We start from the raw sequence: 57400 nt of genomic DNA on the forward strand, positions 1-57400 counted from the left end.
GATCCTGTCCTCGCCGGTACCCGTCGCTTCGTATATCGCGCCTGGCGGCGCGCGGGCCGCGAGCGCCGGCACATACATCGTGTACGCAAGCCACATCGCGGCGATGGCGCCCGGCACCAATCTCGGCGCGGCAACGCCCGTTCAGCTCGGCCTCGGTAGCGCTGCGCCGCAACAACCAGGCGCGCCGCTTTCACCCCCTGCTTCCGGCGAAAAGAAAGCAGGTGCGCCTTCGGATGCAGCGTCCGCTTCGACCGCACTCGACGCGCAGTCAACCGAAATCCGCAAGCAGGTACACGATGCCGCCGCCTATATCCGCGGACTCGCGCAGCTACGCGGACGCAATCAGGACTGGGCCGAGCGTGCGGTGCGCGAAGCCGTCAGCCTGTCGGCACGTGAGGCGCTCGACCAGCATGTGGTCGATCTGAACGCGCGCGATGTACCCGACCTGCTGCGTCAACTCGACGGCCGCACCATCAACACCGCCACCGGCGACCAGCATCTCTCGACGACCGGCGCACCGATCGTGTCGCTCGAACCGGACTGGCGCAGCCATTTCCTTGCGGTCATCACCGACCCGAACGTCGCGCTGATCCTGATGATGATCGGCATGTACGGGCTCTTCTTCGAATTCGCCAACCCGGGCTTCGTGTTGCCGGGCGTCGCGGGCGCAATCAGTCTGCTCATCGGTCTCTTTGCGTTGCAGTTGCTGCCGGTGAACTTCGTCGGTCTCGGTTTGATCTTTCTGGGCATCGCATTCCTGATCGCAGAAGCCTTTCTGCCGACGTTCGGCACGCTCGGTTTCGGCGGGATCATCGCGTTCGTGATCGGCGCGCTGATGCTGATCGATACCGACGTGCCCGGCTATGGCGTGCCGATTCCACTGATCGCAGCGCTCACGATCTTCAGCGCGCTCTTTATCTTCGCGGTATCCAGCGTAGCGTTACGCGCGCGTCAAAGGCCAGTCGTTACGGGTTCGGAAGCGATGCTGGGCAGCATCGGCATCGTGCTGGACGAAGTCGTTGTGCCATCCAGTGGGGAATTCACGAATGAAGGCTGGGCGCGCGTACGCGGGGAGCGCTGGCGCGTGATGAGCGCGCAACCGCTGGCCGCCGGCCGCGAAGTACGCGTCACCGGCCGACGCGGCCTGCTGCTCACGGTCGTCCCGCTCGCCGGTAATCCATCACAACAGGGAGAACCCTCATGATCGGTTTCACCTTCGGCTTTGGCAGCATCCTGATTCTGCTGGTCGTCGTGCTGATTGCTTCATCGGTGCGCATTTTCCGCGAGTACGAACGCGGCGTCGTGTTCATGCTCGGGCGGTTCTGGAAGGTCAAGGGACCGGGACTCGTGCTGATCATCCCGATCGTGCAACAGGTGGTGCGCATGGATCTGCGCACCGTCGTGTTCGATGTGCCGCCGCAGGACGTCATCACGCGCGACAACGTGTCGGTGAAGGTCAACGCGGTGATCTATTTTCGCGTCGTCGATCCCGAACGCGCGGTGATTCAGGTCGCGCGCTTCTTCGAAGCTACGAGCCAGCTTTCGCAGACGACACTGCGCGCCGTACTCGGTAAGCACGAACTCGACGACCTGCTCGCCGAACGCGAACAACTTAACGCTGACATCCAGAAAGTCCTCGATGCGCAGACCGACGCGTGGGGCATCAAGGTGTCGAACGTCGAGATCAAGCATGTCGATATCAACGAAACGATGATCCGCGCGATCGCGCGGCAGGCAGAAGCCGAGCGCGAACGGCGCGCGAAGGTGATTCATGCGCAGGGCGAGTTGCAGGCGTCGGCGCATCTGCTGGAGGCCGCGCAGATGCTCGCGCGCCAGCCGCAGGCGATGCAGCTGCGTTACCTGCAGACGCTCACCACCATCGCCGCCGACAAGAACTCGACGATCGTTTTCCCGCTGCCGATCGACCTGCTAAGCGCGGTGATCGACAGGATGAACAAGCCTTCAAACGCCTGAAATGAAAGCGTTATGAAGGCAATCGGACCGTGCTTTCACATCGGAGCGCGCAACAATCAATTGCTGAATGCTGCCTTACCGCTCGCTTGACGTCCCACTAGAATTCGAGGGTTATCCCTTATAAATACAACCGCTACCATGAACATCATCTCCCGCATCGCAGCTGGCGCCCTGCTCGGTGCGTTGCTCGCGCCTTCCGTATTCGCGCAGACCACCGCACAGACTTATGATCCTTCGGCACCGAAAACCCGCGCCGAAGTGAAAGCCGATCTCAAGGCCTGGCGCGCGGCTGGCTACGATCCGCTCGACTGGATCAACTATCCAGAGAACGCTCAACGGGCTGGCAGCATCGTTGCCGCGCAGCGCGCGCAGGCAACGCCGGCCACCACGCAGCAATAAACCACGCCACGTAGCATCGGTCGCGCTATCCTGAGCCGGGTATCATCACGCCCCTTCGACTCCGGAAGCCGACACGATGCAAATCTGGGTAGACGCGGACGCCTGTCCGGTCGTCATCAAGGACATGCTGTTCCGCGCCGCGCGGCGCGTCGGCGTGACCGTCACGCTGGTCGCGAACCAGTTCCTGCGCGTCCCGCCTTCCCCGTTGATCCGCACGATCCAGGTGCCAGCCGGCTTCGATGCAGCCGATGATCTGATCGCCGAACGCGTCGTCACGGGCGACCTCGTCATCACCGCCGATATCCCGCTCGCCGCCGCTGTGCTGCAGAAAAACGCGCACGCGCTGGATCCGCGCGGCAACTGGTACAGCCCCGGCACCATCGAAGAACGTCTGCGCATGCGCGCGATGCTCGACCAGTTGCGCAGCAGCGGCGTCGATACCGGCGGTCCGTCCGCATTCAGCGCACGCGATACGAAGACCTTTGCGGGCGAACTCGACCGCTGGCTTGCGCGTCACGCGCCTCGCGCTGTTCCTTTGCCCGCTACATCTCCGGAAGTTTCCACACCGAAGGATCCGCCGGACGCGCACGACGGATGAGGCCCGTCAACCGGTGTTGCGACGTCTCCACGGCGTGCGCGACGATCCGGTACTTCGTGATCAATCGTGTTTACAATCCGCCCGTGGCCCCACGGTAGCGGCTGATCGGCCTTCTTTTGCCCTCATCTGCTATGACGTCACAGCGACGCTGGCCCGTCATCACAAGAAAACCATCAGGAAACAACGAGGGACGCGACTCATGGACTCGGCAAACCGCTATTTCGGCTTCGACGAAGCCGGTACCAATCTGCGCACGGAAGTGCTGGCAGGCGTGACCACCTTCCTCACGATGGCCTACATCATCTTCGTGAATCCGGCGATTCTCGGCGATGCAGGCATGCCGAAAGATGCAGTGTTCGTCGCGACGTGTCTGGTCGCCGCGCTCGCCACGCTGATAATGGGGCTGTACGCGAACTATCCGATCGCCTGCGCACCGGGCATGGGACTCAACGCGTATTTCGCGTACACCGTTGTGAAGGGCATGGGTTTTACATGGCAGGCCGCGCTTGGCGCGGTGTTCATCTCCGGATGCCTGTTCATGATCGTCACGCTGTTCCGCGTGCGTGAGGTCATCGTGAACGGCATTCCACATTCGATCCGTATTGCAATCACAGGCGGCATTGGCCTCTTTCTCGCAATCATTTCGCTGAAGTCGGCCGGTGTGGTGGTCGGTAATCCGGCAACGCTCGTCACGCTCGGCAATCTGCATGAACCGCATGTGATTCTCGCGATCATCGGCTTTTTCACGATCGTGACGCTCGACTTTCTGCGCGTGCGCGGTGCGATCCTGATCGGTATCGTCGGCGTGACGGTGCTCAGCTTTTTCTTTGGCGGCAATCACTTCAACGGCATCGTGTCGGCGCCGCCGTCGATCGACCTGACGCTCTTTCACCTCGATATCCGCGCTGCGCTCTCGGGCGGCGTACTCAATGTGATTCTCGTGTTCTTCCTCGTCGAACTGTTCGACGCAACCGGTACGTTGATGGGCGTCGCGAACCGCGCGGGGCTGCTGGTCAAAGGCAAGATGCATCGTCTGAACAGGGCGCTGCTCGCCGATAGCACGGCGATTCTCGCGGGCTCGCTGCTGGGCACGTCATCGACTACGGCGTATATCGAAAGCGCGTCCGGCGTGCAGGCAGGTGGCCGCACGGGCGTGACGGCGATTACCGTCGGCGTGCTGTTTCTTGCGGCGCTGTTTTTCGCGCCGCTCGCGGGTGTCGTGCCGGGCTACGCGACTGCGCCCGCGCTGCTCTACGTTTCGTGCCTGATGCTGCGCGAAATGGCCGACCTGCCGTGGGACGACGCCACCGAAGTCGTGCCGGCGGCATTGACCGCACTGCTGATGCCGTTCACCTACTCGATCGCGAACGGCGTTGCGTTCGGCTTTATCTCGTACGCGGGCCTGAAACTGCTGACTGGACAGGCGCGCGAGGTGAAGCTCGTCGTCTGGATCATCGCGGCCGTGTTCCTGTTCCGCTACTTCTATCTCGGCGCGGAATAAGCCACCTTGTCCCGACCGGCTGGTCGCCCGATCGCGACCTCAGTTCAGGTGCGCCAGTTCGCCTCGTAAAAGCGCACGTAACCGCTGCGCAGCACGACGCACTGGGCGCGCGTCTCCGACAGCAGCCGCCGGGTCGCGGCTTCGATACGTTCACGATGCGTGGAGAATGCACCGACCATATCTTCGATGCGCGTCGACGCAGCCCCGTAGTGATCTTCGAGCGTTTCGGCGGTAATCATGCACTCCACCCTCTCCCCATCGACCATTGCCGGGAATGCCAGGGTAAGTTCTTGTCCCGAGTATTCAGGGGTTTCGTTCAGGAAAATGATCTGCATGGGAATCGCCTTTCGGGTGACGAACAATCAATGGGGGCCACACATGTCTGCTAAAAGCGCCTCCTGACCGGGTTGCATGCGTGGATGACAGCCGTACGATCACGGAACGTGACACGCCGCGCGGCTGATTTTATTCACTGTAGACGACTTCTGCCGGGCTGCAAGTTTTCCCTGCTCCGCACACCGCTGTGGTGCATCTTGCCGATCGGCTCCGACCCAGGCCCGTCGTGGGCTTCGCGAAAATACCCCGTTTTCTCCGCATGTCGCGACTGGAATGCATCTTGTATGATGGGGATCTCATCCGCTGTCATGCTGCAGTGCGCCATGACAGCCGCGGCGACCGGCGAGGCTACGTACCTCCTTAGCGCATGCGAGACGAACCGGAGACACGCAGTGACGCAACGTTTTTCGACGACGCCCGTAACGGCTCTGCCGGACGTGATCGCAACGGCGCACGCGCGCTCGTTAGGCGTGGGCCTGCGCGAATCGGAGACGCCCGATTTCCATCCGTTGCATCGCCCCGCGTTGCGCGAACTCGTCGAACGCAATCATTCGCTGTACACGCACGCGTTGCCCGTGATGCAGACGCTACACACGCAGATCGTCAATACGGAGAGCATGGTGCTGCTCACCGATAGCGACGGCGTCATCCTGCACAGTTTCGGCGACAGCGATTTCATCGAGAAAGCGAATCGCGTTGCGCTGTGCGCGGGTGTCTCATGGGCCGAATCGGAGCGCGGCACGAATGCCATCGGCACGGCGCTGGTCGACGGCCAGCCGACGGTCGTTCATGCCGGCGAACATTTTCTCCACGCCAATCACATCCTCACCTGCTCGTGCGCGCCGATCGCCGATCCGTTCGGGCGCATAATCGGCGCGCTCGATGTGAGCGGCGATACGCGCGGCTTTCATAAGCACACGCTGGCGCTCGTGCGCATGTCCGCACAGATGATCGAAAATCATCTGTTCACGAACCAGTTTGCGGACGCCATCCGCATTCACTTCCATGCTCACGCCGAATTCATCGGCACGCTGTTCGAAGGACTCGCCGCGTTTGGGCCGGATGGCCGGTTTCTGTCAGCGAATCGCAGCGCGCTGTTCCAGTTCGGACGTCCGCTCGCGACGCTGCAAGCGCAAACGTTTCCCGAGCTGTTCGGCATGGCGTTGCCGGCGCTTCTGCAACACACGACGTACAAGCCAGGCGAATGCGTGACGCTGACGTTGCCGAGCGGCGTGCGGGTCGTCGCGCGTAGTGAATATGCAGCGGGCGCACGACCCGTGTTCCGCTCTTCGTCCGATGAAGGTTTCGACGGTGGCGCGCGACCCGCGCGGTCGACACGTTCAGCGCCCTCTCCGTCGCATAACGTCACCTTCGCGACGCTCGATACCGGCGATGCGCAGATGTCGGCGGTACTTCGGCGCGTCGAAAAAGTGCGCGGCCGGGACATCCCGATTCTGGTGCTCGGGCATACGGGCACCGGCAAGGAGTGGCTTGCGCGAGCCATTCACAACGACTCGCCGCGTCGCGACGCGCCGTTCGTCGCGGTGAACTGCGCGTCACTTCCCGACACGCTGATCGAAGCCGAGCTGTTCGGCTATGAAGATGGCGCGTTCACAGGCGCGAAGAAGCGCGGCAGCGTCGGGAAGATTGTGCAGGCCGACGGCGGCACGCTGTTTCTCGACGAAATCGGCGACATGCCGCTCGCCCAGCAGGTCCGGCTGATGCGCGTGCTGCAGGAGCGGACCGTGGTACCGCTCGGCGGGACACGCGCGATTCCGGTCGACCTGCGCGTTATCTGCGCGACGCATCGCAACCTCCGCGCGATGATCGAAGCGGGCACGTTCCGCGACGATCTGTACTACCGGATCAACGGGCTGGTCGTAACCTTGCCCGCGCTTGGGGAACGGTCCGATCTCGCCGCGCTGATCGCGCGGATGCTCGAACTGCAGCGTGACAGCGACGCCGCCGTTCCTGCGCGCGTCTCGGATGCCGTTCTCGAACGCCTCGAACGTTGCCGCTGGCCGGGGAATCTGCGGCAAATGGCGAACGTTTTGCGTACAGCGGCCATCATGGCTGAAGGCGAGGAAGAGATCGGGCTCGAGCATCTGCCGGACGATTTCCTGCAGGACTGCGACGCCGCGCCGAACGAAAGGCGTGTATCACCGTCGACCCGGGCGGTTCAGCCCATGAACGTTGAAAGCGTCGAGAACGTGGCATCCGGGAAGATGCAGGACTGGCAGGCTGCGTTGATCGAACAGACGCTCGCGCGCCATTCCGGCAACGTGTCTGCGACGGCGCGTGAACTCGGACTCGCACGAAACACGGTCTACCGGTATCTGCGGCAGCGGCGCGCGCAGTGAGGGCGGCCACGCCGCGATGTATCTTCGAGTGATGCAGCCCGTCGGGTTAAGCTAAGCTTCTGCGTTTGTGCTTTCCGCGTGATTGCGAGCGAACCCATCATGGCCTGCCGACACCATTTCGAATGCGATTTGAGCGATGACGTTCGCAGGAAAGCGTACGTTGTTTTTTCCGGTGCTTTGGCACGGCAGCAGATGACTTCCTGCGGGCCAGGCCGTGTCTGAGCCCACGCAACCGTTCTTCGTTCGCATCGAACCGCTCGGACAGACGTTCGAAGCGCCCGACTCGCTGACGGTTCTGGAAGCTGCCGGCTTCGCCGGTTTACGGCTACCGAGATCGTGCCGCAACGGCACGTGCAGGACCTGCATGTGCCAGATGAAGGAAGGTCACGTGCGATACACGATCGAGTGGCCTGGACTCACCAGGGAGGAAAAGGCCGAAGGTCTGATCCTGCCCTGCGTGGCAATCGCGACGTCGGATCTGGTGATCGAGGTGCCGGGGGCCATCGAACTCCAGAAATCCTGAGGTTCACCTCACATCCGCGAACCCAGCGCCCGCTCGATCTTGCGATCGGTTTTGTACTGGCTGAGCGCATACACCGACCAGATTGCAGCCGGAATCCAGCCAATCAGCGTGACCTGCAGGATCAGACAGACGATCCCGGCAAACGGACGCCCAATCGTGAAAAACTGGAACCACGGCAAGATGATGGCGAGCAATAAACGCATATCTGTTTTCTCTTCCGACAAGGCGCGCGCATCCGGCGCGCAGGTAATCAATCGATCGGCGTAAACCGCGACACGGTTATGCCGTCGTGTTCGACAGGCTCGAAAAATACCGAGGCCGGACGGGTCCAGATCGTACCATTCGCCGCGCGGTAGACGATCATCGTGACGCCCGGGTCCGACTCCAGCGTCGCCTCGCAGACCAGTTCGTAAATACCACCCTTGTAATGCCGGTATCGCACCGAGTCACTCCTTTTCAACGTGATGCATGCGCTGAGGCTGCCCGCGACGTTCAACTCGCGCTTTCTTTCATCTGCTTCAGATGCTTGTAGACCGTTGCGCGCCCCATGCCGAGCACGGCAGCCACATAGTTCGCCGAACTCTTGCCGCGGAACGCGCCCTCGGCATACAGCGCTTCAACCAGTTCGCGCCGGTGATCGCGTGTCAGTGAATTCAGACCAATCTGCCGTTCACGCAACCAGCCATGCAGAAACGTGTTGATGCGGTCCTGCCAGTCGTCGCGAAAGAGTTCGTCCGGCTGCGCGACGATGCCCGCTCCCTTGATGAACAGGTCGAGCGTCGAACGGACGTCCTCGAACACCGCGATATTGAAGTTGATGCACATCATGCCCGCGGGTTTGCCCTCGTCGTCGAACAGGACGTTGCTCACGCAACGCATGCGGCGACCATCCCAGTTCAGTTTTTCGTACGGGCCGATCACGCGTTCGCGCACCGAATGATCGATTTCTTCGAGCGCCGAGTCGTCGCCGATTTCGCGCTTCGACAGATTATTCGCGAGATACAGCACGGTCTGGTCGCGCAGATCGTGGATCACCACTTCGGCGTAGGGGAAAAAGAGCGTCGCAATGCTGTCCGCGAGCGGTGCATAGCGGGTCAGCAGCAGGTCTTTGACGGGAGACGACTTTTTCTTGCGCATGGGTTCTGTAAGCACGTGGGCGGATTCGGGGCGCACTGCCATTCTTCGGCAGTGCTGGCAGGCGCGGAGGAATCGTCGCCACCCGGACGGTTTCTGTCAAGCTTCTTCACGCGGCGGCATTTGCAGGTGCCGCAGCAACCCGTACGCGATCGCGACATCCTCCAGTCCAAGGCCGATCGAGCGGAAAAAAACGTGCTTCCTGTACGACGGTTTTTTGCACGTGCCGCAGACCAGTTCCGGCAGATCGCCGGCCACGCTTTCCGCCGACCATCCATGCCGCTCAGCCGCCAGCTTCATTTCACCCGCGCTGCCGGGCGTCGTGCGCCGGTAGTCGCAGTAGACATCCATATCAGGCAGCCACGCAGGTGGGATCTCGTGCGCGTTCGCGACGTTCGTGCTGATCGACGTGATCAACGCGGGCTTTGTCAGCGCGTCGTCGGGCAGCACCGGCGTCCCCGACGACGTGCACAGCATCACGACATCCGCATCGCGCACGCAGTCTTCGACACTCGCGCTGAACGTCGCACGCGCGTCGATTCCGGCGATAGCAGCCTGTTTCGCTGCGTCGCGCTGCAGGTCCAGCGAAAACACCCGAATCGACTCCCACGGCCGCAACGGCGCGACGTGCCGCAGGTGCGCCTGCGCGACCGCGCCGGAACCGATGATCGCGAGATGTCGCGCATCAGCGCCGGCGAGATGCTCGACGGCGAGCGCCGTCGTCCCGGCGGTGCGTTCGGTGGTCAGCAGGCCAGCGTCGCACCACATCAGCGGCTGCCCGGTTTCCATCGACATCAGTGCAGTCCACGCCGTCACGATCGGCCGGCCGCCGGTCACGATATACGGCGACAGCTTCGCACCGAACACCTTCGCCTCGGCCATCGCGCCAAGGTATGTGATGAAGTCGCCGGCGCCAGCGGGAAAAAGCGTGAGCGTCTGCGGCGGCTGCACGGCGTTTTCATGGCCCAGTGCGCGAAACATGGCTGCCAGCGCGCCCCGTACGTCCAGCGCCGGCAATGCGCGCCGCACGGTTTCTTCGTCGACGATCAGAGGACCTGCCGGTTCATTCCTGCTCATATGCGTATTTCTCCAGATCGGGCGCGCCTGCGAAATGCAGGTTGCACGGTTTAAATTGTAGACATAGAGTCTACTCTAGACTATTTAAACCAGATTTGCTCGTATTCCCTATAGTCTACGATAGACATTTAGTCTATATTTGATCCACGTCATTTGTCGTTTCCGCTCTCTCACGCAGTTCCAACCCACGCCAGGAACCGTTCATGAAACTCAAGCTTTCTGTCTGCCTCGCCGCCGCTCTCGTCAGTCTCGCTAGCACCGCCCACGCTGCTGATACGTTGCGTTTCGGCGTTGAAGCGGCCTATCCTCCGTTCGAAAGCAAAAGCCCGTCGGGCGAGCTGCAGGGCTTCGACATCGATGTCGGCAATGCCGTCTGCAAGAAGATGAATGTGAAGTGCGTGTGGGTCGAAAATTCGTTCGACGGCCTGATTCCTGCCCTACAGGCGCGCAAATTCGACGTGATCAACTCGGCGATGAACATCACCGGCAAGCGCAAGCAGAGCATCGATTTCACGCCGCCCGTCTATATCGTGCCGATCGTGATGGTGGCGAAGCGTGATTCGAAACTGCTGCCCGACGCGAAGAGCCTGCAGGGCAAGCGGGTGGGCGTGTTGCAGGGTTCGTCGCAGGAAGATTTCCTGAAGGCGCACTGGGCGACCGCGGGCGTTTCAATCGTCTCGTATCAGGACCAGGACCAGGTGTATGCGGATCTCGTCGCGGGCCGGCTGGACGCATGCGTACAGGAAGCCCAGACCGTGCAGGACGGCTTTCTCGGCAAGCCCGAGGCCCGCGACTACGCGATTCTCGGCGCACCGCTGAGCGATCCCGCGACGCTCGGTGAAGGCACGGGTCTTGGTCTGCGCAAGGGCGATCAGGCGCTGAAGACGAAGGTCGTCGCCGCACTGGATTCGCTGAAAAAAGACGGCACGCTGAGCGCGCTCTCGCAGAAGTACTTCAAGCGCGACATCATTGCGAAATAAGCCGCTCCTGATTTAGAGTCGACTGCTTCGAGCCGCGTCGGTGCGGCTCGACTCCGGGTCATGCAGTGTGTGCGCACGCGCGCGTACATGCGCATCGCGCCCGTTACTCAGGCATTGAAGCACTCAAGCGGAAAAGCGGGTCTATGGATTTCGACGTCATCGTACTGGGTGCCGGCATTGTCGGCGTGTCTTCCGCACTCCATCTGCAGGATCGCGGGCGGCGTGTCGCACTGGTCGACCGGCGCGGCCCCGGCGAGGAAACCAGCTTCGGCAACGCCGGGCTGATCGAGCGGTCGTCGATCGTGCCGTATGGTTTTCCGCGACGCTTCGGCACGTTGCTGCGCTACGCGCGCAACGCGTCGACTGATCTCTATTGGGACTACAAGGCGATTCCGTCGTACGCGTCGTGGCTGGCGCGATTCTGGTGGGAGTCGTCGCCGGAACGGCTGGCTGGCGCCGCGCGCGACATGCTGCCGCTGATCCAGCGCTGCGTGACGGAACACGATGCGCTGATCGCACGCGCGGATCTCGGCGCGCTTGTACACGACGGCGGCTGGATCGAGGCATTTCGCACTCAGGCGGCATTCGACGACGAGGCGCCCGCGGCCGAAGTCTCCGCCCGCGAAAACGGTCTTCGCGTAGTTCCGCTCGACGCAGCCGCGCTGCGCGCGCGCGAACCCGGTCTCGCGGAAGGTTTTTGTGGCGCACTCCACTGGCTGGACCCGAAGAGCGTCGCTAATCCCGGCGCGCTGACGAAAGGCTATGCACGCCTCTTCGAAGCGGGCGGCGGCACGCTGCTGACCGGCGACGCAACCACCCTGCTCGCCGAAGACGACGCGTGGACCGTACAGACGACAGCCGGCAGGATCAGCGCAAAGGAAGTCGTCGTCGCGCTCGGCCCCTGGTCGGATACGGTGTTCGGCCCACTCGGCTACCGTATTCCGCTGCGCACGAAGCGTGGCTATCACATGCACTACGAGCCGGTACGGCAGATCCTGTCAGTGCCGGTCGTCGATACCGAAAAAGGCTATGTGATCGCGCCGATGCAAGGCCGGTTGCGGCTCACGACGGGCGTCGAAATCGCCCGACGCGGCGCCCCGCCAACGAGCGTCCAGCTCGAACGCGCGGAACGCATCGCGAAGCCCGTGTTTGGCCTCGGTGCACGCGCGGATGCAGCGCCCTGGCTCGGCATGCGGCCGTGCACGCCGGACATGCGGCCTGTTATCGGCCCCGCGTCGCGCCATCGCGGCCTGTGGTTCGCGTTCGGCCACAACCATCATGGGTTGACGCTCGGGCCGGTTACCGGCCGCCTCCTCGCTGAAATGATGACCGGCATGACGCCTTTCACCGATCCGCGGCCGTACCGGGCAGAACGGTTCAGGTGAGGTGAGGTGAGCCAGTGCCGGAGTCCTGGATAATCCGCTCCGCCCGCACCGCCCGCACCACCCGCGCGACTCACGTATCGCGTACATCACCCGCGCCCGACGATTTTTGTCCGGTTGGCGGCGCACTATTGGCGTGTGATAAGTGCGTATCCATTTTCCGGAGCGACACGATGGCCACGCTAGAAGCGTTTCGTGCCGTGCTCGACGATACAGGCACGCCCGAGATCATCCGCAATCACATCATCGATTCGCTGCAGTACGCGCTGCGCAATCATGGACAGATTTTCACTGCGAAAGAAGTCGAGTGGCTCGCCGCATGGGACGACGCGCGCATTCCGCTCGCCGCATCCCGCGAGCTGAAAAAACGCGAGCCGGCAAAAATGAACTGAAGCGGTTTCCCCGCGCGCCGCCTGCGCTGCGCGCGGCGCCCGTCAACATCTGGAGAACGCGCTTCCGAACGATTGCGCGAAGGCCTGCAGTAGAATGTCTTTCCGCCGCTACCCCCCGGCGCGGAAAACTTTTTGCTATCCAATCGGTCCCATTTAGTGCATCATATTGGAATAGCTGTACCCTGAATCGGCAGTACAGGCAGTATCGATCGGCACCAACCGGCGTCTCCGCAATACCCCCGACAGTTCGACCGCCGCCCGTCGGCGATCCCGTCACTCCGGCAATGCGCTACGCGCATTCGCTGTCGCGAGTTGTGCATTTTCATGCGCCCAGTGCCCACGCGGCATCGGCGTGTTTCTTCTCCATCGAATCCGCGAATCGACGCGGTTGAGCGCAAGTCTCGTTGAAGCGGGCTGGCGCCATTCTTTTTTCGTGCGGCGCGCCGTATGGCTGCGCCGCCAGGCTGGCCGTTCCCGTGCGTCACGCGCTGGACATGCTGGCCACGTATTACAGGACATATAGTTTTATGACTCAAGCTGTCAGAACCTACAAGGGCTACGAAATTCACCCGCTCGTGTACCCGCGCCGTCATTCCGATGAGCAGACGCGACGCAACCCCGACGCCGGCTACGAAGCGTCGGTGCGCATCTGCCGCGTGGGCGCGAACCCGTCGGCCGATGGCCGCGTGTTCCGTCTGCCGCATCTGTGGCCGTTCGAAGGCACGGGCAAGGCGCGTCTCGCGTGCATGGCGCACGCCGAGCAACTGATCGACGGCCGTGTGGATGGCCAGTCGGTCGCCGATCTTTGAGCGGCATCGTTTCGATCGGCGCTGTTTCAAATCGTTTTACAGGCGCGCCACGGCGCTGCCTTTTACCGCACCACACGCTTCGCCGGCATCCGGTCGAAGCGACCCAAACTCATTGACCAGGAGCTATGCATGGCGAAAGAAGAACTGCTTGAACTGGACGGTATCGTCGACGAAGTACTTCCGGATAGCCGTTACCGCGTGACGCTCGACAATGGCGTCGTGGTAGGCGCATATGCGTCCGGACGCATGCGCAAGAATCACATCCGTATTCTCGCGGGCGACCGCGTGACGCTTGAACTGTCGGTCTACGACCTGACGAAGGGCCGCATCAACTTCCGCCACAAGGACGAACGTGCTGGCGGCGGTGGCGGCGGCGCACGCAGCTCGCAATTCCGTCGGCGCTAAGCCGACCGTAGCGGCCGGATTGACATAGCCGCTGCACTATCGTTCGTGGGTCCGTCGGGCGCGTCTTCTATTCGCTGAACAGTGCGCCAAGACCGCTGCCGGATTGCAGGCGGACCTGCTGAACGACACGCTCCTCGAGTTCTTCGAGGTGAACGCGCATCACGTCCAGCGCGGCGTGCAGGTTACCTGCATCGAGCGCTTCGATGATCTGCGCGTGCTCGTCCGCGGAACAGGTCGATCCCTTCGACGGATCGTACAGCGCCTTATACAGCTCGGTCTTCCCGACCAGTTGCACCACCAGCCCCAGCAATTCCGTGCCACCGGCCAGTTCGGTCAGAAGCACATGAAACTGCCCCGCAAGGCGCACCGCGTCATCGATACGGCCAGCCTGCTGCGCCGCCTCTTCCTGACGCACATGCGCGCTCAACCGGCGCTTCTGCTGCGACGACAACGCCCCGCATGACGCGGCGACGATCCCCGCCTCCACAATCTGCCTTGCGCGATACACCTGCCGGATGTCCTCTTCGGACGGCGCAGGGACGAACGCGCCGCGATGCGCTTCCAGCACCAGCTTCCCCTCGAAACCGAGCCGCGTCAGGACCTTGCGCAACGCGCCGCGCGTGCAGCCGAACGCCGCCGCCAGATCGCGTTCGACAAGTTGCGCGCCCGGTCGCAGCTTCCCTTGCAGCAACGCGGAAGTGATCGATGCGTAAATGCGCTCCTCGACGGTAATCGACGCGTTCGCGGACCCGGCAGCGGGCGGCGCGTCTTCGGCGATCGAGGATGAATGTCGGGCGTGTGAGGTCATGAACGGGTGATGAAAACGGGCTGTCTTGCGATGTCGGGCGGCATTGTAGCGAGACGGACCGGTAACGGCCAGGGATCCGCCAATGCGCAACGCCGGTAATACCGGGCATAGCCGGCTGGTTAACCATTTTATACAAAAATGGTTAACCATAATGAGGTACAGAAATGCGCTCGTGCAGGCTGCACAACCCGCAGCGGCTTCAGCGCTTCCCTCCTCATCCCCGTTCGACGAAGGTCTCCGTGAGTCAAAATTCCAGCCCCGCCCACCCTTGCGCGGACGCGTCCAGCACCTCACATGCAACGCGCGCCATGACATGGCATGACGGCGTGTGGCTGTGCGCAATCGTCGTTGTCGGCATCAACCTGCGTCCGCTCCTGACGTCGCTCAGCCCGCTGATGGCGACGATCCGCGAGGCGGCCGGTCTCAGCTTCTACGGCGCGTCACTGTTGACAAGTCTGCCGGTCGTTGCGATGGGGCTCGGCGCGTTCGGCGCGGGTGCGCTCACGCGGACGGTCGGCGAAACGCGCGGCGTGGCACTCGGACTTCTGGCGATTGCGCTCGCGTGCGCCGCGCGCTGGCCGGCCGACAGCGGCGCCACCCTGCTATTTACGGCGGCGCTGGCGGGCATTGGCGTCGCGTCGATCCAGGCGCTACTGCCTAGCCTGATCAAACAGCGTTTCGGTGCGCGCGTGCCGCTGGCGATGGGCATGTTCTCGGCGTCGATCATGGGCGGCGGCGGTCTCGGCGCAGGGCTGAGTCCGTGGATCGCGCAGCTTGCCGATTCGTGGCACGCGGCGCTCGCTGTCTGGGCCGTGCCGGCACTTGCCGCGCTCATTTACTGGCTTCGTTTGAACCGTCGTGCGACGCGCGCTTCGCCGGCTGCGAGCGTCCCGCCCATGCAACAGGCACCCGCCATCAACCTCTGGTGCAACCGCCGCGCCTGGGCGCTTGGACTGCACTTCGGGCTCGTCAACGGCGGCTATACGAGCCTTGTCGCCTGGTTGCCCGCGTATTACCAGCAGCATGGCGCCGACGTTGCCACGAGCGGCTCGCTGCTCGCCGGCATGACCGTGTTTCAGGCCGCCGCCGCATTGTTGCTGCCACTCGCCGCCGCGCCATTTCGCGACCGGCGTCCGTGGCTTGTCGCAGGTCTTGGTGCGCAGCTGGCGGGCATCGTCGGGCTGATCGCATGGCCGGAGTCGGCGCCGGTGCTGTGGGTCGCGCTTGCAGGCGCGGGCCTCGGCGGCACGTTCTCCGTCACGCTGGTTACGACGCTCGACCACTCCGCGGACCATCGGCTCGCCGCCCGGCTCGTCGCGTTCGTACAGGGTGCCGGTTTTGTCGTCGCGGCGGCAGCGCCCATGCTGGCGGGCTTCGTGCGCGACCTGACCGGCACCTTTACCGCCGCGTGGATCATGCTCGCAGTGAACATCTCAGCGATGATTGCACTGACGTTTGCTTTTTCTCCGCATAGCTACGGGCGAGCGCTGGATACCGCGCGGAAGCCCTTCGCATAAATGCGCCAAAAGATTCGCCACATGATTCGCCAATAACATCTTAAACCTATGTAAATAAACAACTTTTTTACATTAAAAAACGGTGTTAAGATTCGCCACGCGATCCGCCAAAATCACCGCCATGGCAACCTCCCACTCGAAGTATCCGTACTACGCCGTCCATCAGATGCATCCGCTTCTGCCCTCGGACCCGAAGCTGGACAGCCTGCGCCCGCTTGCCGCCGAAGTCATCAGCGACGCCAAGGACCTCGCAGCGCACGGCATGCCGCATCTGCGCGATCTGCTGCGTGAAGCGCTGCGCCCGATGAACTCGTACTACACCAACAAGATTGAAGGCCAGCATACGGAGCCGCTTCTGATCGAGCAGGCGATGCAGCAGGACTTTTCGAGCAAACCCGCGGAAGCCCGCAAACAGCGCATCGCAGTGGCACATATCGCTACCGAGGAATGGGGCGAGCAGGCATTCCCGTCCTTCGATTCGAACACCTTTTTTGAAGGCTCGGTGGCGCAGGCCATCCATCGACATCTGCACGACCAGCTTTCGCCCGACGATCTGACCCAGATCGATGACGACGGCCACGAAGAAACCATTGTCCCCGGCGCCTGGCGTGATCGCGGTGTGAAGGTCGGCGAGCATATCCCGCCTGATCCCGCCACGGTGCCGGCGTTTATGGACGAATGGCATCGTGGATACCGTCACGCCCGGGCGGGCGAAACCGCGGTCATCGCGCTGATGGCCGCGCACCATCGGCTCGCCTGGATTCACCCGTTTCTGGATGGCAACGGCCGTACGGCACGTCTGCACACGCATCTCGGGCTCTCGGCGCTGGGTTTGACGCAGGGCCTGTGGTCGCCAATGCGCGGGCTCGCGCGCGAGCAGACACGCTATTACAACCATCTGATCGAAGCCGACCAGCCGCGTCAAGGCGACTACGACGGTCGCGGCGTGCTGTCGGAAAAAGGCCTTGTCGACTTTATCGAATTCGGCATGAACATCTGTCTCGACCAGGTGCGCTTTATGGACGGCATGCTGGATATGCGCGCTTTCGAAGCCCGGCTCGCCCAGATGCTCGCCGCGGAGGGCACCCGCGAGACCACCCGATATCTGCGGGTCGAAGCTGCGCAGCCGCTCGCATGGCTCGGCACGGTTGCTTCGATGGAACGCGCGCGCTTCAAGGGCATGATGGGGCTCGCCGCCCGCACCGCCGACCGCGTGCTCGCCGATCTGCTCAAACTCGGCATCGTTCAGTCCAGAACGCCCAAAGGTCCGGTCGAACTGGCGCTGCCGCTCAGTCTTTTTCGCTATCTGTTTCCACGCTTATGGCCTGAAGCCGAGTCGAACACGGCATGAGTGCCGGACGCGTCCAGAAGGGCGCATCGCGCGCCACGAACGCGCCCGCTCGCGCTAACTCTGTGCGACGCCGCGGCCCGCGCACTGCTGCGGTGCAATACGCCTTCCGCGTCCCAGACCGTCAAACGCAGGCCCGACAAGGCTTTCCGCCGATGCGGCAACATGGCATAGCTGTTGCTAAATAGCTATCGCACCTTGCAACGGCGCATGGATGCATGACTCGGGTGCCGCGCGACAGACAGTCCGCGGACCAGTAGCGAAACGGCACACCGTGCCGTTCACCGGTCGGGCAATGGCGTTCGACGTTTGTCGTATCCGGTACATCACCCGGATGCGATCCGACGACGGAACTATCATGGACCGCAGCTTCTGGCGCAATGGCCACACCCCCACGCTGTTTTCTGCATTCCTCTATTTCGATCTGAGCTTCATGGTCTGGTATCTCCTCGGACCGTTGCAGATCCAGATCGCACACACACTGTCGCTCAGCACCCAGCAACGCGGGTTGATGGTCGCGACGCCGATTCTTGCTGGCGCCATCCTGCGTGTGTTCATGGGCATGCTCGCCGATCGTATCGGCGCGAAGCGCGCGGGTCTGATCGGCCAGGTTCTCGTGATCGCGAGCCTGCTGGTTGCGTGGCGCACCGGAGTGCATTCGATGGCACAGGTGCTGCTGTTCGGCGCATCGCTGGGCGTTGCGGGCGCGTCGTTCGCAGTCGCGCTGCCGCTCGCCTCGCGCTGGTATCCGCCCCATCAGCAAGGCACCGCGATGGGCATCGCCGGCGCAGGCAATTCCGGCACCGTGCTCGCCGCGCTGTTCGCGCCGGTGCTGGCCGTTGCGTTCGGCTGGCAGAACGTGTTCGGCATCGCGTGCATTCCGCTCGTCGCCGTGCTGGTGTTCTATACGATCAGCGCAAAGGATGCGCCGGGCGTCACCACGCACAAGCATCTGCGCGACTACGCACGCATGCTCGCCAATCGCGACGCATGGTGGTTCATGTTCTTCTACTCGCTGACGTTCGGCGGCTTCTCAGGCTTCGCGAGCGCCCTGCCCGGCTACTTCCATGACCAGTTCGGTTTCGATCCGAAGCTGGCCGGCTGGGCCACGGCCGCGTGCGTGTTCGCAGGCTCGGTGATGCGTCCGTTCGGCGGCTTGATGGCCGATCGCGTGGGCGGTACGCGTTCATTGCTGAATGTGTTCGCTGCTGTCGCTGTACTGATCGGCATCGCAGGCTTTGGTGCAGGCGGTCCGTTCGTCACGCTGACGCTCTTTATCGGGGCGATGCTGTGTCTGGGTGCCGGCAATGGCGCAGTGTTCCAGCTCGTGCCGCAGCGCTTTGCAAAAGACATCGGTGTGATGACGGGCCTGATCGGCATGGCGGGCGGCATCGGTGGCTTTGCGCTTGCTGCGAGTCTCGGTTCGATCAAGCAGGCGACCGGTGACTATTCGATGGGTCTCTGGCTCTTTGCTGCCCTGGCCGCACTCGGCTGGGCGGGCATGAGCAACGTGAAGCGCCGCTGGCGCAGTGCGTGGTCGGTTGCAGCCGCACGCGTCTGAACGGGAAGACACCATCATGAACAAACCTCGTCTCGTTGTTATCGGCAACGGCATGGCCGGCATCCGCACGATCGAAGAACTGCTGACGATCGCGCCCGGTCACTATGACATCACCGTGTTCGGCTCGGAACCGCATCCGAACTACAACCGCATCCTGCTTTCGCCGGTGCTCGCCGGTGAACAGGCATTCGGCGACATCATCCTCAACACGGTCGAGTGGTATCAGGAAAACGACATCACATTGCATCTCGGCAAAACGATCGAACGGATCGATCGCGTGAAACGCGTGGTCGTGGCCGATGACGGCACCGAAGCAGCCTATGATCGTCTACTGATCGCAACCGGCTCAACGCCGTTTATCCTGCCTGTGCCCGGCAAGGACCTGAACGGCGTGATCACGTATCGCGACATCCGCGATACGCAGGCGATGATCGATACCGCCGCGGTGAAGCGTCACGCGGTAGTGATCGGCGGCGGTCTGCTCGGCCTCGAAGCGGCGAACGGTCTGAAGCTGCGCGGCATGGACGTTACCGTCGTGCATCTGGGCGACACGCTGCTTGAACGTCAGCTCGATTCGACTGCGGGCAAGCTGCTGCAACGTTCGCTTGAAGAACGTGGCCTCGCGTTTCTGCTGGGCAAATCGACGTCGGAAATTGTCGGCAATGACGCCGGCGAAGTGTGTGCAGTCCGCTTCAAGGATGGCGAGACCGTGCCTGCCGATCTGGTTGTGATGGCGGCCGGCATCCGCCCGAATACGACGCTTGCCGAAGCCGCAGGCCTTTACTGCGATCGCGGCATCGTGGTGAGCGATTCGCTGCAGACGTACGATCCGCGTGTCTATGCAGTGGGCGAATGCGTGAGCCATCGTGGCATTGCGTATGGCCTCGTTGCGCCGCTCTTCGAGCAGGCGAAAGTCTGCGCGAACCATCTCGCGCTGCTGGGCATCGGCAGCTACAAGGGCTCGGTGCTGTCGACGAAACTCAAGGTCACCGGTATCGATCTTTTCTCCGCCGGCGATTTCATGGGCAGTGAAGGCACCGAGGAAATCGTACTCTCCGATCCTTCCGGAGGCGTCTACAAGAAGCTCGTGATCAAGGACGATCAGCTCGTCGGCGCGTGCCTGTATGGCGATACCGCCGACGGCGCATGGTATTTCAAGCTGCTGCGCGAAGGCCGCAAGCTCGGCGAGCTGCGCGATCACATCATGTTCGGCGAATCGAATGTCGGTGATTCGGGCGTGCAGGGTCAGAGCCGCGCCGCCGCGATGGCGGACAGCGACGAAGTCTGCGGCTGCAACGGTGTATGCAAAGGCACGATCGTCAAGGCGATCACGGAAAAAGGCCTCTTCACACTCGATGAAGTGCGCAAGCACACCAAGGCTTCGAGCTCATGCGGCTCGTGCACGGGTCTTGTCGAGCAGATCCTGATGAGCACGGTCGGCTCCGACTTTCAGGAAACGCCGAAGACGAAGGCGATCTGCCATTGCACCGATCATAGCCACGGCGACGTGCGCAAGACGATCCGCGATCATCATCTGGTGACGCATCGCGAGGTGTACGACTTCCTCGAATGGCGCACGCCGAATGGTTGTGCAACCTGCCGCCCGGCAATCAACTACTACCTGCTGTCGACGTGGCCACGCGAAGCCGTCGACGATCCGCAAAGCCGTTTCGTCAATGAGCGCGTGCACGCGAACATCCAGAAAGACAACACGTTCTCGGTGATTCCGCAGATGAAGGGCGGCGTGACGAACGCGGCCGAACTGCGCCGGATCGCGGACGTCGCCGATAAATACAACGTGCCGATGGTTAAGGTCACCGGCGGTCAGCGGATCGATCTGCTGGGAATCAGGAAAGAAGATCTGCCGAATGTGTGGAAAGACCTCGGCATGCAGTCGGGTCACGCGTATGGCAAATCGATTCGCACGGTTAAAACATGCGTGGGCAGCGAGTTCTGCCGCTTCGGCACGCAGAACAGCACGCAGATGGGTATCGACCTTGAAACGATGCTCGCGAACATGTGGTCACCGCACAAGGTGAAGCTCGCCGTTTCTGGTTGTCCGCGCAACTGTGCGGAAGCCGGTATCAAGGACGTCGGCGTAATCGCGGTGGACAGCGGCTGGGAACTGTATGTGGGTGGCAATGGCGGCATCAAGACCGAAGTCGCACAGTTCCTCGTCAAGGTGAAGACGTCCGATGAGGTCAAGGAATTCTCCGGCGCGTTCCTGCAGCTTTATCGCGAGGAAGCGTGGTATCTCGATCGCACTGTGCATTACATCGAACGCGTGGGCCTCGATTACATCAAGAAGAAAGTGGTCGACGATGCCGCAAATCGCAAGGCGTTGTATGAACGCCTGCTGTATTCGCTCGAAGGACTGCCTGACCCGTGGGAAGCGCGCATCGGCGGCAAGCAGAAGCACGAATACATCCCGCTGAAAGTCGTGGCCTGAGGACGACACCATGGACATGAAAGTGACTCAACAATGGACCCGCATCTGCGACGTCGCAGATATTCCGCCGCTCGGCAGCCGCGTACTCGAACGTGAAGCCGGCAACGTCGCGATCTTCCGCACCGCGCAGGACAAGGTGTTTGCGCTGCTCGACCGTTGCCCGCACAAGGGCGGCTCGCTGTCGCTCGGCATCGTGCATGGTGAAAGCGTGACGTGCCCGCTGCACGCCTGGAATATCGATCTCGCAAGCGGTCAGGCCCGCGCGCCCGATGAAGGCTGTGCGCGGCATTTTCCGGTTCGTGTGGACGAAGACGGTTCGATTTATCTCAGCCTCACCTGAACACGCGTGGAGATACGATGAAGACCGTCACCCGTTCCACCTGCTGCTACTGTGGCGTCGGCTGCGGCGTGCTCATCGAAGCGGAGAATGGCCGCATCACGGGTGTTCAGGGCGATCCTGATCACCCGGCGAATTTCGGCAGGCTCTGCACGAAAGGGATGTCGCTTGCGCTAACGGCACAAAGCGAAACGGGTCGTGCAAAGGTGCCGGAAATGCGTCTGCGACGCGATGCGCCGCGCCAACAGGTCGAATGGTCGGTCGCACTCGATACAGTCGCGGCGCGTTTTGCCGATGTCATCCAGCAGGATGGCCCGGATGCGGTCGCGTTCTATGTGTCCGGCCAGTTGCTGACGGAAGACTATTACGTCTTCAACAAGCTCGCTAAAGGTCTGATCGGCACCAATAACATCGATACGAATTCGCGACTGTGCATGTCGAGCGCGGTCACTGCCTACAAGATGGCGCTCGGCGCGGATGGTCCACCTACCTGCTACGACGATCTGGATAGGGCGAAAACCGTACTGTTCGCGGGCAGCAATATGGCGTGGGCGCATCCCGTGCTGTTCCGTCGTCTGGAAGAAGCGAAAGCGGCCGATCCGTCGATTCGCTGGATCGTGATCGATCCGCGTCGCACCGACACCGCTGCGATGGCCGATCTGCATCTGGCGATCCAGCCGGGAACCGATGTCGCGCTCTTTAACGGCATGCTGCATCACCTGATCTGGGAAGGTCGGGTCAATCGCGATTTCGTCGAGCAACATACGGCGGGTTTCGACGCGCTCAAGGCACTGGTGCGCGATTTCACGCCGCGCATGGTCGCGGGCCTGTGCGGCATCACTGAACGCGAAGTCATGCAGGCCGCCGAATGGTTTGGTGAAAGCGATGCCGCGCTGTCGCTGTATTGCATGGGACTCAATCAGTCGAGCCACGGCACCGACAAGAATCTCGCGCTGATCAACCTGCATCTTGCAACCGCGCAGATCGGACGCGCCGGCGCGGGTCCGTTCTCGCTGACAGGCCAGCCGAATGCAATGGGCGGCCGTGAAGTCGGTGGCATGGCGACAATGCTCGCCGCGCATCGCGATATCGGCAATCCCGCGCATCGTGAAGAAGTCGCGCGGCTGTGGGGCGTATCCGAACTTTCCGACCGGCCCGGCCTGCCCGCTATCGATATGTTCGAAGCGCTGCATGCCGGCAAGATCAAGGCGATCTGGATCGCGTGCACGAACCCCGCGCATTCGATGCCGGATATCGTGCGCGTTCGCGAAGCGCTGGCGAAAGCGGAATTCGTCGTCGTGCAGGACGCGTATATGCAAACGGACACCGTGCCTTTCGCTGATGTCGTACTGCCCGCTGCGACATGGGGCGAAAAATCCGGCACGGTCACCAACTCGGAGCGCCGTATTTCACGCGTACGTGCCGCCGTCCAGGCGCCAGGCGAGGCGAAGGCCGACTGGTGGATCGTCAACGAAGTCGCGAAGCGGATCGAAGCGCGCAATGCGGTTTCTACTACGACGCTATTTGCGTTCGATACGCCCGAAGACGTGTTCAACGAGCATCGCACGCTGACCGAGGGACGCGACCTCGACATCGGCGGTCTGAGCTATACGACGCTGGAAGAACGCGGTCCGCAGCAATGGCCGTTTCCCGCGAAGACCATGCAAGGCGAGGCGCGCCGCTATACCGACGGTATCTTCGCGACACAGGACGGTCGCGCGCGTTTCCACGCAACCGCGTACCGGCCCGTTGCGGAAGCAACCAGTGCGCGCTTTCCGTTCCGTCTGCTGACCGGCCGTCTGCGTGATCAATGGCATGGCATGAGCCGTACGGGCCGCGTCGGCAAACTGTTCTCGCATGCACCTGCACCTGCGCTCAGCATTCAACGGGGCGATGCAGCACGACGCGGCTTCAACGAAGGCGACCTCGTACGCGTATCGAGCCGGCGCGGCAATCTCGTGCTCCCCGTGCAACTGTCGGACGACGTGCAGTCCGGCACGGTATTCGCACCCATGCACTGGAGCGGCCAGTTTCTCGCGAGCGGCGGCATCAACGAAACGACCGTACCCGCTGTTGATCCTTCATCGTTTCAACCCGAGTTGAAGCACGCAGCGGTGCGCATCGAGCCGGTGGAACTCCCGTGGCGCCTGGTCGCGGCACGACGCGGCGACGTGCTCGCGCTGCAGGCCGCCGTGCAGCCATTGTTGAAGGAATGCAGCTACGCCGCGATCAGCATCGAAGACGACGATCTCATCGTATTGCGCGCTGCCCACGCCAATGCGCCGGAGGACTGGCTGTCACAGCTCTACGAAGCGCTCGATCTGCCGACAGGCGAGGACACACTCGAATACCGCGACGCACGACGCGGTCTTGACAAGCGCGTCGTGTGGCGCGACAACGTCATCGACGGCTTCGTTTTCGCCGGCGATGTCGCGAACGCCGATGCCCTGCTCGCGCGCTTACGCGACGCCGCACCGTGGTCTGGACCGCGCTTCGCGGTATTCTCTACACAAAAGCAGGCAAACGTTGCGCGTGACCGCGTGGTGTGCAACTGCATGCAGGTTAGCGAATCGCGCATCCACGAAGCGATTGCAGGCGGCGCGACCCTGCCGGAACTGAAAACGAAGCTCGGCTGCGGCACCGTCTGCGGCTCGTGCGTCCCCGAATTAAAACGGATGTGCGAGGCGACTGCCGTTGCAACCTGAACACACTGGAACGGCCGATATCAACAGACGAAAGATGCTGCGCGTACTGCTCGTCACCGACACGGACAAGCCTATCGGCGATCTGCGCGACGCCCTGGCACGGCTCGGCTATGACATGCTGACCGGCACGGCGACGCCGGAAGCGCTGCATCGTGTCGTCGAGAGCGAGCGGCCCGATGTCATCATCATCGATACCGAATCACCCTCTCGCGATACCCTCGAACAGCTCGCCGTGATGAACGCGACCGCGCCGCGCCCCGTCCTGATGTTCAGCCCCGACGCAAACCAGCAGCTGATTCGCGACGCGGTTGGCGCAGGCGTAACGGCTTATCTGGTCGAAGGTCTCGCGACCGAGCGCCTTGCGCCGATTCTTGAAGTGGCGCTAGCACGTTTCGCGCAGGAATCGCAATTGCGCGAGCGTCTCGCGCAGGCTGAAAACGAACTCGCTGAACGAAAGCTGATCGACCGTGCCAAACGCCTGCTGATGGATCAGCAGAAAATGACTGAAAATGCCGCCTACGCGACGTTGCGCAAGCGCGCGATGAACCAGGGCGTCAAACTCGCCGAGGTTGCGCGCCAGTTGATCGCGTCGGCGGAATCGCCTGAATGATGGCTCGCTCATGAACGCACTCACTCATCACGTCCAGCCGGACGCCACGGAACGGCTCGAGAAAACGCATCTGCGGCTGGGTTTTGTCGCGCTGAGCGATGCCGCGCCGCTGGTGGCGGCCAAGCTGCTCGAGTTCGGCCATGCACATGGCCTGACGCTTGAATTGTGTCGGCAGCCATCATGGGCGGCTGTGCGCGACAAGCTCCTGTCCGGTGATCTGGACGCGGCGCACGCGCTCTATGGACTCGTCTACGGCGTGCAACTCGGGCTCGGTGGTCCGCAAACGGATATGGCCGTGCTGATGGTGCTCAACCGCAATGGCCAGGCGATCACGGTATCGAACCGCCTTGCCGACGCGATAAGCGAGCACAAAACGTTGCCCAGGGCACTCGCCACGCTTGGGAGAAAACCAGTTTTCGCGCAGACGTTCCCAACGGGCACACACGCGATGTGGCTGTATTACTGGCTCGCCGCGCAAGGCGTCCATCCGCTGCGCGATATCGAAAGCGTGGTGATTCCGCCGCCGCAGATGGTCGGCGCGCTGGCGGAAGAACGACTCGACGGACTTTGCGTGGGAGAACCCTGGAATGCCGTTGCCGAAGCGCGAGGCGTAGGCAAAACCGTGGCTTACAGCAGCGAAGTCTGGCCGGACCATCCGGAGAAAGTACTCGCGTGCAGGCGCGATTTCGTCAGCGCTCACCCAAACACCGCCCGCGCGCTAGTGCAGACGATGCTTGAAGCATGCCGCTGGCTGGACGATTCCGGACATCGCGTTGAAATCGCGCGACGGCTGGCGCAGCCCGAGTTTCTGGGTGTGCCCGAGGAACTGATTGCATTGAGATTGCGAAACGAAGCAGCCAATGCTGTCCGGTTGCCTGTGCGCTTTTTTGAAGGTGGCGCGGTGAACTATCCGCGACCGTCCGACGGCGTCTGGTTCATGACGCAATATCGGCGATGGGGCATGATCGACCGCATCGATGACTACGCAACCATCGCCGCGGCGATCAACGCGACGGATCTGTATCGCGAGGCGGCGCAGAATATGGGCATTCCTGTGCCCGCAGAAAGCGCGCCGCAGGTATTGATCGACGGCCGGGTATGGGATGGCACTCATCCCGATGCGTACGTAGACGGCTTCGCGATACGTGCGTGACCTGCGTACCCGTCTGTCGCAATGGCTCGCTACCGGAAAATCGGGTACTCAGACAGTCATGCGCTGCGGACCGCCGGGAAACGCACGCTGACAACGAGGCTGCCGCCCACCGCATCGCCGGGCGCGACCTGTGCATCGTGTACGCGTGCAATCTCCCGCACGATCGACAACCCTAGCCCACTGCCCTCCACCGCCAGCGTCGCTGCCCCGGTAGAACCGCGCGAACGCCGCGTCACGTTCCCCTTCATTGACTACCATTAAGTAACAGCCAATGAAGCGCAGAATATAAACTTAACTCGCGCCAGGACGATTCCAATAGATACGGTATAACCTCATCACGAAGCTTTCCAGGAGACAGGACATGCGCAAGCTCCGTTCGCAAAGCTGGTTCGGCAGGAACGACAAGGATGGATTCATCCACCGCTCGTGGATGAAAAACCAGGGCATTCCGCACGACGAATTTGATGGACGTCCGGTGATCGGCATCTGCAACACGTGGTCGGAACTCACGCCGTGTAACGCGCACTTTCGTGAACTCGCTGAGTACGTGAAGAAAGGCGTGCGTGAAGCGGGCGGTTTGCCGCTGGAGTTTCCGGTGATGTCACTTGGCGAATCCAATCTTCGCCCAACTGCCATGCTGTTTCGCAATCTCGCTTCGATGGATGTCGAAGAATCGATTCGCGGCAATCCGATGGATGGCGTAATTCTGCTCGTGGGTTGCGACAAGACCACGCCAGCACTGCTGATGGGCGCGGCGTCGTGCAATCTGCCGGCGCTGGCGGTTTCCGGTGGCCCGATGCTGAACGGCCGGTTTCGCGGCAAAACCATCGGTTCAGGAACCGGCGTCTGGCAGATGTCTGAGGAAGTGCGCACCGGCACGATGACGCAGGAAGAATTCACCGAAGCTGAATCGTGCATGAACCGCTCGCGGGGTCACTGCATGACGATGGGCACGGCGTCGACGATGGCCTCGATGGTTGAATCGCTCGGTATGGGTTTGCCGCATAACGCGGCGATTCCGGCTGTGGATGCGCGACGTCAGGTGCTCGCGCATCTGGCCGGACGCCGCATCGTCGATATGGTCCGCGAAGACCTGACGATGGACAAGATCCTTACGCGTCAGGCGTTTGAGAACGCAATCCGCACGAATGCGGCGATTGGTGGGTCGACCAATGCGGTGGTTCACCTGATCGCGCTCGCGAAGCGGATCGGCGTGGAGCTTTCGCTGGAAGACTGGGAACTGGGTTCGAACGTGCCGTGCCTGGTGAACCTGCAACCGTCGGGCGAATACCTGATGGAGGACTTTTACTACGCGGGTGGATTGCCCGCGGTGTTGAAGCAACTCGGCGAGCAAGGCCTGCTGCATCGCGACGCGCTGACGGTCAACGGCAAGACGATCTGGGACAACGTGTCCAGCGCGCCCAATTACGACGAGAAGGTCATCACGACATTTGCCGAGCCGTTCAAGCCGAAGGCAGGCATTGCCGTGCTCAAGGGCAATCTCGCGCCGAATGGCGCGGTGATCAAGCCATCGGCCGCGACGGTGAAGCTGCTGAAACATCGCGGCCGCGCCGTCGTGTTCGAGAACATTGAGGAACTGCATGCGAAGGTCGACGACGACTCGCTCGATATCGACGAGCACTGCATCATGGTGCTCAAGGGCGCGGGGCCGAAGGGTTACCCGGGTTTCGCTGAAGTCGGCAACATGCCACTGCCGAAGAAGGTGCTGGAAAAAGGCATCACCGACATGGTCCGCATTTCGGATGGCCGCATGAGCGGCACCGCGTACGGTGCGGTGGTGCTGCACGTGTCGCCGGAAGCGGCTGCGGGCGGCCCACTCGCACTCGTGAAAACCGGCGACATGATCGAACTCGATGTCGAAGCGCGCCGTCTGCATCTCGAAGTTTCCGACGAAGAACTCGCGCGCCGTCGCGCGGAATGGCAGGCGCCGGATCTGCCGAAGCGCGGTTACTACAAGCTCTATGTCGAGCACGTCTTGCAGGCAGACCAGGGCGCGGATCTGGACTTTCTGGTCGGATCGAGCGGCGCGCCGGTGCCGCGCGATTCTCACTAACGCCCACTGATAAGGAAACAGGCGAATGACGGCGATCGATGCGCTTCCTCCCGGCGGAATCTGGCCCGTTTTGTACGCGTACTTCGACCAGCGCAATCAGCTCGATCGAAACGCGATGCGCACGCAGGTCGATACCACGATCCACGCAGGCGCACCCGGCATTGTGATCCTGGGGCTTGCGACCGAAGTGCATCGCATGTCGCTCGAAGAGAAGCATCAGGTGATCGACTGGGCCAGTGCAGACATCGATGCGCGCGTGCCGCTCGCCGTCACGATCACGGGCGACACGGTTGACGCCCAGGCCGCGCTTGCCGATTACGCCGTAGCGCGTGGTGCGTCATGGCTCATCCTGCAGCCGCCTTCCGCGCGTAATCAGCCCGAATCGTTCTATTTCGATTTTTTCGCCGACGTGATGCTGCGCGTGCGCGCTCCGGTTGGAATTCAAAACGCGCCTGAGTATCTCGGCGTCGGACTGTCAGCAGAATCGATCGTTGAACTTGCGCGCCAACGCGACAATTTTCGATGGCTCAAAGGCGAAGGACCCGCGATTACGATCCGTAACACGATCGACCAGTTGCGCGCGCTTGGGACGCCACTGCCCGTATTCAACGGACGCGGCGGTCAGGAAATCATCGACAATCTGCGCGCGGGTTGCGCCGGCCTGATCGTTGCACCGGATACCTTCGACAGGCAGGTCGCCATCCAGCGAGCTTTTGTTGCAGGAGACGAGGCACGCGCGGAGGCGCTGTATGCAGAAGTGCTGCCATCCATTGTGTTTGTGATGCAGTCGCTCGATTCGTTGACCTGCTATGGCAAACGGATAGCTGGGTGGAGAATGGGCTTTGATGTGCAACACGATCGCGGCATCGCGCCGACGGCATTCGGACTTGAATGCGCGCGGCGCTTTGCCAGACAGCTGGGGGCTTACGCCTGAACCTTAAAGCGTGGAGGCGTACCCACTACGTTAAAAGTTGAAGTTGTCGATATTGCTCGCGTCGAATGTAGTCGGCGGTCCAAGGATGATTTCTCCCTTCGGGCCGATCGTGCGCTTGCCAAGTTTGCCGGCTTCGAACGATTCGCCTTCCTTGCCCGAAATCGTCCCTGACGCCAGGTTCGCAGCGGCAAACGCGGCCAGATAACCGAGTTGGCCCGGATCCCACAGCTGGAACGCCTTCACAGTGCCGTTCTTGACGAACGCGCGCATCTGGTTCGGCGTACCGAGACCGGTCACAGCCACCTTGCCCTTGCTCGACGAGGTCGATATGTAGCGAGCCGCCGCCGCGATACCAACCGATGTGGGCGCAACGATCGCCTTCAGGTTCGGATACGCCTGCAGCAGACCTTGCGTCTCGACGAACGACTTCTGGTCGTCATCGTTGCCGTAAGCGATCTTCACCAGCTTCAGCTTCGAATACTCCGGCTTTTTCAGTTCATCCTGCATCCACTTGATCCAGGTGTTCTGATTGGTCGCATTCGGCGTTGCCGACAGGATGGCGAATTCACCCTCGCCGCCCATCAACTTCGACACGAGCTGGATCTGACCGCGTCCGATGCTTTCCGCGTTCGCCTGATTGACGAACAGCTGGCGTCCTTCGGGTGCGGTATCGGAGTCGAACGTCACGACCTTGATGCCTTGCGACATCGCTTTCTTCAGATACGGCACGACTGCATTCGCATCATTGGCCGCGATCACAATGGCATCCTGCTTCTGCGTGATCAGCGTGTTGATGTACTGCACCTGCGACGACGCACCCGCATCCGATGGGCCGACTACCTTGCCGACACCGTTGAATTCCTTGATGCCGGCCATGCCGCCATCGTCGGCGATGACTTCGTACGGGTTGTTGATCTGCTTGGGCAGAAACGCGATCTTCAGCCCGCTTTTGAGGTCAGCCGCGCCCGCCGCGCAGCTCAGGCCTAGCAGTGCGGCGCACAGCGCCGCCGCGCTGGCGCAACGAAGTGGTCTTCTCATGTCATGTCTCCTGGTTATATTGTCGGGTGTCTTGTACCCGGGGTTGTTAATCGTCCTGACCTCTATCACCTGTTGCGTCATTCATGTGCTGCGTGCTCCACCCGATCTGGCGATAAACCGCCGGTCGCGCATCGCGCGCCAGCGTGCAACCAGGTTAGGAATAAGCACCGATGCGAGCAACAGCACGCCTGTGACAATAGTCAGCGTTTCGCTGGACACGTCATCGAGCGTCAACGCATTCTTCAGCACGCCGACGATCAGTAGCGAAAGCAGCACACCGTACATCGAACCGCGCCCGCCGAAAATGCTCACTCCACCAAACAGAACGGCCGCGATCACCGATAGCTCAAAGCCTTCGCCGTTATCGCCGCGCGCACTGGTGAAGCGCAGCGTGTAGACAATGCCTGCCAGCGCGCTGAGTACACCCGATGTCACGAACAGCCTCAACCGGATTTTCGCTACATCGATGCCGGAAAACGCGGCCGCGGTGGAATTCGCGCCGATCGCGTAGAGACTGCGTCCAAAAGGCGTCGCCTGCAGCAGCACCGTGAACACCACCGCACAGACAATCACAATGACAAACGGCAATGGAATAAAGCTCGACCATAACGTGTCCATACCGAATGCCGTGTACGCGGCCGGGAAATCGGCAACGGCCTGATCGCCAAGCAGCACATACGCAAGCCCACGAAACAGCGCGAGCGTACCGATCGTCACGGCAAGCGAAGGCAGGTTCAGCTTCACGATCACCAGACCGTTCAGCAGCCCGGCTAACGCGCCAAAGACCAGCACAAGCACGATGACAACCGGCATCGGCAGACCCATATGCCATAGCACGCCCATCAACGCGCTGGACGCCCCCAACACCGACGCCACCGACAGATCGATTTCCGCCGCGACGATGATCAACGTCATTGGTAGCGCCATCAACGCAATTTCGGTGAGGTCGGCGAGTACGTTGCCAAGATTCGCCGCCGTCAGAAACACCGACGACAGCACACGTCCAAGGATCAAGGCGAGAATCAATACGACGACAAGCAGCACTTCCCATTGAAGCGGCGTCTCACGTCGACGCGTCAGCAAAGCGGAATCGGGTTTAACCATGATCGCGTTTCCTCATCATGCGTTTAGCGACGGAGCGCGCGAGCAGCGTATCGGCCGCGATCGCAACGACGATAAGCGCACCTTCAATTGCCTGTTCCCAGAATGGCGACACGTGCAGCACGACAAGCGTGATGCTGATAACGCCAAGCACCAGCGCGCCAAGCGTGGCGCCGAGAATCGTGCCGACGCCGCCCGTGATCGCTACACTACCGACCACCGCCGCGGCGACCACCTGCAGCTCGATCCCCTTGGCGGTGCTGGCGTCGACGGTACCAAAACGGGCAAGCCACAACGCGCCGGCGAAGCCTGCAATTGCACCGCTGATCAGAAACCCGGCCATCACGCGCCGCTCGACGTTGACACCTGCAAGCCTCGCGGCCTCTGGATTCGAGCCGATCGCGTAGTGTTCGCGACCGCCGCGGAACTGTTTCAGATAGATCGACAGACCGATCAGCACGACAGCAGCGATCAACGCAAGCGACGGCACACCGAATACAGCACCCGTTGCGAGCCGCGAGAACGATTCCGGCAGACTGGTCGCGTTGATCTGGCCGCCGTGGACCCACGCGTAATCCGCGCCGCGGAAAATGTAGAGCGTCGATAGCGTCGCCACCAGCGATGGCACGCGCCCCACCGCTACCAGCAACGCGTTGATCCCGCCCGCAATGAGACCGATCGCCAGACCCGCAGCAAGCGCGACGATAACCGGCATGTGCGGGAACGCGACGAAGAGACTCCCGACTGCGTACGCGCTCACGCCGACGGTCGACCCGACTGACAGGTCGATATGGCGCATCAGAATCACCACGGTCATGCCCGCCGTCAGCAAGCTGACGATCGACACATTCAGCAGCACATCGCGCAGATTCTGCAAATTGAGGAACTGCGGCTTCGCGAGTGCCGTGCCGACCACCAGCAGGATGAGCACGACAAAAAGCGTCGTCTCGCGGCTCTTTGCGATGGTGCCGATGAGGCCGCCGGCGCCCGAAGCCGGACGTCGAGTGTCAGGCGGCTGCACGGGCGCAGCGTGAGTATGGGTTGTCGAATGGCGCATCATGCTGCGTGCCCCAACGTCGCGGTGGACTGGCCCAGCGCCGCGCCCATGATCCGCTCTTCGTTCGCTTCGGCGCGCGATATGTCGGCGCTAATGCGTCCCTCATGCATCACGAGCACACGATCGGCCATGCCGAGCACCTCCGGCAACTCGCTTGAAATCATCAGCACCGCCATGCCATCGCGAACCAGTTCTGCCAGCGCGCCATACACCTCCGCCTTCGCACCGACGTCGATGCCACGCGTGGGTTCATCGATGATCAGCACCTTGGGATTCGTTGCAAGCCATTTGCCGAGCACCACTTTTTGCTGGTTGCCACCCGAAAGCGTGCCGACGGGTGCGGACGGATCACCCGCTTTCAGATGCAATCGCGTACCCCATTGCGTGGCGAGCGTACGTTCGCTTCTGGCTGAAATCAGTCCGTGCCGGACGAGTCGACCCAGTACGGTCATCGACGCATTACGCGCGATGCTCAGTTCCAGCGCGAGGCCTTGCTGCCGGCGATCTTCAGGCACGAGTGCAAGGCCAGCCTGGACTGCCGCCGCGGGACGCCCCGGCTTTAACGGCTTCCCCGCAATACGGATCTCTCCAGAATCGAACGGATCGATGCCGAAGATCGCGCGCGCCACTTCGCTGCGGCCTGCGCCGACGAGTCCCGCCAGCGCCACGATCTCACCTGCGCGAACCTCGAACGAGATGTCCTTGAATACGCCGACGCGCGTCAGACCGCGCACCGAAAGCCTCACTTCGCCCGGCTTTACATCCGCCTTCGGATAGAAACTTTCCAGGTCGCGACCGACCATCTTCGCGACGATCGACGCAGTATCCAGTTCGGCGGTTAGTCCATCGAACACCTTGGCGCCGTCGCGCATGATCGTCACGCGCTGCGTGAGCGCAAAAACCTCGTCGAGTCGGTGCGTGATAAAAAGAATCGCGACATCGCGCTCGCGCAGCCGGCGCACGATCGTAAAGAGCCGATCGACTTCCGGCAGGGACAACGCCGCAGTCGGTTCATCCATGATCAGCACGTTCGCGTTCAGCGACAGCGCCTTGGCGATTTCGATGACCTGCTGATCGGCAATCGACAGCCCGCGAACCATCTGGTCCGCACGCAGATCGACACCCAGCGACGCGAGCAGATCACGCACCTCGCGATGCATCGCATCGTATTGAATGCGGCCAAGGCGGTCCACCGGCTGGCGGCCCATGAAAATGTTCTCGGCAATCGACAGATCGAAAAACAGCGTCGGTTCCTGATAGATCACCGCAAGGCCCGCATCGCGCGCCTCGGCGGGCGTGGCGAACTGACGTGGGATGCCGTCGACAAGCAACTCGCCCGTATCCGGTTGATGCACGCCAGCCAGAATCTTGACGAGTGTCGACTTGCCCGCGCCGTTCTCGCCGAGCAGCGCGTGCACTTCGCCAGGCCATAGCGCAAGCTCAGCATCGAAGAGCGCCCGCACACGGCCGAATGATTTGCTCGCATGCTTCAATTCAAGCCGCGGTCCACCGGAAGGTTGTTGCTGCACTGCGTTGTCTCCTCCATCGTGCGACGCTGCTCGAGCGTCGCGATAATCCGTTTGCGCCGCCAGCGTCTAGATACGATAGATGCGCTCGGCGTTGCTTTTGAAGAGTGCATCTTTCTCGTCTTCACTGGCGCCTTCGACGATCGACGCATACGCGTTCCACAAATCCGTGTACGAACCGAACAGCCTGTCGACTGGAAAGTTCGATGCGAACATCGCGCGCGACGTACCAAACGTGTCGATGGTTTCGAGCACATAGGGCCGCAGGCTTTCCACCGTCCATCGATGATCGAACATCGCCAGGCCGCTTATCTTGACGGCGATGTTCTCGCAGCTTGCCAGCAATCGCATACCGTCACGCCACGCGCGAAAGCCCTCGACGCTGTTGCGGTCCACAAACATGCCGGCATGATTGATGATGAACTGCGTCCCCGGATGCGCATTCGCCAGCGCCGCCGCTTCCGTCATCTGCGACGGATAAAGCTGCAGATCGAACGACATTCCATGCCGTCGCAGCAGCGAAAAGTTCTCGCGCCATAGCGGGTCACGCATCAGATGCCGACCGATGTAGTCGTATAGCCGCGTGGCATGCACGTTCAATATCTGCCGCACGCCGCGCGTATTCGCAAACGCCGCGTGACCTTCGAGCACTTCAGCAGCATTCGATACAGACAGGTCGACTGCCGCAACGATGCCCTGCGGCATCCCGCGCGATTCCGTTGCATCGGCAACCTGTTGCAGCCAGCGCGTCTCTTCGACTGGATCAGCCGGATCGTGGTTCGCCTCGACGTGGACGACTTTCAGCACTTCGATGTCGCGCGCGTCGGCGTGCAGATCGGCGATCAGATAGTCGTGCTTCAACTCGCGTGCGTCGCCAACGAACGACACGCCCGGGTTTGCCAGCCACGGATAGTGATGCGTTTTCAGGTCCCACAGATGAATGTGCGGGTCGACCACTTGCATGGGGCACCCTCCGCCCGTTGAAGGTTTAAGTGTTTAAAGGTCGTTCAGGGAAGATGGAACACCGGCACGAGCGTTTGCTGCAACGGCGTGTGATCGGGAGCCGTCTGCATGATGTCGGCCATGTGATCCCACCATTTGCGCATCACGTCGAGAGCGGGTAGCTGGTCCATCGTATGGTCGACAGGGCGCGCGAGCACGGCGAACAGATGGTTCGTCTCTTCATCGAGGAAGATCCGATAGTCGTGCACGCCAGCGTTGTGCAGTGCATCAACGAGGTCTGGCCAGATGTCCCGGTGCCTGCGTTCGTATTCTTCGCGCATGCCGGGGTTGAGCATCATCCGGAAAGCCACTGTCTCCATCACCTCGTGTCTCCAGTTGTGTTCTGCGCTTTCTCGGGCGAAGCGTCTGGAACGACTATAATTCCGGCGTCGATAGCATCTCAATCCGAAGTTGGGATTGGGCGATACTGAAACCGAATCGCACAGGTCCATGAACCACAACGCTTCTACGGTCGCCCTCGTCAACAGGCTCAAGTTCAAACACCTTGCGCTTCTCGTTGCGCTCGACGACGCGCGCAACGTCCACCAGGCCGCTGAAGCGATCAACGTCGCGCAACCAAGCGCCAGCCGTATGCTCGGCGATATCGAGGAAGCGTTTGGCTTCCTGCTTTTCGAGCGCAACGCCCGCGGCATGCAGCCTACGCCGCTCGGCGTCGTCACCCTTGCCTACGCCCGGCGCGCGCTCGCCGAATTGACGCGCTTCGCCGAAGACCTCGACGTCAAACGTAAAGGCGGTCACGGCCAGTTGACCGTCGGCGCCATCATGGGCGCCGCGCCCGATCTGCTGGCCATGGCCGTCGCCGCGCTCAAGACCGAGCGGCCGCTTCTCAATGTGCGCATCCTCGGTGAAACCAGCGATCAGGTTGTCCAGTTGCTGCATCGCCGCGAAGTCGACCTCGCGCTTGGCCGGCTGACAAGTCCGCTGCAACACAATGACTTCAGCTTCGAACTGCTTGCCCGCGAACCGTTGCTGCTCGTCGTTCGCAGTGCGCATCCGCTTGCCGGCTGCAAATCGATCACACTTCGTGAGCTGATCGAGTGGCCGTGGGTCGCGCAACCGCTGTCGAGCCCTGCGCGCGTGCTCTTCGAAGAAGAACTTGCGCGCGCCGGTCTCGCGACGCCGGTGAATCTGACCGAATGCGCGTCGATCTTCGCGACGCTCCAGTTACTTGAGAACTACGACGCCGTTGCGATGCTGCCGGAATCCGTTGTGCGCGACCACGTGCGCGGCAAACTGCTCGTCGCGCTGCCTGCTGAAATCGGCAAAAGTCTGCCAGGCTTCGGCATTCTCACCCGCAAGGGCGAACCGCTTGCCGAGCCTGCGGAGCACTTTGTCGACCTGCTGCGCGGGTTTTCGAAGTCGCTCGCACGCGACGACGTCCATGCCGTCGCGCCACAACCCGCGCATTGAATACTCACTGAAGGTTGACGAAAAGGCCGCCGTCCACCAGCAATGCAGCACCTGTCACATAGCGGGCACGGTCGGAAGCCAGAAACACCACGCACTCCGCGACATCGTCCGGCCGGCCCAGTCTGCCTAGCGGAATGCGTTTTTCGAAGTACGCTTTCTTGGCTTCGTCGGCGAGATCTTCTGCGTTCAGATCGGTGGCAATCGTGCCCGGCATCACCGAATTACAGCGGATGCCATACGGTCCCAACGCGACCGCGCATGACTGCATCAGCGAATGCACGCCCGCTTTAGTCGGCGTGTAATGCGTCTGCATGCCGCCGCCCACCAGTGCACTGATCGAACTCGTCGCGACAATCGCGCCGCCTGTGCCCTGCTCTTTCATCTGCCGCGCCGCCGCCTGCGTCACATAGAACGCGCCATTCAGGTTGACGCCAACCGTCGTTTCGAGCACCTCAGCGGGCATGTCGAGAAACGCGTGGAACGGACAGATGCCGGCATTGCTTGCGAGTACATCGACCTTGCCGAACGCATCGACGGTACGGCGCACGAGTTCCGTGCCTGTTTCCGGGAGCGCGACGTTACCTTCGACCGCGATCACGCGACGTCCCAGCGCTTCAATTTCGCCGACGACTTCTTCGACCGCCGAACGGCGTCCATACGACGCGTCGTTATCGCCCCAGAAGTTGATCGCCACGTCGGCGCCTTCGGTTGCGCACGCAACGGCTATCGCGCGACCGATACCGCGCGACCCACCGGTGACGATCACTACCTTGTCCTTGAGCAGCACGTCTTTTCCTCCGCTTTTCAGCTATATCGTTGCGAATCCGCGCGAGCCGTTCAATACGCATTACGCGTTCAATTCACGTCTAGTGCGAATACGGACGCGCCAGCGCGCATTCTGGATTCAACCGCACGCCGAACCCCGGCGTTTCAGGCACTTTCATGCGGCCATTCACGGGCACGGGTTCATCGAGCAGCAATGGCGTGAACATCGGTACAACCTGGTCCGCCTTCGGCGCCATCATCAGGAATTCCGCAAACGGCGAGTTATGACGCGTCACGACAAAGTGATAGCTATACACCGACGAACCATGCGGCACCACCATCACGTTGTGCGCATCGGCGAGCGCGGAAATCTTGATCAGTTCCGTAATGCCGCCGCACCAGCCGACGTCCGGCTGGATCAGATCGCAGCACTCCATCTCCAGCAGCATCCTGAAGCCCCAGCGCGTCGCTTCATGTTCGCCCGTCGACACCATCATGCCGCGAGGCACGTTGCGGCGCAGTTCGGCGTAACCCCAGTAGTCATCCGGCGGCAGACATTCCTCGACCCACTTTAGACCGTATTCATGCGCGGCCTGCGCAAGACGTGTCGCGTAGGGCACGTCAAGGCTCATCCAGCAGTCGAGCATCAACCAGAAATCGTCACCGACTTTCGAGCGCATGTCGGCCAGCTTTGCGATGTTCTTCTTGAGACCTTCTTCACCTTCTGCGGGGCCGTGCTGCAACGGCATCTTGCCGCCGATAAAGCCCATCTGCTTTGCAAGGTCGGGGCGCGCGCCCGTCGCGTAGAACACCAGCTCATCGCGTACCGGTCCGCCCAAAAGCTGATACACCGGCTCCTTGCGCACCTTTGCGAGCAGATCCCACAACGCGAGATCGACGCCCGAAATCGTGTTCAGCACCACGCCCTTGCGACCGTAGTAGAGCGTGGCGAAATACATCTGATCCCACATTTTCTCGATGTCGGTGACAAGCTGCCCCTCAAGAAAGCGCGCGAGATGCTTTTCCACGATGAACGCGCCAATCTCGCCGCCCGTCGTGACCGCAAAGCCAACCGTTCCATCACTGGCTTCGATCTCGACCACAAGCGTGCCCAGCACATTGATCCCGAACGACCGACGGCTTTGCCGGTATTCCGGGTAACGCGCCATCGGCGTCGAGATGTGATCGTCGATCCAGTGACCGTCGGCCTGGTCGTGATAATCGGCGCCGCCGCCGCGAACGATGAAGGCACGCACGTGCCGGATAGTGGGCATGGCCATGAGGATGGGCTCCGTGTTGTCCGTATGTAAGTGCGTCCGTTAGCGCCTGTTCACGCGTGTATCGGTGCGTGGGTTGCGTTAGCGGGAGTGATGAATCGGGTGATGAAACAGCGAAAGCGAACCGTCTTCGCTGCGGCGAAACAGTGTGGCGATCAGGAGCGCGGGGAGCACGCTGGCCGCGCCGAGTACGATCAGCCCGGCCGACATCGACGGGAATGCCTGGTCGACGCCCGTGCGCAATGTAGGCGCGATAAAGCCACCGATACTGCCCAGCGAATTGATCAACGCGATACCACCCGCAGCGGCAGCACCCGTGAGGTAACGCGTCGGAAAGGTCCAGAAGAGCGGCTGTGCCGCGATAAAGCCACTGGCCGCGCAGCACAACGCAATGAGTGCAAGCGCCGGACTATGCAGCAATCCTGACAGACCGATCCCGCAACCTGCGACGACCAGCAACAGCACGGCCCAGCTACGATGCCCGCCTGTGCGATCCGCGCGACGCGGCACGTACCAGGTGACCGCAACCGCGCACAACCACGGCAACGCTGTCACGAGGCCGACGCGCAGCCCGACCTTCGTGCCAAGCAGCGCCGCAACCTGTTGCGGCAGATAGAAGATCACGCCGTACACGCTGGTCTGGATCAACAGATAGATGAACGAAAGCGCAAGCACGCGGCGATCGCAAAGCGCGGCCAGCACGCCGCGCGGGCCATGTGCGGCGGCCTCGCGGGCGTCCTCATCGAGCGCGGCTGCGAGCAGGTTGCGTTGCGTGTCATCAAGCCATCGGGCATCCGCGGGCCGGTTGTCGAGATACCAGAACGCCCATACGCCGACTGCAGAAGCCAGGCCACCTTCGATCAGAAACAGCCACTGCCAGCCCGCAAGGCCGAGCGCGCCATGCAGATCGAGCAGCAGGCCCGACAGCGGACTGCCGAAAATAAACGCGAGCGGCGCGCCGAAGTAGAACACGCCGACGGCACGCGCCCTGGCTGATTGCGGAAACCAGTGTGTCAGGTAGTAGATGATGCCGGGGAAGAAACCCGCCTCGGCGACGCCGAGCAGAAACCGCAGCGTATAGAACGCAAATGGCGTATGCACCAGCGCCATGCCCGCAGAAACGATGCCCCACGTCACCATGATGCGGCACATCCACAACCGCGCGCCGACGCGATGCAGCAGCAGATTGCTCGGCACTTCAAACAGCGCATAGCCGACGAAGAACACGCCTGCGCCAAACGCAAAGGCGGCATCGGAAAGACCTGTATCGTGCTGCAGCGCCTTTTGCGCAAAGCCGATGTTCGCGCGATCGAGGAAGGCCAGCACGTACATCAGCAGCAGGAACGGCAATAGCCGCCGCATGACCTTGCCGATAACTGCCTCGGTCGAGGAAGTCGTGTTCATCGTGTCTCCTGATTCGTCCGGCTTCGTGGCCGGTTCGACAAGCCTGTCTTCCTGTGCCGGCCTGGAACGCGTCAGTAAGTCGCGCGGCCGCCGGACAGATCGAACACCGAGCCTGTGCTGAACGCACAGTCTTCAGAAGACAGCCAGAGGATCAGTGACGCGGCTTCTTCGGGCAACAGGAAGCGGTTCATCGGAATCTTCGACAGCATGTAGTCGATATGTTCCTGCGCCATCGAATCGAAGATTTCGGTTTTTGCTGCGGCTGGAGTGACCGCGTTGACGAGGATATTGCTGGTGGCCAGCTCCTTGCCAAGCGATTTGGTGAGCCCGATCAGGCCGGCTTTCGAAGCGCTATAGTGCGAAGCGTTCGGATTGCCTTCCTTGCCCGCGACCGACGCGATATTGACGATGCGTCCATAGCCCTGCTTCAACATCTGCGGAACGATGGCGCGGCTTGTCAGGTACGGGCCGATCAGGTTCACATCGATCACGCGCCGCCACACGTCCGGGTCCAGTTCCCACAATTTGCCGTTGCCGCCGGTGATGCCCGCGCAGTTGATCAGCACGTGGATCGCGCCGTGTTGCTCGATGGTTCGATTCGTTGCGTCCGCAACGGAAGCTTCACTTGTCAGCTCGACGACGGCGGAAGTTACCTTGCCGTGTTCACTGAGTTCGCGCTCGCTGCGCGCGAGCCGGTCGGCATCGACGTCCCATAGCGCCACTGACGCGCCCGACTGCAGCGCCCGCTGCGCCACCGCGTACCCAATACCGCGCGCGCCACCAGTAATGACGACGACGCGGTTGTCCAGATCGATCCGGTTCATTGCTGTCTCCTGCACCTGGCTTGAATGTTTATGTAGCCAATATACGGGGAGACCGATAGCTCAACAATTCGAGTATTGGATGTGGTGATAACAAAAGCGGATTGGCGGACGGGCGGCAAGGCGGGTGCTCGTACATAGCGGCCGTCCCGCTACCGCTTTACGAGCCCATCCTCGTTGTAATTTTTACAACACCAGACTTCCACGGCGTCGCGACTCTAGCGGGTGTCTGACGGCGCTTCCGCCACCGCGTCAACTAACTCCGATGGTTTCGGCATGGCTTCGAATGTATCGGAAACTGGAGCCGGACCTGCTTCATGGCGATGGACGTCATGCGTAACGAAGCCAAGGTCATGGTCTGGAACCTCGAACCAGTCGGGATTACCGAACGAGCGGCGGATGTCCTCGAGGCCGCTCGCCCAATGTTCGCCCATGGTGTCGTTGCTGAACTCATAGTCCTTGTAGTGACCTTCAAAAAACTTGTTCTTGTAGATAAGGTGCACGACATTGACCGCACCGCCGTCTGCGACTTTCTGTGCCTGCCGGACTAGCGGGTGTGTATGCCGCACTGTCTCTGGAATGTGTTCAAGCAGTTCCTTGATCAGGCGAGCATGCTTCTGGCTCTGCGACACGAACGCCGTGATGGCGCGGGTCCGGCTTGAGTATTGAATGTCCTTGGCCCGCTCGGCGACATCAAGCAAATCGCCAGGTAGCGTTCCTCTTGCGCTCCACAGGTCAACCTGGAAGACCAGCGTATCTTTGTGCTGGCATTCCCTGACGATTTCCGTGAGCGGCGTGTTTGAGACCAGACCTCCGTCCCAGTAATATTCTCCGTCGATTTCTACTGCTGGAAAGCCCGGCGGCAACGCACCAGACGCCATAAAGTGCTCCGGCTCGAGACGAGTCTGCGTGTTGTCAAAGTACACCAGATTGCCCGTTCGAACATTGACCGCACCGACGGAAACGCGAACGTCACCGTCGTTAATACGGTCGAAATTGGCGTACTTGACGAGCGTCGCACGCAACGCCGTCGTATCGTAAAAGCTCACCTCGTTCGGCTGTTTCTTTGCAACGCCGGCGATAGGTACGGAAAAGCGCGGCGCGAAAAAGCCCTTTTGACCTTCAGTTAAAGCGCGACCGGCAGCCCACATGCTCGACCACTTGCGCCCAACGTTCGGAAACCCAAGCGCTGCCGGGACCAAAGCGCCAACGTGCCCGAATAAGTCCGCTGGTTGACAGATGGTGTTCCAGAAGCCGCGCAATGCTTCTACCCGGTCCTCTGGTGCGTTGCCTGCGATGATGGCGGTATTCAAGGCGCCAATCGAGATGCCCGATATCCAGGTGGGTTCGACACCCACTTCTGCAAGCCCCTCATAGACGCCGGCCTGATAGGAACCCAACGCGCCACCGCCCTGCAGGACCAGACCGATTTCGTCGTAGGAAGGTAGCTCAAGATGATTCGGTTGCTTCAATGTATTGCGTTGACTGCGGCGCATCGTCGGCTCCTCATTGCATGAACCAGCCGTGACTGACCACAATCGACTGTCCGGTCAGCGCTGCTGATTCAAACCCTGCCAGGAAGGCCACCGTTCGGGCAACATCGGCTACGGTGGTAAATTCGCCGTCGACGGTTTCCTTCAGCATCACGTCCTTAACGACTTGAGCTTCCGGAATACCGAGCGCTTTCGCCTGTTCCGGAATCTGCTTGTCAACCAGTGGAGTACGGACAAAGCCCGGACATACAACATTCGCTCTCACGCCGCGTGAGCCACCCTCCTTCGCCACGACCCGAGCAAGACCCAGCAGACCGTGCTTGGCGGTGACGTAAGCCGACTTCAGCTTTGACGCTTCGTGTGAATGAACGGAGCCCATGTAGATGATGGAGCCTCCCTTTCCAGAAGCGTACATATGCCTGATAGCAGCCTTCGTGGTCAGAAATGCGCCATCCAGGTGAATGGCGAGCATCTTCTTCCAGTCGGAATAGGCGTAGTCTTCAATCGGGTTGACAATCTGAATGCCCGCGTTCGACACCAGCACATCGATGCCGCCAAGTTTGCCAACTGCGTCTTCAATGCCTGCGTTGACCGCTTCCTCGCTCGTGACGTCCATCGACACCGCAAGTGCTTTTCCACCCGTGGCGACGATACTGTCCGCGACCTGCTGCGCGTTTGTCAGATTCAGGTCAGCAATGACAACCGCCGCGCCGTCCGAGGCCAGCTTGCGTGCGCATTGTTCGCCAATACCGCTTGCGGCGCCGGTCACAAGCGCGACTTTTCCTTCCAGCGACATAAGTTGCTCCTTGCTAGATTACTGGTTCACGGCAAGCTTCAGTGCTTCCGCCGGGGCGAGGTAGTCGTAAGCGACTTCGCCCACATCGAGGGTGAGATTTGCAATGACGTGTCTGGCGCCCACTACCCTTTTGACAGGGAGGTCAGCGACCGGCGCCAACGCATGTGCGTGCAGCTCGAGCGCAGCGGGGCCTTCCCATGCACCGAGCACAGAAACGTCGCGCAGGTAGAACCGTACGAGTTCACAAATCCGCGGTGAGCCATCCACATGTGGGATGACCTTCAACAGGTAATTGGGTGTGTCCGCGAGTTTCTTGCGTTCAGATTCGATATCGAGCGGGCGGTACTTGTAGCCCATGGTGCCAGCAGCGACCCGTTGCGTCCCATAGTCGAGTGTGCCGAGCAACGTATCTTTTCCGTCAACAGATAAGCGGGGTGAAGCGAGTTTTTTCGGGAAACCCCAAATCTCTCGACCGCCAGCAATTGGACCTTCGTCGTCGAGATACATCGCGTGCGTATAGCTGCCTTTCTGGCCGGCTTCGTCCAGGACCGATATGACCTGACCACTCTCTGTGTAGTCGCCAAATCCGGATGAATCTGGCATACGGATGAACTCGTAGTGAACAAGACCATTGTCGACCGTCAGGGGCTCCGGCACGACTGCGCGAACCGCGTCCATGTCGGTCTCGTACGAAACGATGAAGTATTCGCGGTTGAGGAACCGAAATGGCGGACGTGGGTAGGCCGGGTTGTGCACAGGCATTGCGAAGGCATTCTTGCGGATTTCATCGAGTGTCACTGCAATTTTTCCGTCAGATAGCGAAGTCGCCATCTTAGAGGCAAATCGCAGTGACCTTCAGTGAAGCGAACATGGCGAACAATGAATCCGCGACCGGCGCGGCAGGCGTCAAGCGTCCATCCCGCATGGGTTTGAGCCGCGTTTAAGCTTACCTCGATGCCACATTGGCCGACTTCGCAAAACACTGTTGCAGGACGGATTTTGGTGTTGAGGGGAACCAACGCTTAAGACTGGGAGTCACTGCACAGGCCTGGACTGAGAGTCGGACGATATGGCACTCTCGCATTGCACTTTATCGGTCGTGTGCAGCGACCATCCTCGAACTCTGAGCGGAATACATTTCTCGTTGAGGCAACACAGTGCATCAGCTGTCGAACGATGAGCACTCGCGAATATTTGGCCTGTAAAGTCTTCTTGTTGCCGTCCACGACTCCAATGCCATCGGCGCCGCAATAGCTACAGAAGCGTATGCTGCAGTAAATCATCAGGAGACGACCATGGACCTTGCCGGGAAGACCCTATTCATGTCCGGTGGCAGCCGCGGCATCGGACTCGCGATTGCACTGAGAGCCGCACGCGACGGCGCGAACATCGTGATTGCCGCAAAGACCGCGGACCCAGACCCCCGTCTCGAGGGTACGATTTATACAGCGGCTGCCGCTATTGAAGCTGCTGGCGGCAAGGCGCTCCCGCTTGTTGTGGACATTCGCGACGAGGAACGCGTGAAAGCCGCGGTTGCAGAGACCGTCGGGTTATTCGGCGGCATCGATATCCTCGTGAACAATGCCAGCGCCATTCGATTGACTGGCACACTTGACACACCGGTCAAACGGTATGACCTGATGCATGGAGTCAATGGCAGAGGCACGTTCGTATGCGCACAGGCCTGCCTGCCTCACCTCCTCGATTCGTCGAACCCGCACATCCTCACACTGTCGCCGCCTTTGGTCAGCGACGCGAAGTGGTTTAAAGATTTTCCCGCATACGCAATCGCAAAATACACGATGAGCCTGTTCACGCTGGCGCTTGCTGGCGAGTTCAAGGACCGCGGTGTCGCGGTCAATTCACTATGGCCCAGAACCGCCATCGCAACTGATGCGGTGCGAAACGAGATTGGCGGCGCGGACATGATTGCGGCATGTCGCAAGCCGGAAATAGTCGCCGACGCGGCCCACTTTATCCTGACGCGCCTCGCTAAAGAGTGTTCGGGAAATTTTTTCCTCGACGACGAAGTCCTGCTGGCAGCAGGCGTGCGGGACTTTGCACAGTACGACATGCAGGCTGGAGCGGCGTTGCAAACAGATTTCTTTGTAGAGGCGTTGCCGGGAATGCTACCAGCGGACAATATGATGAACTCGGGCCAAGGCTCGCGATAAGTAGCGACCATGGATATCCTTGAAGCAGAGCATCGCAGTTCCCATTGGCCCGAACGCCTGACAACCCGCACTTAGACAATGCGCAGCAACGACATCTGACTTTCAAGGAAGGCGCGCAGTTCGTCCGGGTCTGGACGTGTTCCCCAATTGCGGGCACCAGCGACCGACGCGATGGCAATCCATGAGTTCGGTGGAAACCATTCACGTAAGAGCACTCCCTCCTGGGAAATGCGAAGACGGCCGGTTTGCTCGCAGTACTCTGCGCACATCTCCGCGTCGCCCAGTTGTGCGGTCACCTGGAGGCCAGGGCTTTTCTGCATGGTGTTCTCCCGCAAGTTGAGGCGCTGTCGGCTCCGACGTGTGCCAGGGGTTGACTGGAGTGACTGCGGCGTCGACCCGCGACAATGCCCGCCATTGCGCCGATTTGACATCTCCCGATCGAAATCGGGTCAATGGCCACGCAAACTCAGCGTTAACTGCCAGTGACTGAAGTCTAGGGACTGCACGCATTTACAGGTGAAACGGACCTAAGAGATTGGTAACGTGGAGTTACCGTCCACGTCGCGACCAAAGAGCGCTGCACTGCCTCGGATAACCGGTCTTCACAATGCTCAGGCTACTTGCACCCGATGCATCGCACGACGGAAATGATTACGTATGTCGTTTTCGTCGGAAAACATGACCACGGGCATGACATTAAGATCATTCGATAAGGGGGTGTCAGGGTCGCGGCGTCACCTGGTTAGACGGGGCACCGGCCAGGTATTTAAAGCGTATTAAGCAGTTGGCGAATCTACACTGCGCTGGCAGGCAACTCGACGTGCACTAGCGTGCAATCGTCGACCCGCCCCCTGACATATCGTTGAATCACACGCCCAAACCTTGCCGGACTCGACAGCGGTTCGGCGAAAATCAGGAGACGACGATGGAAATCAAGCCGAAGGTTCGCGAAGAAGCAGTGCAAATCAATGATATTCCGTGGAAGGCGTTTCCCGACGCGCTTTCGAAAGGAGGTATCCGCTGGAAGATGCTCCATGCGTCTCCGGAAATGGGCGCATGGACCGCGATTTTCGACTGCCCCGCAGGCTCGTCCTTCAATGCGCACTTTCACGTCGGGCCGGGTGAATACCTGCTGACGAAGGGTCGAATGGATGTCCGTGGTGGCCGTGAACAGGGCGGCGACACGGTTGTTGCGCCGGCATATGGCTACGAGTCCGCAAATGCCCGTCACGACAAGACCTACTTCCCCGTCGATAGCGAGTTTTACATGACCTTTCTTGGTCCGCTGTCATTCATCAAGGAAGACGGTACGCCTATTGTGGTTGTGACGTGGGACGAGGCGCAGCGCGCATACGCAGGCTGACCATACCCGCGACCTCGTCATGCGCCGGCAATGGCCAGCATTGCCGGTTCCCCAGTTGATTCTTCATGGAAACTCGACATGTCATATTCATCTGAACAGGCACAGGGAGCAACGAGACAGGTTCTCGACCATCATCTCGGCGCGTTTGCCAACGGTCTCGATGAGATTCTCAAGGACTATGACGACAACTCCACTCTCATCACACCCGACAGGACCTTTCGTGGCCGGGACGAGATAACCGGTTTCTTCAAAGCCTTCCTGGACGGCGCCGACCCCGCCTTCTGGCCGGCGTTCAAAATCACCAGCCTCAGTACGGCGGGCGAGATCGCATACCTCGCGTGGGAGGCGAAGCCATGGGTCACGCTCGCGACGGACACACTGTTCATTAAAGACGGAAAGATTGCGGTTCAAACGTTTACATCGTTCTCGGCCTGACTCATCGACTAAACGGAAGAGCAAATCAAGTTACATTCATGGCGGCCTCATCCGCATTGACGACGGTGAAACGCTCTGCCGCTCCCCGGTTTAACCGGCTCAGCCCGACGCGGCCATGTGACCGCGTCGTGGTCTACGCATCGAGGAAATAGTTGGCCAAAATCATTCATTCGATGGTGCGGGTTCACGACCTTGAGCGATCCTTGCAGTTCTACAAGGACGCTCTCGGCCTGTCGATAAGCCACCAGCTGGATTTCCCGGACTTCTCTCTTGTCTATCTTCGCAACGAAGAGAACGATTTCGAAATTGAACTGACGTGGAACAAGGGTCGCGAACCGGCATACACGCACGGTGACGGCTACGGGCATATCGCCGTGGCAGTTGCAGGGCTGGAAAGCGAGCACGCGCGGATGACCGGACTCGGCATCAATCCGACGTCCGTGAAGGAGTTCAAGCGCGGAGAAGAAATGCTCGCACGGTTCTTCTTTATCCAGGACCCAGACGGCTACAAGATTGAGGTCCTGGAGCGTTCGGGACACTACGTCTAGAGCGGCGTGGACGTCGAACGGTTTCATCTCATTCGCTTCACCGTGCGAGTCGATCCGTCGGGATTCAAAACCAACCGCTTTGTCTCACGCCAATTCGTCCAGGGGACCAACGCCTGTTGTCCTGCGTACGTCGCCCGGAGAGGCGCCGTACTTCTCCTTGAATGCGCGGCAAAAATGGCTTGTCGAATTGAAGCCCCAACGAAACGCAATCTCGGATATTCTCTGCCGGTTGTATGCAGGGTCCGTCAGTGCCTGTTTGCAGGCGTGCAAACGCCTATCCATCACCCACTCTGAAACAGTCATGTCGCTGCGCTGAAACAGCATATGCAGGTATCGCAGCGAAATGTGATTTGCGTCCGCGATGCGGCCTGGGCCAAGGTCGTCTTCATGCAGATGCTGCAGGATGTAGTCTTGCACGCGCCTCAGCATGGCCGCACTTGCGTCGAACGTCGCTGACGGTTGCTGTCCCGATAGCGCGATGCCTAGCAGTTCGAGCGTGGACCTGCTGACAGAACCTTTAACGCTCTCGTCGAGTGTTGCGATTTCATTCGAAAGAGCCAGCAGGTGTACCGCCAGCAGCGAGCCGACGCCTGTACGGCTTTCGATTTTTCCACCGGTCGGGGGTTGCTTTCGCTCCGGCAGCCGTTCCCGCATCACTGACCACGGAATCATGAGTGTTACCTTGTGCAGGCGCTCAAGAACCTCAAATTCCACTGCCTGGCCCGTTGTCCAGACGACGACATCACCGGATGTAACTTCAACGCCACAATCGCCAATCCTAAAGCGTTCCCGCCCTCCCGTCGTGAGCTGCACGCCAACGTAGAGCTCGTCATCGTGGCGGACCTGGCCACGCGTGCGCTGCCCTGTGCACGGGTCGCACACCGTCTCGACAATCCCGGCTCCGGCGAAGTCATGTTGTTTGACGTGGGCGTAGAACGTAGCAGGAAGGCGATGTGGGACTTGCCACTCGCGGTAGCTGGTACTAAGCACTGACTGCCAGGCGTCAGTGCGGTCACCGGGCGGGACGTCGCTGCTTGACCATTCGGTTGATTGATTTCGCACCTCATGTCTCCTTTCTCCAGCGTCACATTCCGGTCTCGTGCCAGATCTGCGCATTGAATACCACCTGATAGCGTACGGCCGAATTTTCTGCGCGAGCAGTAAAACCGCTTCGCACCGACGGCACCACGTATAACGCGTGAGCAATCTCGCGGATTATCTAATGTCCGGTGTTGAGCACCACCCTGAAACGCGCCGCGCCGCTCATCATGCGGTCGTAGGCGTCCGCCGCCTTCGTCAGTGGAAATTCTTCGATCATGGGTTTGATGCCGGTTAGCGCGCTGAAGGCAAGCGTGTCCTGCGAATCGGCCGATGTACCCGATGGCCAGCCCTGCACCGAATTTCGCCCCATGATGAACTGCGCGATCGGGACTTCAACGGGTTCCTCCGACAGTCCAATCAAGATCAGCTTGCCGTTCAGTCCCAGACCGCCTGCTGCGGCGCTCATCGCCTTTCCGCTTGTGACGGTCGCGAGGATAACGCGAGCGCCGCCCAGTGCCTGCAACGCTTGCGCCACGTTCCCCGCATTGCTGTCGATGTAATGATGCGCGCCGAGTTGTTTCGCAAGACTTGCCTTGTCCTCGCCTCGAGCGATTGCCACCGTGACGAATCCCATTTTCTTCGCGAACTGCACGCCAAGATGGCCGAGGCCGCCGATGCCGAGAATCGCGACCACGTCGCCTGCACGCGCGCCGCTGTTGCGCAATGCGTTGAATGTCGTAATGCCTGCACACAGCAGCGGTGCTGCATCGACATCGGATAGATCATCCGGAATACGCGCCAGCGCTTCGACGGGCGCCACCATGAACTCGGCATAGCCGCCGTCGTAGCTGATGCCGGGCACAAGCGCACGCTGACATAGAACGAAGTCGCCCTGACGGCAACGCTCGCACCTTCCGCAATGTCCTCCGTGCCAGCCGACGCCGACCCGCTGCCCTGCCTGCCATCCCTCGACGCCCGGACCGACCGTATCGATGAGGCCTGCGATTTCGTGCCCGGGCACCCGAGGATATTGCAGCCCCGGCCACAGACCGTCTTTCGTCAGCACATCGCTGTGACAGATGCCACAGGCCTGAATCTTGATCAACACATGTCCAACGCCTGGCTCCGGCACATCCCGTTCGACGAGTTCCAGAGGACCGCCAGCCTGCGTCACCTGCACTGCTTTCATCGTCCGCATCGCTTTCTTCCCTATGAAAGGCGCGAACGCGGGTTGACCAACCCGGTTCGCAGATGAGCCGCCGACGCCACCAACCGGTCAAGCGGACAGCTTACGCCATGTTCGACGGGATGCGAATCGGCACTCTGAATCAGCTGCCCTCGCAATTCTTCCAGATCGTTTCCGGCGCAATGCCTTAAACGGTTGCGGCACTCACTGCGTGTGCCCGCCGGAGACGTTCGCGGCTGTTACTCAGATGCATCCGCATCGCGGCACGCGCGTCGTCCGCGTCCTGACGCTCGATTGCCCGGTAAATCAGCTGGTGCTCAGCGAGCACGTTCCGCAGGTGCTCGATATGGTCAAGCTCTGCGATCTCCGCGGATCCTAGCCGCGTTCGCGGACTGACCGCGCGGCCCAGTTGGCTGAGCACGTCGAAGAAATAGCGATTCCCGCATGCCCGCGCGATCTGCAGGTGGAATTCGATGTCGTGCGCCAGCACGTCGGTGCTTCCCCGCTCAAGTTCAGACTCGAAACGCTCCAGCGCGCTACGAATCTGCTTGAGATGCTGCCCGGTGCGCCTGGCTGCTGCCAGAGCGGCCGACGCTGCCTCGACGTCAATGCGGAACTCGATGATGGCCATCACGTCGAGCATGCTCGAAAGGTCGGCCGTGGCGATGTGCATCGGCTCTTCCTTTCCCGGCTCAAGAACGAAGGTGCCGATACCGTGGCGAGTCTCGACAACCTTCGCCGCCTGCAGCCGCGAAATCGCCTCGCGAACAACGGAGCGGCTCACAGAGAGCTGCTTCATCATTTCCACCTCTGTCGGAATCCTGTCGCCGGGCCTCAGGGCTCCGCGCCGGATTTCGTCCGTGAGGGTGGCCACCACCTTGTCAGTCAGGCTGCTCATGTTGCGGTTTGCTGGCTCGTCAGTTGGACATGCGCACGTTGCGCGCGGAACGACGACGTCATCTGACGTCTCGACCATCATCATAGCGCCAGGTGTTAGCGTCAGCTACAATTCATGTTGTCGGACGTCCTAGCTTATCGGCATTTCAAACTCCAGCTACACAGTGTATTCGCGACAATTCCATATGTGTAAAGGTGTCTGGCTACAGGGTAAACACCCAATTGGAAAGCTGATATCGAAAAAGTAGACTGTCATCAGACAACCTATGACGTATTTCGCGGCGGATGTTCATCCGCTACCGCGTTCGGTTCGATTGGGCCGACGCACCGGCCGATACTGGAGACAACCTTGATATCTGCACTCGCCACCGCGACCGACCCGCTCGAATCAGCGGTCTCCAAGGTCAAGCGGCACATTCTTCCGCTCTTCCTTGTTATGTTCATCGCGAACTACATCGACCGCGTGAACATTGGCTTCGTCAACTCGCACATGCAGACGGATCTGGGCATCGGCGCCGCCGCATATGGGCTCGGCAGCGGTTTGTTCTTCATCGGATATGCGCTGTTCGAAGTGCCATCGAACGTTCTGATGCAGCGGTACGGCGCTCGCGCGTGGCTCACCCGCATCATGGGGACCTGGGGTCTCGTGGCGGCAGCCATGGCCTTCGTCTGGAATGACACGTCGTTTTATGTGCTCCGCTTCCTGCTCGGGGTGGCCGAAGCAGGCTTCTTCCCCGGCGTCGTTTTCTACTTCACGCAATGGTTGCCGCAGAAAGAGCGCGGTAAGGCCATCGCCGTGTTCCTGGGCGGCTCAGCACTCGCGTCCGTTCTGTCCGGCCCGATCTCGGGGGGACTTCTCTCCATCCGCGGGCTCGGCCTGCACGGCTGGCAGTGGATGTTTCTGATTGAAGGCGGATTTTCGATCGTCCTGTGCGGCTTCAGCTGGGTACTGCTGAAATCACGGATTCGTGATGCTTCGTGGCTGACGGCAGAGGAGCAGGTGATTCTCGAATCATCCATCGCCGCTGAACAGGCAGAACGCGAAGCACTCGGTGGCGCGCATCTGCCGACGATGAAGCTGTTAAAGGACCCGCAAATCCTTCTTTTCTGCTTCCTCTACTTCGCGATCCAGCTGACGATTTACGCGGCAACCTTCTGGCTGCCGACGATTATTCGCAAGATGGGCGGCCTGACAGACTTCCAGGTCGGTATGTACAACGCTGTCCCGTGGCTTATCGCGATCGTCGCGATGTATTGCTTTGCCGTTCTTTCCGCGAAATGGCGCTTTCAGCAGGCATGGGTCGCCACAGCGCTGGTTATCGCCGCGTGCGGACTGTTTGCGTCGACGTCTGGTAATGCCGTGTTCTCGTTTGTTGCAATCTGCTTTTCGGCAATCGGCTTCAAGGCTGCGGCGTCGCTGTTCTGGCCTATCCCCCAGGGTTATCTGGACGCGCGGGTCGCGGCCGGCGTGATCGCGCTCATCAATTCGATCGGGAATCTGGGCGGCTTCTTCGCGCCGGCTACGTTCGGCTACCTGCAACAGCACACCGGCTCGATTTCCGGAGGTCTGTATGGGCTCGCGGTGGCATCATTAATTGCAGCGGCCGCGGTCTTCCTTGCCCGCAATCGTCGTGTGAACCATGACGTGCTCGCGCAACCCGTACATAGCAAAGCGCATTGATCGCCCGGAACACTCCCGCCGGTCGATTTCTAAACTTACCTGGTCCTACTCTCATGTCCACCCATACATCCCAATCGAACGCCACGCCGACGGTCACCGAATTGCGCGTCGTTCCGGTCGCCGGTCGCGACAGCATGTTGATGAATCTGAGCGGCGCACACGGTCCGTTCTTCACCCGCAACGTCGTCATCCTGCGGGATAGCGCCGGCAATACCGGCGTCGGCGAAGTCCCCGGCGGCGAGAGCATTCGCAAGACCATCGATGACGCAAGGCCGCTGGTTATGGGTCAGTCAATCGGCAATCTTCAGGCCGTGCTCAACAAGGCGCGCACCCAGTTCGCTGACCGCGATGCCGGCGGACGCGGCCTGCAGACATTCGACCTGCGCACGACCATTCACGCGGTAACCGCGCTCGAAGCCGCGCTGCTCGATCTGCTCGGGCAACATCTGGGCGTGCCTGTTGCCGCACTCCTTGGCGAAGGCCAGCAGCGCGACGAAGTCGAAATGCTCGGTTACCTGTTCTACATCGGCGACCGGAAAAAGACCGACCTGCCCTATGCAAGCGGAGCCGAAGGCCGCGACGACTGGGAACGCGTTCGCACCGAAGAAGCCATGACGCCCGAGGCGGTTGTGCGTCTGGCTGAAGCGGCTCAAGCGCGCTACGGCTTTAATGACTTCAAGCTGAAAGGCGGCGTGCTTCCCGGCGACGCCGAGATCGAAGCGGTGACAGCTTTGGCCGAACGATTCCCCAAGGCGCGCGTGACGCTCGACCCGAATGGCGCCTGGTCGCTTGCGGAAGCAGTCCGTCTTTGCCGTGACAGGCACGACGTACTCGCCTATGCGGAAGACCCTTGCGGCGCGGAAAATGGCTACTCGGGTCGCGAAGTGATGGCCGAATTCCGCCGCGCGACTGGCTTGCCGACCGCTACGAACATGATTGCCACCGACTGGCGTCAGATGGGTCACGCTATCCAGCTGCAATCCGTGGACATCCCGCTCGCCGACCCGCACTTCTGGACCATGCAAGGCTCGGTACGCGTCGCACAGATGTGCAACGAGTGGGGTCTGACGTGGGGCTCGCATTCAAACAACCACTTCGACATTTCGCTCGCGATGTTCACGCAGGTTGCGGCTGCCGCGCCCGGCAAGATTACTGCCATCGATACCCACTGGATCTGGCAGGACGGGCAACGCCTCACGCGCGATCCGCTGCAGATTGTCGGCGGTAAGGTGAAGGTGCCGGAGAAGGCAGGCCTTGGCGTAGAACTCGATCTGGATGAACTCGAGAAGGCGCATGCGCTGTATCAACAACACGGCCTGGGCTCCCGTGACGACGGCGTCGCCATGCAATTCCTGATTCCAAACTGGAAGTTCGATAACAAACGCCCGTCTCTCGTGCGCTAGATCGAACATTCTCCCGGCAGCGGCCTCGATGGCCGCCTGGCCGGCGCCCGTAAGAATCTGGCACCGTGCAATGCGGTGCCACGCTGATCGTGGTTGTGACTCAGGTCAAGGCCGCGACCGCAACCGCGAATGAGTGCATCCGCAGCAAAACACCACGCCCCGTCCCCATTCAGCCACTTCTCGCCGCAGCGAGGGTGTGCGCATCCCGCCTTTTAAGGCTGCCTTAATTGTTGCCCGTCATGATGGGTTCATCGACTCACGTCAAGGGTCGCCTGTTCCGCCATCAGCGCACCGCTTGCGGGACCCAAAGTTACGGAAAGAGGTTCAAACCACCATGCCTGGTAAATCGCGAAACCGCAAACACGACGCCCAGCCGGCAATGTCACCGCTGCTGCGAGCGCTGACTTTTAGTCGCGCCACCCATGAGCCGGTCACTCAGGCCATGCTGCTGCAGTGCTACGCAGCACTGGACGCATTCCGGCGAGGTCATGGATCGCGCGACCTGTTCTCGACTTTGGGTCGGCAGTTGCTGGTATCCGAGGCGCTGTGCCGCCTCGGATACCAGAAAGACGAAATTGCGGACATACAGGCAGCGCACGCTTCCATGACGCGAATCGACGCTGCCGAACGCGAAAATGGCGTCTGGTTGATGGGCGATACTGAATACGCGTGGTTATGCCTTGCGCTGGAAATCTTCGCAGATCAGTTAGCGGCTGCGTCGCTGGAGAGCATTGCAAGGGCCGAAGCACGAATGGTGGAGGGCCTCATGCTCACCGCCGGGCGCATTCCAGCGCCCGCCGAGGTCGCGTCGTAACGACACATCCACAACGTCGCCCTCCTGCGTACCGCTCAATGCCCCAGCGACCCCGTCTCCAGCGGCGCCGACACGCGTGACTCCGGGCGCGACGCCTGCTTGATCAGCAAGGCGACGCAGGAGATCACGCCCGCCAGCGCGACACATGCGAATATCCCCGCAAACGTGAAATGCCGGCGCGTCAGTTCCGCGACAAGGAATGAACCCGCGATGCCGCCAAAGCGTCCGATGCCAAGCATCCATGCCACCCCGGTGCCACGCCCCTGTGTCGGATAAAAAGCAGCGGCCAGCGCGGGCAAGGACGATTGCGCGGTATTCATCAACACGCCTGCCACAAACACCGTGAGCACCAGCACACCGACGTTGCCGACTGCCTGCCCGATGCAATAAACGCTAACAGCGGTGAGTGCATAGCACACGGCAATAATTCGATTGGCGTTGAAGCGATCCATCAGGACGCCACACAACACTGCACCAACGCCGCCTAGCGGGAAGAGCGCAGAGATCAGCGTCGCGCGCTGCGGGTTGAGGCCGGCTTCCTTCAACAGGATCGGCATCCAGTTGATCGAAGCGTAGAAGATCACGAGACCCATGAAGTAGGCGAGCCACAGCATCACCGTGCCTACGATGTACGACCTGGACAGCACGAGTGCAGCGCCGGTTTTACCCTCCACCTGCGGTGCCTGCTCAGTCATCACAAAAGACCCTGCCTGCTCCGCAGCGCTTGAAAGGCGGCCAAGCACTGCGCGGATTCTTTCGACCGGATGATTCTTCGCGACCATGTAGCGCACCGATTCCGGCAGCTTGAGGAGCAAGATCACAGAGAGCACCAAAGGCGTCGCACCACCCAGCAACAGCACGCTGCGCCACCCAAATTGCGGAATCAGCCACGCTGCGAGAAAGCCGCCGAACGCCGCGCCGAGCGGGAAACCGCAAAACATCAGGTTGATCACCGTCGCGCGCCGGCGGTCCGGACAGAACTCGCCCATCATCGTGACTGCGTTGGGCATCGCGGCACCAAGGCCGATCCCGGTCACGAACCGCAGGACAGTCAGTTGCTGGATGTCTGTGGAAAAAGCCGAACCAAGACACGCAACACCGAAGAGCATGACAGCCCCCAGCAACATCAGTCGCCGGCCGAGCCGGTCGGAGAGCGGACCCGACACGAGCGCTCCGCACGCAAGGCCGAATAGCGCAGCGCTCAACACCGGCGCAAGCGCTGGTTTGCTGATGTTCCACTCCGTAATCAGCGAAGGCGCAATGAAGCCGATCGCCGCGGTGTCAAACCCGTCGAGCAGAACGATGATAAAGCACATGAAAAAGATGAGCCATTGAAACCCGGAAAAGGGCTGCTCATTGATAAACGTCTGCACGTTGACGGCAGTGTTTCGGTTCACGTCTCACCTCCTGACGGCGGACGGCGCTATCGCGCCGTCCGCATTACGATTTCATCCGGTCAGAACCGGTGAACAATACCTGCGCCTGCAGCAAACTGGCTACGCGAGGACGAAGACGCGCTCTGGAAGCCGTCGCCGATGGTCGCCGTGGCGTTGATGATGTGCCTGACACCCGCCGTGCCAGGCTCGTTGCCTTTTTGGTGCGCTGGCACGCCTGCAATGCGTAGCGGCCCGCAGGCCTGGGCACCGGGTAGTACTCCGGGAATTTGAACTGCTGGTACTGCACGGCGCGCGTCATGCCGTTCGCCCGGGTTGCGCACCTGATAAATAAGGCACGGTCGATTTGCTCTTCAGATGTTCGCCTAAAGAACAAGAATTCTATTTTTGAACAAACAGATTGTAAGTAGCCGGCTGTTTGCCGGTCAACGCGGGATAACCCGATCACCGCACGTCGCATCTGTATGCGCGCCGGAAGGGTCAGAAATTCTGTGGACCGAGTCGCGTATCGCTACAGCAATAGCCCGCTGATGACGCGCTAGCGGCCGGCCGTGAGCATGAGCATGCTGAATACGACGGTCACTGGCAAAGCGAAAAAGCCTCGCGTCCTGCGATATCCCCGTTTCCGTAAATGCCTGCCACCGTGTAGTCGCCCGCGACGCATTCGAGTGTCGATTCGCCGAACGTCAGCACGAAGTGTCGCAGACCGCCCTCTAGCGAGAAGTCACGCCCCCACGAATCCGCAATCAACGACGAATGCATGACCTCATGCGCGGAGTATCCGCGCAGGCCTCTTGAAGCGAGGAAGTGAGCAGGCAGATCGGCGTTACGCGGCGGCCCAAACTGGTGAAACGCCGCCGCCGAAAATGCGACCACGCAGAATGGATCATCGTCGCTGAACGGGCCGAAGCGTTCGAAGTCGGCTTTAGCGATGCGATAGACAATCGCAACCAGCCTTTCATTGGCCAGCACCAGCGGCGCGCCGGCGCCGGCATCGGGTCTGGGAACGTCGTCCAGCAGGACGACCTGGTCCTGCTCGCTGGAATCCAGTGCATTGTTCATCTGTCTCTACGTGCTCCGTGACGGGTTCATGCAGATCATCACAGGCGCGCAGACACGGCTCCCGGAATTCGCTGCGTCGTAGAGTGTAGTTGAACCCACGGCTTCTGCATCCAGACACGCATGCGTCGTCCCTTCATTGCCGCGAATAACAGGCAGAGGAATCGCAAAACACTAACCCGGGTAAAAAAATGCCCCGACATCGAAACCGGTGTCGGGGCGAGTCCCATGTCAAAGGAGGTGTCGTAGAGGAGACGGATTCATCGTACCGTCGCCCGGCAGGTCCGCCAACGAACGGTTTCGCATATCCATATCGCAAGGCACGCGC

Annotated in this window: 55 protein-coding genes and 1 pseudogene (1 of these 56 cut by a window edge); 30 read left to right on the forward strand and 26 right to left on the reverse strand. The window is 61.0% G+C overall.

Features of this window, described 5'->3' with window-relative positions:
• From P3T21_RS09985 to P3T21_RS10005, 5 genes are all read left to right on the forward strand, one after another.
• Positions 1-1204, forward strand: the 3' portion of a protein-coding gene (locus P3T21_RS09985; RefSeq protein ID WP_429255768.1) for an NfeD family protein. Its footprint begins 338 nt before the window's first position; 1204 of the gene's 1542 nt are visible here — the last part of the coding sequence; the start codon falls outside the window, past its left edge; the stop codon is at positions 1202-1204.
• Positions 1201-1974: a slipin family protein gene (locus P3T21_RS09990; RefSeq protein ID WP_429255769.1), complete on the forward strand. Its 774-nt coding sequence runs from the start codon at positions 1201-1203 to the stop codon at positions 1972-1974. The genes P3T21_RS09985 and P3T21_RS09990 overlap by 4 nt, the downstream gene beginning before the upstream one ends.
• A gap of 138 nt (positions 1975-2112) precedes the next feature.
• Entirely contained in the window at positions 2113-2373 is a 261-nt protein-coding gene (locus tag P3T21_RS09995; RefSeq protein WP_429255770.1) for a DUF4148 domain-containing protein, read from the forward strand.
• Positions 2374-2449: 76 nt separating this feature from the next.
• Positions 2450-2971 (forward strand): YaiI/YqxD family protein, encoded by a 522-nt coding sequence (locus tag P3T21_RS10000; protein WP_429255771.1) that lies wholly within the window; start codon positions 2450-2452, stop codon positions 2969-2971.
• 199 nt (positions 2972-3170) lie between these two features.
• The gene (locus P3T21_RS10005; protein ID WP_429255772.1) at positions 3171-4472 is read left to right on the forward strand and encodes an NCS2 family permease; all 1302 of its coding nucleotides are present in this window, start codon (positions 3171-3173) and stop codon (positions 4470-4472) included.
• A 44-nt stretch (positions 4473-4516) separates the two neighbouring features.
• Here P3T21_RS10005 and P3T21_RS10010 read toward each other — a convergent pair whose 3' ends face one another.
• Positions 4517-4807, reverse strand: a complete 291-nt coding sequence (locus P3T21_RS10010) for a DUF1488 domain-containing protein (protein ID WP_429255773.1) — start codon at positions 4805-4807, stop codon at positions 4517-4519.
• A 393-nt stretch (positions 4808-5200) separates the two neighbouring features.
• On the opposite strand from P3T21_RS10010, the gene P3T21_RS10015 reads away from it, so the two are divergent.
• On the forward strand, positions 5201-7168 hold the full coding sequence (locus P3T21_RS10015) for a sigma-54-dependent Fis family transcriptional regulator (protein WP_429255774.1): 1968 nt from the start codon (positions 5201-5203) through the stop codon (positions 7166-7168).
• A gap of 214 nt (positions 7169-7382) precedes the next feature.
• On the forward strand, positions 7383-7691 hold the full coding sequence (locus tag P3T21_RS10020; RefSeq protein WP_429255775.1) for a 2Fe-2S iron-sulfur cluster-binding protein: 309 nt from the start codon (positions 7383-7385) through the stop codon (positions 7689-7691).
• A gap of 8 nt (positions 7692-7699) precedes the next feature.
• Here the strand turns inward: P3T21_RS10020 and P3T21_RS10025 are convergent, their stop codons facing one another.
• Genes P3T21_RS10025 through P3T21_RS10040 form a run of 4 tightly spaced genes read right to left on the reverse strand, consistent with a single transcriptional unit; the run spans position 7700 to position 9902 of the window.
• Entirely contained in the window at positions 7700-7894 is a 195-nt protein-coding gene (locus P3T21_RS10025) for a YqaE/Pmp3 family membrane protein (RefSeq protein ID WP_429255776.1), read from the reverse strand.
• A gap of 47 nt (positions 7895-7941) precedes the next feature.
• Entirely contained in the window at positions 7942-8133 is a 192-nt protein-coding gene (locus P3T21_RS10030; RefSeq protein WP_429255777.1) for a DUF1653 domain-containing protein, read from the reverse strand.
• Positions 8134-8183: 50 nt separating this feature from the next.
• Positions 8184-8870, reverse strand: coding sequence for a helix-turn-helix transcriptional regulator (locus tag P3T21_RS10035; protein ID WP_429255778.1), 687 nt, complete (start codon positions 8868-8870; stop codon positions 8184-8186).
• Between the two features lie 54 nt (positions 8871-8924).
• Positions 8925-9902, reverse strand: a complete 978-nt coding sequence (locus P3T21_RS10040) for an ornithine cyclodeaminase family protein (protein ID WP_429255779.1) — start codon at positions 9900-9902, stop codon at positions 8925-8927.
• Positions 9903-10105: 203 nt separating this feature from the next.
• On the opposite strand from P3T21_RS10040, the gene P3T21_RS10045 reads away from it, so the two are divergent.
• The 5 genes from P3T21_RS10045 to infA all read left to right on the forward strand — a co-directional run bounded on the left by P3T21_RS10045 (position 10106) and on the right by infA (position 13870).
• Positions 10106-10882 (forward strand): ABC transporter substrate-binding protein, encoded by a 777-nt coding sequence (locus P3T21_RS10045; protein ID WP_429255780.1) that lies wholly within the window; start codon positions 10106-10108, stop codon positions 10880-10882.
• A 143-nt stretch (positions 10883-11025) separates the two neighbouring features.
• Entirely contained in the window at positions 11026-12267 is a 1242-nt protein-coding gene (locus tag P3T21_RS10050) for an NAD(P)/FAD-dependent oxidoreductase (RefSeq protein WP_429255781.1), read from the forward strand.
• 170 nt (positions 12268-12437) lie between these two features.
• Complete coding sequence (locus P3T21_RS10055; RefSeq protein WP_429255782.1) at positions 12438-12656, forward strand: hypothetical protein; 219 nt, start codon at positions 12438-12440, stop codon at positions 12654-12656.
• Between the two features lie 527 nt (positions 12657-13183).
• Positions 13184-13465 (forward strand): hypothetical protein, encoded by a 282-nt coding sequence (locus P3T21_RS10060; RefSeq protein WP_429255783.1) that lies wholly within the window; start codon positions 13184-13186, stop codon positions 13463-13465.
• Positions 13466-13594: 129 nt separating this feature from the next.
• Entirely contained in the window at positions 13595-13870 is a 276-nt protein-coding gene (infA, locus tag P3T21_RS10065; protein ID WP_228883456.1) for a translation initiation factor IF-1, read from the forward strand.
• 67 nt (positions 13871-13937) lie between these two features.
• Here the strand turns inward: infA and P3T21_RS10070 are convergent, their stop codons facing one another.
• Positions 13938-14678, reverse strand: coding sequence for a GntR family transcriptional regulator (locus tag P3T21_RS10070; RefSeq protein WP_429255784.1), 741 nt, complete (start codon positions 14676-14678; stop codon positions 13938-13940).
• A gap of 308 nt (positions 14679-14986) precedes the next feature.
• Between P3T21_RS10070 and P3T21_RS10075 the strand changes: the two genes are divergently transcribed.
• The 8 genes from P3T21_RS10075 (at position 14987) to P3T21_RS10110 (ending at position 26358) form a co-directional block, all read left to right on the forward strand.
• Positions 14987-16195: a cyanate transporter gene (locus tag P3T21_RS10075; protein ID WP_429255785.1), complete on the forward strand. Its 1209-nt coding sequence runs from the start codon at positions 14987-14989 to the stop codon at positions 16193-16195.
• Positions 16196-16316: 121 nt separating this feature from the next.
• Positions 16317-17546 carry a Fic family protein gene (locus P3T21_RS10080; RefSeq protein WP_429255786.1) on the forward strand — a complete coding sequence of 410 codons (1230 nt, stop codon included), beginning with the start codon at positions 16317-16319 and terminating at the stop codon, positions 17544-17546.
• 355 nt (positions 17547-17901) lie between these two features.
• Positions 17902-19104 (forward strand): nitrate/nitrite transporter, encoded by a 1203-nt coding sequence (locus P3T21_RS10085; RefSeq protein ID WP_429255787.1) that lies wholly within the window; start codon positions 17902-17904, stop codon positions 19102-19104.
• 16 nt (positions 19105-19120) lie between these two features.
• Positions 19121-21553 carry a nitrite reductase large subunit NirB gene (gene nirB, locus P3T21_RS10090; RefSeq protein ID WP_429255788.1) on the forward strand — a complete coding sequence of 811 codons (2433 nt, stop codon included), beginning with the start codon at positions 19121-19123 and terminating at the stop codon, positions 21551-21553.
• Positions 21554-21569: 16 nt separating this feature from the next.
• Positions 21570-21893, forward strand: a complete 324-nt coding sequence (gene nirD / locus P3T21_RS10095; protein WP_429255789.1) for a nitrite reductase small subunit NirD — start codon at positions 21570-21572, stop codon at positions 21891-21893.
• Positions 21894-21910: 17 nt separating this feature from the next.
• Entirely contained in the window at positions 21911-24595 is a 2685-nt protein-coding gene (locus P3T21_RS10100) for a molybdopterin-dependent oxidoreductase (RefSeq protein ID WP_429255790.1), read from the forward strand.
• A 34-nt stretch (positions 24596-24629) separates the two neighbouring features.
• Positions 24630-25205 (forward strand): ANTAR domain-containing response regulator, encoded by a 576-nt coding sequence (locus tag P3T21_RS10105; protein ID WP_429255932.1) that lies wholly within the window; start codon positions 24630-24632, stop codon positions 25203-25205.
• A gap of 10 nt (positions 25206-25215) precedes the next feature.
• Positions 25216-26358, forward strand: coding sequence for a CmpA/NrtA family ABC transporter substrate-binding protein (locus tag P3T21_RS10110; protein WP_429255791.1), 1143 nt, complete (start codon positions 25216-25218; stop codon positions 26356-26358).
• A gap of 56 nt (positions 26359-26414) precedes the next feature.
• Here the strand turns inward: P3T21_RS10110 and P3T21_RS10115 are convergent.
• Positions 26415-26598, reverse strand: a pseudogene (locus tag P3T21_RS10115) (ATP-binding protein); the annotation flags it as partial.
• A 121-nt stretch (positions 26599-26719) separates the two neighbouring features.
• Between P3T21_RS10115 and P3T21_RS10120 the strand changes: the two are divergent.
• Entirely contained in the window at positions 26720-28432 is a 1713-nt protein-coding gene (locus tag P3T21_RS10120) for an IlvD/Edd family dehydratase (RefSeq protein WP_429255792.1), read from the forward strand.
• Positions 28433-28457: 25 nt separating this feature from the next.
• Complete coding sequence (locus tag P3T21_RS10125; protein ID WP_429255793.1) at positions 28458-29366, forward strand: dihydrodipicolinate synthase family protein; 909 nt, start codon at positions 28458-28460, stop codon at positions 29364-29366.
• A gap of 30 nt (positions 29367-29396) precedes the next feature.
• Here P3T21_RS10125 and rhaS read toward each other — a convergent pair whose 3' ends face one another.
• The 6 genes from rhaS to rhaM all read right to left on the reverse strand — a co-directional run bounded on the left by rhaS (position 29397) and on the right by rhaM (position 35410).
• On the reverse strand, positions 29397-30404 hold the full coding sequence (rhaS, locus tag P3T21_RS10130) for a rhamnose ABC transporter substrate-binding protein (protein WP_429255794.1): 1008 nt from the start codon (positions 30402-30404) through the stop codon (positions 29397-29399).
• Positions 30405-30485: 81 nt separating this feature from the next.
• The gene (locus P3T21_RS10135) at positions 30486-31508 is read right to left on the reverse strand and encodes an ABC transporter permease (protein ID WP_429255795.1); all 1023 of its coding nucleotides are present in this window, start codon (positions 31506-31508) and stop codon (positions 30486-30488) included.
• A complete protein-coding gene (locus tag P3T21_RS10140) occupies positions 31501-32565 on the reverse strand; it encodes an ABC transporter permease (RefSeq protein WP_429255796.1) in 1065 nt (354 codons plus the stop codon). Before P3T21_RS10140 ends, P3T21_RS10135 begins: the two co-directional genes overlap by 8 nt.
• Positions 32562-34025, reverse strand: a complete 1464-nt coding sequence (locus tag P3T21_RS10145; RefSeq protein ID WP_429255933.1) for a sugar ABC transporter ATP-binding protein — start codon at positions 34023-34025, stop codon at positions 32562-32564. The genes P3T21_RS10140 and P3T21_RS10145 overlap by 4 nt, the downstream gene beginning before the upstream one ends.
• Before the next feature lie 132 nt (positions 34026-34157).
• The gene (locus P3T21_RS10150; protein WP_429255797.1) at positions 34158-35051 is read right to left on the reverse strand and encodes an amidohydrolase family protein; all 894 of its coding nucleotides are present in this window, start codon (positions 35049-35051) and stop codon (positions 34158-34160) included.
• Positions 35052-35095: 44 nt separating this feature from the next.
• Positions 35096-35410, reverse strand: coding sequence for an L-rhamnose mutarotase (gene rhaM / locus P3T21_RS10155; protein WP_429255798.1), 315 nt, complete (start codon positions 35408-35410; stop codon positions 35096-35098).
• A 130-nt stretch (positions 35411-35540) separates the two neighbouring features.
• Here rhaM and P3T21_RS10160 point away from each other — a divergent pair, with 130 nt between their 5' ends.
• A complete protein-coding gene (locus tag P3T21_RS10160) occupies positions 35541-36521 on the forward strand; it encodes a LysR family transcriptional regulator (protein ID WP_429255799.1) in 981 nt (326 codons plus the stop codon).
• A gap of 4 nt (positions 36522-36525) precedes the next feature.
• On the opposite strand, the gene P3T21_RS10165 is transcribed toward P3T21_RS10160, so the two are convergent.
• The 7 genes from P3T21_RS10165 to P3T21_RS10195 all read right to left on the reverse strand — a co-directional run bounded on the left by P3T21_RS10165 (position 36526) and on the right by P3T21_RS10195 (position 43875).
• Complete coding sequence (locus P3T21_RS10165) at positions 36526-37308, reverse strand: SDR family NAD(P)-dependent oxidoreductase (RefSeq protein WP_429255800.1); 783 nt, start codon at positions 37306-37308, stop codon at positions 36526-36528.
• Positions 37309-37387: 79 nt separating this feature from the next.
• Positions 37388-38566, reverse strand: coding sequence for an L-rhamnonate dehydratase (gene rhmD / locus P3T21_RS10170; protein ID WP_429255801.1), 1179 nt, complete (start codon positions 38564-38566; stop codon positions 37388-37390).
• A 78-nt stretch (positions 38567-38644) separates the two neighbouring features.
• Entirely contained in the window at positions 38645-39967 is a 1323-nt protein-coding gene (locus P3T21_RS10175; RefSeq protein WP_429255802.1) for an MFS transporter, read from the reverse strand.
• Positions 39968-40038: 71 nt separating this feature from the next.
• Complete coding sequence (locus P3T21_RS10180) at positions 40039-40791, reverse strand: SDR family NAD(P)-dependent oxidoreductase (RefSeq protein ID WP_429255803.1); 753 nt, start codon at positions 40789-40791, stop codon at positions 40039-40041.
• Positions 40792-41006: 215 nt separating this feature from the next.
• Positions 41007-42284, reverse strand: coding sequence for a DUF3734 domain-containing protein (locus tag P3T21_RS10185; RefSeq protein ID WP_429255804.1), 1278 nt, complete (start codon positions 42282-42284; stop codon positions 41007-41009).
• A 10-nt stretch (positions 42285-42294) separates the two neighbouring features.
• The gene (locus P3T21_RS10190; protein ID WP_429255805.1) at positions 42295-43077 is read right to left on the reverse strand and encodes a 3-hydroxybutyrate dehydrogenase; all 783 of its coding nucleotides are present in this window, start codon (positions 43075-43077) and stop codon (positions 42295-42297) included.
• Positions 43078-43095: 18 nt separating this feature from the next.
• The gene (locus P3T21_RS10195) at positions 43096-43875 is read right to left on the reverse strand and encodes an acetoacetate decarboxylase (RefSeq protein ID WP_429255806.1); all 780 of its coding nucleotides are present in this window, start codon (positions 43873-43875) and stop codon (positions 43096-43098) included.
• A 497-nt stretch (positions 43876-44372) separates the two neighbouring features.
• Between P3T21_RS10195 and P3T21_RS10200 the strand changes: the two genes are divergently transcribed.
• The gene (locus P3T21_RS10200) at positions 44373-45251 is read left to right on the forward strand and encodes an SDR family oxidoreductase (RefSeq protein WP_429255807.1); all 879 of its coding nucleotides are present in this window, start codon (positions 44373-44375) and stop codon (positions 45249-45251) included.
• Positions 45252-45322: 71 nt separating this feature from the next.
• On the opposite strand, the gene P3T21_RS10205 is transcribed toward P3T21_RS10200, so the two are convergent.
• The gene (locus tag P3T21_RS10205; RefSeq protein ID WP_429255808.1) at positions 45323-45571 is read right to left on the reverse strand and encodes a hypothetical protein; all 249 of its coding nucleotides are present in this window, start codon (positions 45569-45571) and stop codon (positions 45323-45325) included.
• Positions 45572-46176: 605 nt separating this feature from the next.
• Here P3T21_RS10205 and P3T21_RS10210 point away from each other — a divergent pair.
• The 3 genes from P3T21_RS10210 to P3T21_RS10220 all read left to right on the forward strand — a co-directional run bounded on the left by P3T21_RS10210 (position 46177) and on the right by P3T21_RS10220 (position 47597).
• A complete protein-coding gene (locus P3T21_RS10210; RefSeq protein ID WP_429255809.1) occupies positions 46177-46614 on the forward strand; it encodes a cupin domain-containing protein in 438 nt (145 codons plus the stop codon).
• A 30-nt stretch (positions 46615-46644) separates the two neighbouring features.
• Complete coding sequence (locus tag P3T21_RS10215; protein ID WP_429255810.1) at positions 46645-47049, forward strand: nuclear transport factor 2 family protein; 405 nt, start codon at positions 46645-46647, stop codon at positions 47047-47049.
• Positions 47050-47201: 152 nt separating this feature from the next.
• A complete protein-coding gene (locus tag P3T21_RS10220) occupies positions 47202-47597 on the forward strand; it encodes a VOC family protein (protein WP_429255811.1) in 396 nt (131 codons plus the stop codon).
• An 84-nt stretch (positions 47598-47681) separates the two neighbouring features.
• Here the strand turns inward: P3T21_RS10220 and P3T21_RS10225 are convergent, their stop codons facing one another.
• The 3 genes from P3T21_RS10225 to P3T21_RS10235 form a co-directional block, all read right to left on the reverse strand.
• Positions 47682-48659, reverse strand: a complete 978-nt coding sequence (locus P3T21_RS10225; RefSeq protein ID WP_429255812.1) for a helix-turn-helix domain-containing protein — start codon at positions 48657-48659, stop codon at positions 47682-47684.
• A 157-nt stretch (positions 48660-48816) separates the two neighbouring features.
• Positions 48817-49836 carry an alcohol dehydrogenase gene (locus tag P3T21_RS10230; RefSeq protein WP_429255813.1) on the reverse strand — a complete coding sequence of 340 codons (1020 nt, stop codon included), beginning with the start codon at positions 49834-49836 and terminating at the stop codon, positions 48817-48819.
• 175 nt (positions 49837-50011) lie between these two features.
• Positions 50012-50722 (reverse strand): FadR/GntR family transcriptional regulator, encoded by a 711-nt coding sequence (locus P3T21_RS10235; RefSeq protein WP_429255814.1) that lies wholly within the window; start codon positions 50720-50722, stop codon positions 50012-50014.
• 348 nt (positions 50723-51070) lie between these two features.
• Between P3T21_RS10235 and P3T21_RS10240 the strand changes: the two genes are divergently transcribed.
• The 3 genes from P3T21_RS10240 (at position 51071) to P3T21_RS10250 (ending at position 54619) form a co-directional block, all read left to right on the forward strand.
• Positions 51071-52402 carry an MFS transporter gene (locus tag P3T21_RS10240; RefSeq protein WP_429255815.1) on the forward strand — a complete coding sequence of 444 codons (1332 nt, stop codon included), beginning with the start codon at positions 51071-51073 and terminating at the stop codon, positions 52400-52402.
• A gap of 53 nt (positions 52403-52455) precedes the next feature.
• Entirely contained in the window at positions 52456-53805 is a 1350-nt protein-coding gene (gudD, locus tag P3T21_RS10245; protein WP_429255816.1) for a glucarate dehydratase, read from the forward strand.
• Positions 53806-54139: 334 nt separating this feature from the next.
• Positions 54140-54619 (forward strand): hypothetical protein, encoded by a 480-nt coding sequence (locus tag P3T21_RS10250; RefSeq protein WP_429255934.1) that lies wholly within the window; start codon positions 54140-54142, stop codon positions 54617-54619.
• A 35-nt stretch (positions 54620-54654) separates the two neighbouring features.
• On the opposite strand, the gene P3T21_RS10255 is transcribed toward P3T21_RS10250, so the two are convergent.
• Complete coding sequence (locus P3T21_RS10255) at positions 54655-56016, reverse strand: MFS transporter (RefSeq protein WP_429255817.1); 1362 nt, start codon at positions 56014-56016, stop codon at positions 54655-54657.
• Positions 56017-56592: 576 nt separating this feature from the next.
• Complete coding sequence (locus P3T21_RS10260) at positions 56593-57075, reverse strand: hypothetical protein (RefSeq protein WP_429255818.1); 483 nt, start codon at positions 57073-57075, stop codon at positions 56593-56595.
• Positions 57076-57400: the final 325 nt, after the last annotated feature.

It is taken from the genome of Paraburkholderia sp. GAS334, from assembly GCF_050436625.1.
Lineage (GTDB): Bacteria > Pseudomonadota > Gammaproteobacteria > Burkholderiales > Burkholderiaceae > Paraburkholderia.

Excerpts from the sequence above, each read along its gene's own strand:
- P3T21_RS09990 (WP_429255769.1), top strand. The coding sequence starts at position 1,201 with ATGATCGGTTTCACCTTCGGCTTTGGCAGCATCCTGATTCTGCTGGTC.
- P3T21_RS09995 (WP_429255770.1), top strand. The coding sequence starts at position 2,113 with ATGAACATCATCTCCCGCATCGCAGCTGGCGCCCTGCTCGGTGCGTTG.
- P3T21_RS10000 (WP_429255771.1), top strand. The coding sequence starts at position 2,450 with ATGCAAATCTGGGTAGACGCGGACGCCTGTCCGGTCGTCATCAAGGAC.
- P3T21_RS10005 (WP_429255772.1), top strand. The coding sequence starts at position 3,171 with ATGGACTCGGCAAACCGCTATTTCGGCTTCGACGAAGCCGGTACCAAT.
- P3T21_RS10010 (WP_429255773.1), bottom strand. The coding sequence starts at position 4,807 with ATGCAGATCATTTTCCTGAACGAAACCCCTGAATACTCGGGACAAGAA.
- P3T21_RS10025 (WP_429255776.1), bottom strand. The coding sequence starts at position 7,894 with ATGCGTTTATTGCTCGCCATCATCTTGCCGTGGTTCCAGTTTTTCACG.
- P3T21_RS10035 (WP_429255778.1), bottom strand. The coding sequence starts at position 8,870 with ATGGCAGTGCGCCCCGAATCCGCCCACGTGCTTACAGAACCCATGCGC.
- P3T21_RS10040 (WP_429255779.1), bottom strand. The coding sequence starts at position 9,902 with ATGAGCAGGAATGAACCGGCAGGTCCTCTGATCGTCGACGAAGAAACC.
- P3T21_RS10045 (WP_429255780.1), top strand. The coding sequence starts at position 10,106 with ATGAAACTCAAGCTTTCTGTCTGCCTCGCCGCCGCTCTCGTCAGTCTC.
- P3T21_RS10050 (WP_429255781.1), top strand. The coding sequence starts at position 11,026 with ATGGATTTCGACGTCATCGTACTGGGTGCCGGCATTGTCGGCGTGTCT.
- P3T21_RS10055 (WP_429255782.1), top strand. The coding sequence starts at position 12,438 with ATGGCCACGCTAGAAGCGTTTCGTGCCGTGCTCGACGATACAGGCACG.
- P3T21_RS10060 (WP_429255783.1), top strand. The coding sequence starts at position 13,184 with ATGACTCAAGCTGTCAGAACCTACAAGGGCTACGAAATTCACCCGCTC.
- infA (WP_228883456.1), top strand. The coding sequence starts at position 13,595 with ATGGCGAAAGAAGAACTGCTTGAACTGGACGGTATCGTCGACGAAGTA.
- P3T21_RS10070 (WP_429255784.1), bottom strand. The coding sequence starts at position 14,678 with ATGACCTCACACGCCCGACATTCATCCTCGATCGCCGAAGACGCGCCG.
- P3T21_RS10075 (WP_429255785.1), top strand. The coding sequence starts at position 14,987 with ATGACATGGCATGACGGCGTGTGGCTGTGCGCAATCGTCGTTGTCGGC.
- P3T21_RS10080 (WP_429255786.1), top strand. The coding sequence starts at position 16,317 with ATGGCAACCTCCCACTCGAAGTATCCGTACTACGCCGTCCATCAGATG.
- P3T21_RS10085 (WP_429255787.1), top strand. The coding sequence starts at position 17,902 with ATGGACCGCAGCTTCTGGCGCAATGGCCACACCCCCACGCTGTTTTCT.
- nirB (WP_429255788.1), top strand. The coding sequence starts at position 19,121 with ATGAACAAACCTCGTCTCGTTGTTATCGGCAACGGCATGGCCGGCATC.
- nirD (WP_429255789.1), top strand. The coding sequence starts at position 21,570 with ATGAAAGTGACTCAACAATGGACCCGCATCTGCGACGTCGCAGATATT.
- P3T21_RS10100 (WP_429255790.1), top strand. The coding sequence starts at position 21,911 with ATGAAGACCGTCACCCGTTCCACCTGCTGCTACTGTGGCGTCGGCTGC.
- P3T21_RS10105 (WP_429255932.1), top strand. The coding sequence starts at position 24,630 with ATGCTGCGCGTACTGCTCGTCACCGACACGGACAAGCCTATCGGCGAT.
- P3T21_RS10110 (WP_429255791.1), top strand. The coding sequence starts at position 25,216 with ATGAACGCACTCACTCATCACGTCCAGCCGGACGCCACGGAACGGCTC.
- P3T21_RS10120 (WP_429255792.1), top strand. The coding sequence starts at position 26,720 with ATGCGCAAGCTCCGTTCGCAAAGCTGGTTCGGCAGGAACGACAAGGAT.
- P3T21_RS10125 (WP_429255793.1), top strand. The coding sequence starts at position 28,458 with ATGACGGCGATCGATGCGCTTCCTCCCGGCGGAATCTGGCCCGTTTTG.
- rhaS (WP_429255794.1), bottom strand. The coding sequence starts at position 30,404 with ATGAGAAGACCACTTCGTTGCGCCAGCGCGGCGGCGCTGTGCGCCGCA.
- P3T21_RS10135 (WP_429255795.1), bottom strand. The coding sequence starts at position 31,508 with ATGGTTAAACCCGATTCCGCTTTGCTGACGCGTCGACGTGAGACGCCG.
- P3T21_RS10140 (WP_429255796.1), bottom strand. The coding sequence starts at position 32,565 with ATGATGCGCCATTCGACAACCCATACTCACGCTGCGCCCGTGCAGCCG.
- P3T21_RS10150 (WP_429255797.1), bottom strand. The coding sequence starts at position 35,051 with ATGCAAGTGGTCGACCCGCACATTCATCTGTGGGACCTGAAAACGCAT.
- rhaM (WP_429255798.1), bottom strand. The coding sequence starts at position 35,410 with ATGGAGACAGTGGCTTTCCGGATGATGCTCAACCCCGGCATGCGCGAA.
- P3T21_RS10160 (WP_429255799.1), top strand. The coding sequence starts at position 35,541 with ATGAACCACAACGCTTCTACGGTCGCCCTCGTCAACAGGCTCAAGTTC.
- rhmD (WP_429255801.1), bottom strand. The coding sequence starts at position 38,566 with ATGGCCATGCCCACTATCCGGCACGTGCGTGCCTTCATCGTTCGCGGC.
- P3T21_RS10175 (WP_429255802.1), bottom strand. The coding sequence starts at position 39,967 with ATGAACACGACTTCCTCGACCGAGGCAGTTATCGGCAAGGTCATGCGG.
- P3T21_RS10180 (WP_429255803.1), bottom strand. The coding sequence starts at position 40,791 with ATGAACCGGATCGATCTGGACAACCGCGTCGTCGTCATTACTGGTGGC.
- P3T21_RS10185 (WP_429255804.1), bottom strand. The coding sequence starts at position 42,284 with ATGCGCCGCAGTCAACGCAATACATTGAAGCAACCGAATCATCTTGAG.
- P3T21_RS10190 (WP_429255805.1), bottom strand. The coding sequence starts at position 43,077 with ATGTCGCTGGAAGGAAAAGTCGCGCTTGTGACCGGCGCCGCAAGCGGT.
- P3T21_RS10200 (WP_429255807.1), top strand. The coding sequence starts at position 44,373 with ATGGACCTTGCCGGGAAGACCCTATTCATGTCCGGTGGCAGCCGCGGC.
- P3T21_RS10205 (WP_429255808.1), bottom strand. The coding sequence starts at position 45,571 with ATGCAGAAAAGCCCTGGCCTCCAGGTGACCGCACAACTGGGCGACGCG.
- P3T21_RS10210 (WP_429255809.1), top strand. The coding sequence starts at position 46,177 with ATGGAAATCAAGCCGAAGGTTCGCGAAGAAGCAGTGCAAATCAATGAT.
- P3T21_RS10215 (WP_429255810.1), top strand. The coding sequence starts at position 46,645 with ATGGCCAGCATTGCCGGTTCCCCAGTTGATTCTTCATGGAAACTCGAC.
- P3T21_RS10230 (WP_429255813.1), bottom strand. The coding sequence starts at position 49,836 with ATGCGGACGATGAAAGCAGTGCAGGTGACGCAGGCTGGCGGTCCTCTG.
- P3T21_RS10235 (WP_429255814.1), bottom strand. The coding sequence starts at position 50,722 with ATGAGCAGCCTGACTGACAAGGTGGTGGCCACCCTCACGGACGAAATC.
- gudD (WP_429255816.1), top strand. The coding sequence starts at position 52,456 with ATGTCCACCCATACATCCCAATCGAACGCCACGCCGACGGTCACCGAA.
- P3T21_RS10250 (WP_429255934.1), top strand. The coding sequence starts at position 54,140 with ATGCCTGGTAAATCGCGAAACCGCAAACACGACGCCCAGCCGGCAATG.
- P3T21_RS10260 (WP_429255818.1), bottom strand. The coding sequence starts at position 57,075 with ATGAACAATGCACTGGATTCCAGCGAGCAGGACCAGGTCGTCCTGCTG.